We start from the raw sequence: 57,671 nt of genomic DNA on the forward strand, positions 1-57,671 counted from the left end.
GTCCAGGTCCGCCGGATCGTGCCCACCACGCGTGAGCGCGCTCCTTGCCGCCCGCAGCGCCATCTCCGGCGCCGGAACGTCTCCCGCCACCGCGGCCCCGGCCAACTCGTGCAGCTCCACCTCATCGGCGGAGTACAGCCCCTGCCGGACGGCCCAGCCGATGCTGACCAGCTCCGGAAGATGGACTCCGACCCCGCTGATGAACATGTCCGCCGTCTGCACGCTGCGCTCCTCGATCATGCGACATGACGATCTGGTCCTTCTTCCGGACGGTCAATCGCGGGAGGCGGTGCCGAACTCCGCGGCCACCGCAGCGATACCGCGTACGTCACGGAAGGTCGTAGAGTCGATGTTCGCGGCCGGCATCGCGATACCCAGATCGCGGCGAATGAAATTCAGCAGTATTGCCGTATTCAGCGAGTCGAGAATTCCCAGCTCCAGCAACGGGCTCGTCTGGTCGAAGGTCCCTTTAAGTTCATCAGACAGAAAGCGCTGTTGAATAAAAGCCGAGATTTGGTCGGCGATCTCAGAGCTCGTTTTCCGGTCCTTCATGCGACCCCTCACCAACGGACACGGGCCTTACGACAGTCCGAGTGCTCGCATTCCCGGCTCACATGAGCGTACGAGCTCCGCACGTTCACTCTCGGGTAGGCCACGCGAGCCACCGGCGCGGGCGCCGTCCACCTGGCCGGATACCGTACGCGCCCAATTTTCGGGGTGTGGCAACTCCGCAAACCGCGCGAATTTCAGCAGCTCACTCTCGGGTTCCGCCAGGAGATCCTCATAGGACATACGCAGGAGTCTGTGGCTGGGGAGCGACGCCAGGTAGGGCATGGAGTTCAGGATCCGCTCGGACCAGAGCCGCCCAAAGTCGGCCAGTGGAATGCGTTCCTCGCCAAGGGCGGCCGCGTCAAAGGTTTTCGGAAGAAAACGACGCAGGTCATCGGGCAACGCGCGGAAGTGTCGTTCGGACGGCTCGTGGTACGGGTCTTCGCCGAGGTGCTCGCGCATACGGTCCGTTATCACCGCGAGCCGGAACGCCGGGTGCCGGCTCATGGACAACGCACAGTCCGGACCGGTGCGGTGTAGATGCACGAATCGGGCCTTTGGAAAGCAGCGGAGTAGTTGGGGCAGGATCTCCAGCCCGCTGCCGGAACGTTCCACGACCGTGCGGCGGCCGAGCCGGTCGCACAGCCATGCGAACAGATGGAGGTAGTGCTCCGCCGCCGATGCGCGCTCCCACCTCGGCACCTCCGATTCCAAGCGGTCGTACAGCAGGTCAGGGGCGTCGGTGAGGCGGGGGAGCGCCTCCATGCTGATGGCCGGGACATCGCCCCCGGGCAGACGCCCATGGAGGTTCGGTCGGGACTCCGGAGTCGAGACGCCGTTCTTCCGCAGAAGACTGGCGACGGGGTGAGGTCTCGACAGGATCTTCCAAAAAGCCGAGCCATCAAGCGCCCCTTCGGGAAACGCCGACGGACCCAATGAGACGAAGAATTCACTCAGACCGAGAACATCCGGATGTTCTGACAGCAGCCGGGTCATCATCGTGGACCCACATCTTCCGGTTCCCACAATGAGCGTCAATGGCAGAGACATTGGGCTCCATCCGACGATATCGAAAATCGAAGTAGGATTTCGTAGCGTGGTTGACGGAAGTCTCAGTGATAAATGTGCGACTATGCACCATCATTGGCCGGGTTCATTCGACCTTGGTGATCTTGCAGTTAGTTTCACGGCTGGAAGTGGTGGATGTCAAGCAGTTGAATCGACTTGGGTCTCGCGATAAGATAGGTCACCTCCTTCACTCCGTGGTCCGGATGCTGAGACGCTCTGAGGCCCGCGTTCGACGTAATTCGGAGGCTCTGGAGCACCCCACTACTCGCTCGTACTCCACATTCGGAGCGATCCAGCGCGATTGCCCGCCGACCGCCCGTGGCACGGCCGGGAGGCTGAATGCCCAGTCGGCCTGCTGGTTTCAAGGCCGTGTCAGGGCCGTTTCAACGCCGTCGGCCAGATTCGGCGGTGTCGGCGGATCGGCCGCCGGAGCATCTTTCGAGCAGGATCGGGAGTGGTCATGTTCAGCAAACACAAGGTCGTCTCAGCGTTCGCGACGAGTGTCGCGGCGGCCGCGTTGTCGCTGGGGTTCGCTCAGCCGGGGCATGCGGCGAACACCTTCAAGATCCATCCGTTGCCCCAGTTCGGAGCTTGCATCCAGCCGGATCCCGGCGACCCGGCATCCGCCGCGTACGCCTGGACCCGCCTCGGCTGCCCCTATGACACGGCGATGGCCCTCCTCGACATCCCCCTGTCTAGGCAAAAAATCTTTGACGTATCACCAGATTCTGCTGGTAGTCGGCGAACCGCAGGCGGGCTGAAAGACCAGGGGAGTGGCCGCTGTCTGGCTAAGCATTGCCATGCGGGTTAATGTCGCGATCACACCGCGATCACACGCGTCTGGGGGCGCTGGAGCGGCCGGGGTATCTGCGGGGGCACCATGGAGTGGAAGCTGCTGGGACCGCTGTACGTCCATGATGGTGAGATCGTCCGGACCTTGCCGAGTCCCAAACAGCGGATCGTCCTGGCGACGTTATTGCTGCGTGCCGGGCATTCGGTGGGTGTGGACGACTTGGTGGAGGCAGTGTGGGACAGCGGTCCGCCGGCGGGTGCGCTCGTCGCGTTGCGCAACCACGTGATGCGGATGCGGCAGGCCCTCGGCGCCGTCGCCGGAGCCCGCATCGTCACGCGCGGCTCGGGCTATCTGATCGATGTCGCCGGTGATGACCTCGACGTGCACGCCTTCGGGTCCCTGCGCCGGGCCGGGCACGCCGCGCTCATGAGGGGTGACTTCCGTGCCGCCGCCCGGCAACTGGCCGATGCCTTGGCGCTGTGGCGCGGGGAGGAGTTGCCGGATGTCTTTTCCGCGCGGGTGAACCAGGGGGAGGGGCAGCGGCTCGTCGAGCAACGACTGGACGCGGTGGAATGGCGCATCCAGGCCGAGCTCAACCTGGGCCGCGCCTCCCAGGCGATCACTGAGCTCCAGCGGCTGGTGACCGCCCACCCGTTTCGTGAGACGTTCCACGCGCAGCTCATGAGCGCACTGCACGGTGCCGGCCGGCAGGCTGAAGCACTGGCCGCCTATCGCGACGTCCAGCGGCTGCTCCGCGATGAACTCGGAATTCAGCCCGGGGCTCGGCTTCAGCAAGCCCACCAGGCCATCCTCGTCGGCGAGCAGCCGGACCCCGTGGCGGTCCATGGGCTCAAAGGCTCTCCCACTGACCGGGGCGCCGCGGCCACGCCACTCATCCCGCGGCAACTCCCGCCGGACCTCACGGATTTCACCGGCCGTACGCGGGAAATGGCAGATCTGCTGAAGCACCTGCGGGCCGGGATCGGCAGCGGCACGCCGGCGGCCGTGGTGTCCGGCCCGCCGGGGGTCGGCAAGAGCGCCCTGGCCGTCCACGCCGCCCATCAACTCGCCGACTGCTTTCCCGACGGCATCCTGTTCGCCAATCTGCAGGGTTGGAGCAGAAATCCGGCGGCTCCCGGGGAGATACTGAGCGGATTCCTGCGCGCACTGGGTGTCTCCGGCCAGGCCATTCCGGCCGCGGTCACCGATCGGGTCGCGATGTACCGGTCGATGCTGACCGGGTGCCGCGTCTTGGTGATGCTCGACGACGCGCGCGACGCCGCGCAGGCCGCTCCGCTGCTCGCCGCCGGACCGGGATCCGCCACGCTGATCACCACCCGGGGAACGCTGGGCGATCTCCCCGGAGCCCATCGGATCGCACTGAGCGCGTTCGCCGAAGGCGAGGCGCTTCAACTGCTCGGCAGGATGGCCGGGCAGTCCCGGATCCAGGACCGGCCCGCCGCGGCCGCCGCGCTGATCGAATCCTGCGCGCGCCTGCCGCTGGCGGTACGGATAGCCGGGGTCAGGCTGGCCACCCGGCCCAACTGGACCATCGAGGACCTGGCCTCACGACTCGGCCGGCGCGACTCCCGCCTCGACGAACTGGTCGTCGGCGCGTTGAGCGTACGAGCGAGTTTTTCGCTCAGCTACGGGGCGTTGCCGGAGGCCGCCGCCGAGGTCTACCGGTTCGCGGCCCTGCTGGAGACGCCCTACCTCGAGGCGAGCATGGTCGCGGCCATGCTCGGCCTCCCTCCCGCGACCACGGAACGGCTTCTGGAAAGCCTGGTGGACGTCAACCTGCTCACCTCCGTGCGACCTGGCAGGTACGAGTTCCACGACCTCCTGCGCGACTGCGCGCGGGAACGGCTGGACGCGGAACCAGCCCACGTACGGCTGGCCGCTCTGGAACGCCTGGCTCGCGCGCTCACGGACAAGCTCGTCGGCATGGCCCCGCCCAACCCGTCCTGGCCCCAGGCGCAGGACTGGATCGAGAACAACCTGCCGTTCCTGGTCGCCTACCTGAACCAGGTGGCGAGCAACCCGGCATTGCCGGCGGCGCTGGCCGGATCACTCGCCGACGCTCTGTACGTTCCGCTCATGGTCGGCGGCTTCTGGGGCGAGATGCGCCTTTGCGGGCAGGCCCTGCGCCCGGCCGCGATCCGCGACGACGACCAGGTCACCCGATGGCTCGCGGACTGGCTGTTCGGGATGACCGCCATTTATCAGAGCGATCTGACCGCCGCACGGAGCTCCCTGGAAAAGGCCCTGCGCCATTCCGCCACGCACGGGACGGGGCACGAAGAGGGGCGATCGATGATGGCCCTCGGTGTCGCCTACGGGAGGTCGGGCCGCCACCACGAGGCCATCGACCTCCTGAGAACAGCCGTCACGCGCTTCGCCGCGCTGGAGGATGGTTTCTGGGTGGCATCCGCGCGCATCTACCTCGGTGAACAACACCTCGCGACCGGCTCCGTCGACGACGCGATCACCGAGCTCACGAATGCCCAGACGACCGGCCAGTACCTCCAGGACCCGATCACCGAGCTCTGGTCGCTCTATCTCCTTGCCGCCGCCCGCAGCCGGAAAGGCGACCATCACGCGGCGATCCAGGACGCCCGCCGAAGCCTCGAACTCGCCCACCAGCAGAAGGCCTGGTACTCGCGAGCACGAGCCCTTCACCAACTGGGCCTCTGCCTGATCGAGTCGGGAGACCCCGCAGCGGGAAAAGAATGCCTGACCGCTGCGTCCACCGCGTATCGGCAGATGGGCGACGCCGGCAACGCCTGCGCAAGCGCCGACCTCGTTACGGGCGGCTCCGCGGAGCCCGCAGCGCGGTGAGCTCATCGGCGTTCTCGGGTGCTGCGGGATCAGCGCCGTCGTTGGGACTATCTCGAGCCGCTCGTCCACGGGGACGGTGAGACGGCGGCGGACGGTGTCGCGGGCCGGCCGGGTATGCCGGACCAGGCCGTGCCGCCGGGAAGTCGCTCCCCCTTCATGACCAGCGACAGCGCATCCACGATCACGTCTTCGCCGACCACGCCGTCGTACAACACGACCGACCGGGCACCGACGCTCGCTCCGGTCTCCAGCAGCACGTAGGACATTTTCATGACCCGGTCCTCGAACAGGTGGGTCTGCAGCGAGGTCGCGTGACCGACGGCGACATCGTCGCCGATGTGCACCAAGTCGAACTCGGTCAGGTAGGTGGTCGCGATCCAGGCCCGCCGGCCGACGCGGACGCCGAACATCCGCAGCGCCCAGCCGAGCATCGGGGTGCCGGCCAGGGCGCCCAGGAGCGCCGGTACCGCAGCCGTCTCGTACAGCGCCGTGACGAACTCGGTGCGGCGGACGAACCGGTTCCACAACGGCTCGACTCGTGGCCGGTAGCGCCCGACGATGAGCCATTTCAGCGCCACGACGGCGAGCACGGTGCCGAGTCCGCCGAGCAGCGTCACCGCGGGGGCCAGCAGCAGCACCCCTGCCATGCCGAGCGTCCGCGCGAGGGAGGCGTCGCCGAGGAGGATGAGGTAGGCGGCCGTGCCCAGCAGCGTCCCGGGGACGACGATGCGGCAGAGCTCGATGGCCAGCCGTTCGAACACGCGCAGCCGGGACGGCCGGAAGGTCAATTCCTCGCCGAAGTTCCCGCTGTCCTGCCGGCGCGGCAGCCGGATCGCCGGGGAGCCGAGCCAGGAGGTGCCGTCCGGCACTCCGCCGCGCGGCGCCATCGTCTGCACGCCGACCAGCGACCCGTCGCCGACGGTCGTACCGGACCGCAGGAGCGCGGCGTTGCCGACGAACGAGCGGCGGCCGACGACCGTACGCCCGAGTGCCACGTGCCCGTTGTGGTAGGTGGCACCGCCCACACCGGCCATGTCCGCGATGAAGCTCTCGTCCTCCAGGGTCAGGAGGTCCGGGTCGAGGTGCGAGGCGGTCGATACCTCCGAACGGCGGCCGATGCGTGCTCCGAGCGCGCGCAGCCACGGCGGCGTGTACAGGGTGGCGTACAGCGCGTTGGTGGTGGCGAGACTGATCTGGAACAGCCGGTCGCTCATCCACTTGCGGAACCCGAGCGACGAGGCGATCGGATGGATTCCGGCAGGTGTGGCGCGCAGCACCAGCCGCTTGCCCGTCGCGACGGTCAGGCAGGTGGCGACCACGTACATCGGACCGGAGAGCAGCGAGCCGAGCAGCCCGGCGGTCCGGCCGCCGCTGCCCAGCGCCCACGCGGTGAACGCGAACGCCGGTGCGACGGCGACGAGTGGCAGCAGGTCGAGCAGGACGCACGCCGCCGCGAAGCCCACCCACGCGGCGCCCGTCCAGTCCGGGGCCGTCCGCGTGCTCATCTCCCGCAGCAGCGGGTCCGGCTCGGCGCATCGTGCCGACGGAGAGCCCGTCCAGTACTCGCCGGCCGGGATCGCCTGGCCGCGGGCGGCGAGGGACATCTCGGCGAGCGCGGCGTCGTCGCCGATCCGGGTGCCGGGCTGCAGCACCGCGCCCGCTCCGACGAAGGCGCGGGCGCCCACCGAGACCCGGTCGATGACGACGCGGCCGTGCTCCACGTGAGCGCATTGCAGTTGCGCGCCGTACCCGATGCACGCGTCGTCGCCGATCTCCAACAGGGACGGCACCGGCAGTGCGGCGGTGAGCAGGTGGCAGCGCCGTCCTACGCGCGCCCCCAGCAGCCGCAGGTACGGGGCGAGCAGTGGCGATCCGCTCAGTGTGCCGATCGGCGCCAGCGCGGCGAGTGCCTGCACCGCCCACAGGCGCAGGAAGGTCGTTCCCCACAGCGGGTAGGTGCCGGGACGCAGCCCGGGTGACAGCAGCCGGATGCCGACGACGGGAAGTACGAACCGGCCGGCGACGAGGGTGACGGGGATCGTGAGCACCAGTCCCCACAGAGTGGACATGTTCAGCGCGCCGTGGTTGGCGCCCAAGACGGCGGCGACGGGGAGCCCGAGCACGAGGAGCAGCAGGTAGATCGCGGCGGACTGAGCGAAGCCGGCTCCGGCGACGCGTGCGGTGCGGTGCCTGAGGGGTTCTGGGCGGTGCTCCGTGGCGCCCGGTGCCGTGAGGGCGGTCGCGTCGATGTCGCCGGCCAGCCGGCGGATCGACGGATTCGCGTAGAGGTCGGCGACCGAGACGTGCGCCGAAGCCTCCTCCTTGCGGAGGAGGGAGGCCGCCTGGGCGGCGAGTAGCGAATGACCGCCGAGGTCGAGGAAGAAGTCGGCCTCCACCGAGACGTCCTCGGCCTCCAGCCCGAACACCGCCGCCCACACCCGGGTGAGCAACTGCTCGGTCGGGGTCGCGGGCGGCACGGCCGGCCCGCCGGCGGCGATCAGCCGCCTCCCGCTCGGCGCCGGGAGGCTCTTACGGTCGACCTTCCCACTGGGGAGCATCGGCAGGGAGCCGACGACCTCGAGGAACGTCGGGACCATGTAGGCGGGAAGCCGCTTGCCCAGGCGTTCGTGGATGCGCGGTGCGAGGTCCGCGTCCGCGCCCGCGTCCCCCCGGGTCACGTAGGCCACCAGTTCGCCGGTGCCGCCGGGGTGCGGTGTGACGACGGCGCCGGTGACCGCCGGCTCCTCGAGGACGACGCTCTCGATCTCCTGGAGGTCGACCCGGTGGCCGCGGATCTTCACTTCGCTGTCGGCCCGGCCGAGGTATTCGATCTCGCCGTCGGGCAGCCTGCGCCCCAGGTCGCCGGTGCGGTAGAGCCGCCCTCCTCCGGTGATGCGCGGATCGTCCAGGAAGCGCTCCGCGGTCAGCTCTGGGCGGCCCAGGTAGGCACGCGCCACCCCGACGCCGCCGATGCAGATCTCGCCGACAGCTCCGTCCGGCACCGGCCGTAGGTTCTCGTCAAGGAGCACGATGCGGTACGTGGGAAGCGGCCGGCCGATGGTCACCGGCCGGCCCGGGCGCAGCTCGGCCCAGGTCGCGGTGACGGTGGCCTCTGTCGGTCCGTAGGTGTTGAGCATTCTGCGGTCGGGACGCGCCCACCGTTCGACCAGCTCGGCCGGGCACGCCTCGCCGCCGACGAGCAGCGTCCGTACGAGCGGTAGATCCTGGTCGATCGTCGCCAGGACGGTCGGGACGCAGTAGAGCACGGTGACGCGGTTCTCCGCCAGGAACTCGGCGAGCCCGGATCCGATCCGCCGCGCGTCGGTGGGTCCGGCCACGAGCGTGGCCCCGACCGCCCAGGTCGGCCAGATCTCCTCGATCGAGAAGTCGAAGGCGATGGTCATGCCCTGATAGACCCGGTCGTCCGGTCGCACGCCGTAGACGTCGCGGACGACCTCGATGAAATTGCAGATACTCGACTGGGCGACCTCGACGCCCTTCGGCCGCCCGGTCGAACCGGAGGTGTAGATCACGTAGCACGCCGGGTCGTCCTCAGGCCCGGGGGAGGGCCGGAGAACGGGCGGACCGGCCGCCGTCCCCTCGGTGTCCAGCTCCAGCACCGGACAGGGAAGGCATCTGGTCAAGGGCCCCAGGTCGGAGGACGACAGGACCAGCGTCAGCGCCGAGTCCTCCGCCATGTACGCGACGCGGTCGGGCGGCGATGCGGGGTCGATCGGGACGAACGTCGCGTCGGCCTTGAGCGTGGCGAGCAGGGCGACGTAGAGAATCGTCGAGCGCCGGAGGAGGATGCCGATCCGGTCACCGGTCGCGACGCCCCGGCCGGCCAGGTGGCGGGCCAGCCGGTCGGCGCGTTCGTCCAGTTCCCGGTAGGTCAACCGCTCGCCGTCACACTCCAGCGCCACCGCGTCGGGCGCGGCGTCTCGGCTTGCCTCGAAGAACTCGTGGAGGCGTCTGGCGTTCCGCCGTCGCGGTCCGGTCGAGATCTCGGTGCGGCCGGGCGCGCGGGAATCGCGTGGACGGGGTACGAGGGGTGTTTCCGAGGGGCCGAGCCGGTTTCCGGAAGACCCTTGGTCGGAGCCGGTTCGTTCGATCACAGTGAACCTCACAGGGGGGATGACGAGGTTTCGTCACTGCCGAGGCAGCACGAAGAATCCCATCCGGATTCATGGTCGATCCGGCGGGATGAAAAGCGACACAGGATTATTCCGGGGACTATCCGGACTCGTTGAATGAAGCGGCCCTATCTCTTGGGAGCGGTTTTCCGCTTCATCTCATGGCGATCTGAAAGGCGGCTCCATCACATGTGGCATACCGGGATTTCCGTTGAAGTCGTGGAGGTCAGGTCCGCATCAGCGCGTCGACGAGGTCGTGTCCGGGTGCGGGATCGATGCCATCCGGATTGACCAGGCTGTTCTCCTCATACCAGTCGACCGTGGCTTCGGGATGCGGCCCGACCACGCCGATCCGGCCGCGTCCGTACGGTGCCACCAGCGCCGCGATCCGCCCATTGGTGTATCGCGCCAGCACCATCACGCCGGACGCCCTCTTGCGTATCCAGAAGTAGGGGCCGTCCTGGAAGTAGAGCCGCCGCGGCCGATCCCGCCACCGCACCTCCACGACGGTGTCCTGGTCCGTGCGCACGCTCGCGCCGGGACTTTCGATGAACTGGTCGGCGTCACCGGGCAGCAGGCCGAAGCCCGGGGTGGATCCGGCCAGGTAACCGCCGAGGCAGAAACCGAGGTAGCGGCCTCCGCCCGCCACGTAGGCCCGAATGTCGGCAGCGTGGGGTCGCATGTGCCGGTAGCCGTCTTCCAGGTCTCCGCCGCCCGGCTGGGCGTACAACGCGGCCCGGCGCAGCGTGGCGGCGGAAAGCTTCGCCGACTCGCCCGGACCGACGTATCGGACGTCGAAGTTCCATCCGGTGTCGCGGATCATTGCCGCGACCGCCTCCGGGCATCCCGGTATCGCCGCGGGCCCGCGGTAGACGAGGGCTATCGGGTGCTCTCCCGGACTCGTCGCGTACGTGGGCGAGCCACGTCGCTCCGTTCCGGTGGCGGTCGTGAAGCGGCGGCGACCGTCCTGTCGTCCAGAGTTCGGCGACGATGCGGCCAGTCCGTACCCGGCGGCCAGCACACCGCCGGTGGCGGCCAATCCGCCGTGCAGCGCGCGGCGTCGGGAGAATTCGCTTAACGCCCGGCGTTGATTGCCCATGTGATCCCCGTGTGGTCGCGCGACGTCACCGAGCTCGAGATTCCAGTACGCAGTTGTCGCGCCTGGGCCCGAACCGGCCATTATGCCTTACTGTACGGCTAAAATTTAGCACCAATCGAAGTGTACAGTGGAATAGCGGCACCACCGGTAGGCGACCAAAGAAGCTCGGTCGGCGACGGAATTCGGTAAACGGCAATTAACCATTCGCGATGCCGATGTGCCCTGGGTGTTCAGCCCGGGCGCTCTCCGATGCTCGGCCGTGGCATCGGAGTGATGCGCCGGGAGAGCCCCCGGATGTCGGGTGGTGTACCCCGCCATGCCGATAACGCTTGCACAGTTGTAAGACTGTACAACAAACGGCTCGGCCAGTGCATCTGCCTGCGGAACTGAGCGTGAGACGCATTCTCCCCAGAGCCGCAGGGAGTGATCTCCGATGGCAAATAGGAGACTGAAGGGGACTGATCGGCGTCACCGTGCGTGTTCACTCGGTATATCGCCAGTTAGGTGACGGTGATGCCTATGCCGCCCCTTGGGGCAGACTTGCCGTCATCATGACCTTGCTACTACATTGCGTCGGAGTTGGACTGCGATCTACCTCCCATCCCGGGAGGTACGGTCTGACCCGCCTAATCCTGCGCTGCAGCCAGCGGCACAGGAGCCGGGGACCCATGTTCTCTGGGGTAAATCCGCCCACGCGGTAGGGCTTCCCTTGCCCGAACCCGTCAGCTAACCCGGTCGGCGGCATAGGGGGCGAAATGGATCCAGTAGGGCACAAGCTGCTGCAGATCGCCAAGAGCCAGTTGGGCTACGCGGAGAAGAGCGGCGGTTACACCAAGTTCGGAGACTGGTACGGGAAGCACGTCGACAAAGGCTCCTACTACAAGACCGCCCCGTGGTGTGACATGTTCCTGGCCTGGGCGGCCGACAAGGCCGGTGTCCAGGACTGGGCAGGGCAGTTCGCCTCCACCCCCGAGCACGCGCTGTGGTTCCAGAAGCATCACGCGTGGGGGCACAAGCCTGAGCCAGGAGCGATCGTCTTCTTCTCCTTCTCCGGGAGCAAGAGCATCGGCGGCATCGAGCACGTCGGCATCGTGGAGAGGGTCGACGGCCGCACGCTGCACACGATCGAGGCCAACCACAACGACGCGCTCCTGAGGGTCACCCGCGACATCGGCCAGGTCGTCGGGTTCGGCTACCCGGCGAAGGTGAAGGTCAAGGGCAAGCCGATCCCGGGCACGGAGCAGCAGACCAAGCAAACCGAGCAGACCAAGCAAACCGGGCAGGCCGAGCAGAAGTACGTGCCCCGGCACTCGGCTCCACCACCGTCGGTCACCTCGCTCACCGGCGATTCCGCGCCGGCGGCGAACGTCACCCGCACGTCGCACCCCAGTCCGGAACAGCCGGGCCCGATCGCCGAGCAAGGGGCCGCTCTGACCGGGCTGTTGGCCGTCGTCGTGTTCGGCACGGCCGTGCTGGCCATCGCCAAGTCCAGGGTTCCGGTGCCATCGCCCGGCGTGCAGCTTCGCAAACGGGGGAAGCACCACCGCACTCCCGTCGAGCTTCCGGCCGAGGTCACGACGGCTCACCTCGATGACGCCGACGCGAGCACCGCCGTCATGCCCGCTCTGACCGAGGCCGTGGCATCCCAGGCCGAGGACCGTGAGTTCTGGGGGAAGATCTCTGAGCTGGAAGAGGACGCCGAACTCGCCTTCTGGGACTCGTTGCACTCGGCCATCGCCGACACACGGCAGATGGCGGGCTCATCAAGGCCCGGAACTTCACCCGGCCGTTGAACGCCCCAAGCCGTCTTCGCCATGAGGCTCTGAGCGGAATGCGATCCTCCGCTGGAGACGTACGAACGACGCGGGCACTCGAGGGTCAGCTGTCCGTACAGACCCTCGAGGGCTACCGTCGTGCCGGGCGTCTCGTCCATCGAGAGCTCGAAGACGCAGAACGGTGGAGACGGGAACACCTCAGCCGGCCGACCGGCTCCCTCCTTCCGGCGTCCGCCGCCGCGGGACGGTTGCTCTGCGTCTGGAACGCCTACGTGCTGCAAACGCTCGGGGAGCACCTGCTCGACGCCGTCGATCCGTACGACGACGGAACGGTGCGGTCCGGGGCGGCGGCTCGGATCCTCGCCTTTCTCGGGCAGGTCGAGCGCTGGCTCTTTCACGCCCGCCGGACCGCGATCGACTCGGCCTATCGGATCGATCAGCACGTACGTCTGCCCGCCGAGCCGCCGACCTGGCTCGAGGACGAGCCCAGCGATCGCCGGCTACTCGCGGCGACGGCAACGGCCGCGCGCGCGATCCACGCGCGCGGCCTGGTCACTCTGGCCGATTACGCACAGACATCGGGTCGCCGACCTGAAGATCTCCACCAGTTCCGGCGGATCCTCGACCGCGCCGCGGACGCGATCGAGTACGCCGCGCGAGCGCCTCTCGGTGGCGACGCGGCGACCGTGCCGACCCCACCGGACCTTCACCTGCGCTATGCGGTCCGAACCCTCTTTCTGTTCGGCCAGTTCATCGCCATGCCGGATCTACTCGACGCACGGGACAGTACGAGGGCGGTCTCCCTCGTCGCCCGCCTACCGGCGGAGACGGACCCGTGGTGTCTCACGGACCCCCACCAACGCGACACCCTGCAAGCGTCACCGCGGGCATGCGCCGCCCTCGAGCGAATGTGGGCCACGGACACCTGCCCGCCGGCGACGATCCGCGTTCAGGCCCAGATCGACGCGGCCCTGCGGATGGGGGCGATCGCCTTCGCGGCCGACCGGACCGGCGAACGGCTCGGAAGCTTTCACCGTTGTCCGTGGCCGGCGATCTACGAGGTGCGGCATCCGGTGACGATCGGCGGCATACCGCTGTCGCCGTTACAGCACTTCACCTATGACGTCACCGGTCCCGGCGAAGCGGACATGTTCGCGCGACGCATCGTCGTGTCGGTCTTTGTTCCAGCGGACGAGGCCCACCATTCCTAGCGCATGTCCTACGTGCGATAGGAGACTCGCGTTCCAGTTCCTGCACTGTGGACAGCCGCCGCCGTCCACCTGGCTACTATGTGCGATAGCAGATCAGGAACGTGAGGTAGGCGATGGCACTACGGCAGTTCGGCGAGCTGGAAGCGGCGATCATGGATTGCCTCTGGCGCCATGGCCGCCCGGTTCCCGTGCGGGAGGTCGTCGACGAGCTGCAGAAGGACCGGACCATCGCCTACACCACCGTGCTGACGGTGATGGACAAGCTGCACAAGAAGGGGTGGCTGCGCCGGGAGAAGGCGGGGCGGGGACACCTGTACGAGCCGTTGGTCAGTCGCGAAACCTATACGGCCCGTCTGATGCGCTCGGCGCTGGCGACGAGTAACAACCAGGCCGCGGCGTTCGTTCACTTCCTGTCCGAGCTGTCCAGCGACGAGGCGCAGGCACTGCAGGCGGCGATGCGGATCGTGTCTCCGGAGAAGGACTCGTGACGGCAGCCGTAGCGCTGCTGGCTTACGCCGCGACGCTTCTTGTCGTGGGCCCACGCCTGTTGAAGAGAGTGGACTGGGTCGACCGAGCGCCACGGCTCGGGCTCGCGATGTGGCAGGCCGCGACCTCCTCGGTGCTCATCTCGCTGATCCTGGGCGGGCTGGTTCTCGCCGTGCCAGCGATCCGGGACGCAGGCGGCCTCACCCATGTCCTCGACACCTGCGTCAAGGCCATGCGCGACCACTACTCCGGGGTGTCACAACCCGTCGGCGCGATCGCCGGCCTGCTCGGCTCGGCGGGACTCGTCCTGTGGATCAGCGGTCACGTCGTGGTGGGCCTTGTCCGGGCATGGTGGAACAAACGAGCTCACCTGGGTGCGCTCGCCCTGGTCGCACGTCCGCTCCCGGAAAAGAACGTCGTCGTTGTCGAGCACGCCGTGCCGGTCGTCTACTGCATTCCCGGCCGGCGTTCGCGCATCGTCCTCACGACGGGCGTACTCGATCGGCTCGACAACGCACAACTGTCCGCCGTCCTGGAGCACGAGAAGGCCCACCTGCGCGGGCGGCACGATCTCGCGCGCAACGTCGCCGTCGCGATTGCGAGAGCGTTTCCCCGGGTTCGCCTCTTCAACGACGCCAGGCTGGAGATCACCCGGCTGATCGAGTTGATAGCCGATGACTCGGCCGCGCGTCACCATGACCGGGCGGTCGTGGCCGCCGCGCTGATCTCCGTTGCGGTAGGCCCGGTGCCGACGGCCGCACTGGGAGCCGGTGGGGCCGCCCTGGTGACCCGGGTGCGCAGGCTTCTGCGCCCGGACCGGCCGTTGAGTCGTGCTGCTCGCGGTATCAACTCCATGGGGATCGGTCTGCTGCTCGCCCTGCCGCTGGGGCTGGCTCTCAATCCCGCAGTCGTCGCGATCTTCGAGCGCCACTGCCCGGTCGGCTGAGCGGCCTGCCGTCTGCACGCATCGTCGATCGCGGGGGCCCAGGTCGCCCGCCACTACTACCATTCATAGTAGATAGTCGCTCAACGTGACCTTCAGATCGATGCGGTTCGAGTGCCTGCGCTACGTTTGCGGTCGCTATCTACTATCGTGCATAGTAGATCACGCCGATGACCCGGCGACGCTGCCGAGCCGACGAACGCACGGCCACGTACCAGAAGGTCCCGATGGAGATGTCGACTCGCTTCCTTGGCCAGCGGCCGAGCCGTGGTCGCCGACGTTGGCTGCCGCTGATCGGCCTGCTGATCCTGTCGGCCTTGCTCGCCGTGCATGGTCCGGAGGACGCGCCGTCGACGGCCGCATCACCTCAGTCGATCGTCCTCAGCCTGGTAGTGCGCTCTGCGGATGCCGGGCCGTCGGCCATGCGAGTCACGGCGACCGACGGCTACGAACGGTTGCCCGCGGAGCGCCACCACAGTCCGGCGAAGACGCCCCAGGAGGCCGGGCAGATCTGCCTCGCCCTGCTCGCACTGACGTTTCTGTTGGCCGCCGGCGGGGCGGACGCCACGCGTGAGCGACCGCCCGTCGTCGGTGCGCCGGCTTCGGCCGGCACGCTACGTCGCGAAGACCACCCGCCTCGACCTCCGGGCATTCTCCAACTCTCCGTATTGCGGCTGTGAGGGATCGGACGACTCCGCCTTCCCGGAGTTGTTCCCGCCATCCCTCGTCAAGACCTCAGCCACGGAGTGTTCTCATGCGCTTGTCCGATCTTGCGATGCACCTACCCGACGCGACTCTCAACGCCACCGACGGTGACTACGACGTACTTCGCGTCATTCACGACTCCCGCCACGCGCGGCCTGGTGACCTGTTCGTCGCCGTACGGGGCCTGAACACGGACGGTCACGACTACGTCGCCTCCCTGGCGCGTAAAGGCATCGCGGTCGCCGTCGAACGTACGGTGCCACTCCAAGCCGCCGCGCCGGTGCTGCGGCTGCCGGATACACGTACCGGACTGGCGGAACTCGCCGCCGTGCTGCACGAAAGACCGGCCCGAAAACTCCTGATGGCCGCGGTCACCGGCACGGCGGGCAAGACGACGACCACGCACATGACGGCCCACATCCTCACAGTCGCCGGAATCCCGGCCGGGTACCTCAGTACGGTCGCTCATGCGACCGGATCTCGCAGCAGCGAGAACAGGTCCGGCCAAACGACGATGGCGGCACCGGACAACCAGGAATGGCTGAGCCGGATGGTGGCGCGGCGGATCCGCGCCGCGGTCATCGAGACCAGTTCCCACGCCCTGGAGCAAGGCCGGGTCGCGGCCTGTGACTTCGACGTCGCCGCCTACACCAACATCGGCACAGATCATCTGGACTACCACGGAACCTGGGAGAACTACTTCCTCGCCAAGGCTCGCCTCATGGAGCTCACCGCGCGGGCAGCCGGTAAGGGAGTGCCGAAGACGACGGTCCTCAACCGCGACGACCCGTCCTGGGAAGCGCTCAGCGCCCACTGCCTGACCGATCGGCGTCTCACGTACGGGATCGATCATCCCGCCGACGTCCGCGCCACGAACGTGTCCGCCGGCCGAAGCGACGTCAGGTTCGTTCTGCGAACCTTCGTCGGTTCGGCGCCGGTACGCCTCAGACTCCCGGCACTGTTCAACGTGCGCAACGCGCTGTGCGCCGCCACATCGTGCCTGGCGTTGGGAGTGCCTGTGGAGGCCGTCGCCGACGCGCTGGCGTCCTTCGAAGGGGTCCGCGGGCGTCTCCAGCGGGCCGATCACGGGCAGCCGTTCGACGTCTACATCGACTTCGCGCACTCCTCGCTCCGACTCCAAAGCGTTCTCGGCGAGTTGCGGAACAACACGTCCGGGCGGCTGATCGCCGTCTTCGGCGCCACCGGCCGCGCCGATCACGACCCGGCGGGCATGGGGCGCGCGGCGGCGGACCACGCCGACTTCTTCATCATCACGACGGACGATCCGACCGACAAGGATCCAGGAGATCTGGCCGGGCAGATCGAATCCGGTGCCACGGGGCGGCGTCGCGGCGTCGACTATGAGGTGATCCTCGACCGGCGTGCCGCGATCTGGCGAGCCGTGGAGATGGCACGGCCAGGTGACGTGGTGATTCTGGCGGGCAAGGGCCCTGAACGGACCATGCTGCTCGCCGACGGCCCTGTGCCGTGGGACGAACAGGCCGAGGTCGAGACCGCTCTTCGGGAACTGGGCCGAGCCATCGCCTGAGCTGACAGAACGCCGGGCTCCGGCCACCATCCCGCAGGGAGCCGGAGCCCCGGACCTTGCCCATCAGCCGGCGACGCCCACCTGACCGGCGTACGAGGAGCCAAGGGGATCTACGGCGTCATGGTGGGTCCGTCAATGGCGGTAGCCCAGGACGGTCATCATCCCGGCCTCTTGGTGGTAGGCGTTGTGGCAGTGGCTCATCCACTGGCCTGGGTTGTCGGCGTCGAAGTCGCAGGTGACGGTCTGGTTCGGCAGGACGATGACGGTGTCCTTACGCGGCCCGTTGCCGTTGATCTGGAAGGTGTGGCCGTGGATGTGCATCGGATGCCACATCGTCGTGCGGTTGCGGAACGTGACGCGGACGCGCTGGCCGGTCCGGACAGGAAGTCGGTGCGCCGGATCGTAGGCGTGGCCGTTGATCCCCCAGTCGTAGTGCGTCATCGAGCCCGTGAGATCGAGCCGGTGTTCGGCGTCGGGTGTCTTGGGCGCCAGCCGTACCTGATCGGCCGGTCGTAGATCCGCGTAGCGGAGGATCTTCCCGGTCAACTGCCGGGGCCGGGCGGACGCCGATGGAGGGCTTCCCGAGCCGGTGCGGACCAGCGCCCTCGCGATGGCCCCCTTACCTTCAGCGGCCGCGGTCAGGGGGAACACGCCATCGTCCAGAGTGACGACGACGTCGTAGCGTTCGCCCATGCCGACCAAGAGCGCGTCGGTGTCCGCGGGCACCACGGGGAAGCCGTCGGTATGGGTGACGCGCATGCGGTGCCCGCCGAGGGTGACCCGGAAGGCGGTGTCACTGCCCGCGTTGATGACGCGGATCCGTACCCGGTCGCGGGGCCGGGCGCGGAAGGTGGTGGGTGCTGCGGCGACACGTCCGTTGATCAGGTAGTGCGGGTATTTCACATCGCCCGCGTCGCCGCCGAGCAGGTCGCTGTCGGCGCCCATCAGCATCGGACCCATGTCCATGCCCTTCATCCCGCCGCTCATGCCCTGGCGGAGCATCGTGAGCACCTGGTCGGGGGTGTTCCCGGTGCCGTCGATCCAGTCGTCGAGGACGACCGTCCACTCGTGGTCGTACGCGCCCGGTTCGGAGGGATCTTCGACGATCAGCGGCGCGTACAACCCGCGGTCCAGTTGCACGCCGGTGTGCGGGTGGAACCAGTACGTGCCCGGGTTCCCGGCGACGAACCGGTAGGTGAAGGTCTGCCCGGGTGTCACGGCACCTTGCGTCAGGTTCGGGGCGCCGTCCATGTCGTTGCGTAGCGCGAGCCCGTGCCAGTGGACGGTGGTGTCGGCCGGAAGGTGGTTGACGAGCCGGGCCTCGACGACGTCTCCGGCGCGGACCCGGATCTCCCGGCCGGGCAGCACACCGCCGTACGTCCAGGTCGTGACCGTCGGCCCACCGAGGTCGACGCGGCCGGAGACGCTGTCCAATGTGAAGGCGCGGGTCCGGCCGGTGGTACGGCGCGCGGCCTCGGCCGCCTTGACCCGCGGGTCGGTGGGCCGGATCCAGCGCGGCTTGGTGGGTGAGGAGCCGCAGGCTGCCAGCAGCCCCATTCCGGAAGCGGCCAGGCCGGTACGCAGGAACGTACGGCGATTTACAGAGGGCATGAAAGGCACCTCGTCGTGTGAACTCGGGGTGTGGGCGGGTGAAGCGGAGCAGCCGCGGACATGACGTCCGTGTCATTCCGTCGTCTACTCGGCGTGATCGATCAGGCGGGCTCCGGTTGCGAGCCAGCCGAATCCGTAGAGCGTCTCAATGGAGTGCTGCAAATGGTGCGCCGTCGCTGCTCGATCGCCTCGTCCTGGGCCTTCGGCAAGCATCTTCTCGGCGAAATAGATCGTGGCGGATGACTCGGCCAGCGTGCTCCGGAGGGCTTCGACGTGCTGCGTGCGCAACCTCGCAGCACGGACACCCTCGGTAAGCAGGCTGACGGCGCGTTCGCTGATCTCTTTGCCCGCGGTGACCATGGCGAGCAGGTGGGCCCGCGGATGGGGCTCGATCCGCACCCAGCGCGGGAACGGGGCGGCGAAACATACCGGTCCGCTCCGGCCGCTGAGCTCGGTGGCCGGCCCTCCTGAACGGGACATCCAGGAGTCGACCTCGTCGAAGAGCAGCAAGACCTGCTCCGCCGTCGTCATGGACACGAAACCGGGAGCCTGCGGGTGAGCGGCATGGTCGGCATCGAGCAACTGCTCCCCGAGCATCTGAAGGACGTAGGCGGCCCACAGGGCCACCAGCTCTTCGGCAGCGTTGAGCGAAGGCTCCGCTCCGGCACTGCGACCGTCACACCACAGCCGTTCGGCCTCACGCAGCTCCTGATGGACGATGCGGTTCTTCCGCCGCCGATCCTCCAGCGCGTCCGCGGCCACCTCCCTGCGGCGTGCTGCCGGCGGCCGAACCCATCGGCTTACCTGACCCGCCATCCGCGCTCCCTCACCTTCACTACCCTCCATAGGAGATGTGACGATGCAACGCCGGTCCTTGGATCGCTCGGATCCGTGAACGCGCGCCGAGGTGCCACGAGATATCGAGGTGGTTCGGCATTTCGACGCTGAGCGTTCGCGGGTGACCGCCTACATCGAAACGATTATCTCCTACGAATCGTAGTAGCTTGTGACGGGTACGCCGCCATCTCGGCAGGCTCGAAGACCACGTTCGACCCCGTCGGCCAAGGCGTGATGTCGGCTCAGGTACGCGCCTGCAAGGGTGCCCGTGCGCGTGTTCTACGGGTACTGGCAGGCGGAGCGGGTGGCGGCCTCCAGCGCCGTACCGGACAACGACGTGGACGTCGTGCGCAGCGGCCCGTCCAGCCGGACCCGTTGGGCGTCGATGACGGTCGTGGGTCCATCACCGCCGAGGCAGGCCACGGCGGCGACCGTGATGCTCTGGCCTGGTGCCGCGGCTGCGGGACGCGGTAGCCGGCTCGTTTCGAAGGTGGACGTGGGCGAGGTGGTCAGGCTGCCGATCTGATGCCACTCGGAGCCATCTGATTCGCCGCCGTCGAGCGAGGTGAACCCGACGATCTTCGCGCCTTGCGCGGTGGCCTGGAGCTTCAGCCCGCCTCCGGCCTGGTGCACGGTCAGGCGGATGGTCGTCGGTGGTGCGGTGTTCTCAGGGCAGGACGATGGGGCGAGCCGCGGTGGTGGGTTGCCGTGCACGACCCCCGATGCGATGACCCCGCCGCCGGACAGCATGAACCATCGGACGTCCGGCGTCTGCGAGGTCCTGTCGGTCACGACGTCGCCGAGGCAGTAGCCGGTGAAGGCGAGGGTGCAGCCGGCGGGCACATTGCGGACGACCGGCGCGGAAAGCCTCGCCGCGCTGCGCACTCTGCTGAAGTTGTAGGTCTGCCCGGTGAAACCGCCCGCCGTGGAGCCGGCGCGGGGGCATCCGCGTGGTCCATCGGATTTCCCGTGCTGTGCCCAGAGGGCCACGCCGGTCACCGCGGCGACCACGACGACCGCGGCGGCGGCCGTGATGACCGGTGGCCGCATCCATCGCCGCCACCGGGTGTGGGAGGGCAGTAACGCCGGTGCGTCGGCCGCTGGCTCGGCTCGCGCCGGCTCGGCTCGCGCCGACTTGTCGGGCGCCGCCACGTCGGCGGGATGGGCCGCTTCGGTGTCGGCGTCCGCTGCTGTCCTTGCCGTCACCACCGGCTCGGTCGCGGCGAGGTCGTGCCAACGCAGCCGCCACTCGTCCAGATCACCGCCGCACGCTCCGACGTAGGCCATGGTGACGCCCAAGCTGGGCCGACGCTGACCGCGCGCGGCCTCGGAGAGCGTCGCCGGGCTGTAACCGGCCTTGCGGGCCAGCGCACGGTACGTCGGATTGCCCGCCTTCTCGCGCAGTTGCCGCAAGTCGTAAGCGAAGGCTTGGAGTGGCCCTGCGTCGGGGTCGATGGGGTTCTGGAGACGGGCCATCTCGATTTATCCCTGCCCCTACAAGGATTAATACCTGTTTCTTGCCTCAGACGCATTGGCCACCGCGATTCAACCCGCTCCTGACGCAACACTTCAGGAAAGGCCACTCGGGTGAGGGTGTCGGCCTGCGGAAACCACAAGTATCGATCCCCTTAGGTCGCGGTCAGTATACACAACTCTGATTGATTGACCAGGGCTGTTAGATCCGGCAGCCAATCGATGTGACCCCCAACATGGGCGTTGGACACATCGGCTCCGCCGTCGCCTGAGCCCATGCCGCCGAAAGGCCTCGGACCGGCTCGGAAGCCGCGTGGGCCGGCCACGGCGGACACGCCCGCCGGTCTCGCGTGTACGGAATTGACTGATCCGTCGTCCCGACTATGTCAGTCAATCAATGCGAGACGTAGCAATTGGGACGACAAGTGGTCGACTTGCCCAACGCGGGGGCCGTGGTGGCGATGGGCCGCAGACACGACCCGAAAGGGGCGCCTACGACATGAAGCGAGCAAAGGGCTACCTGGCGGTTCTGATCGCCGGTCCGGCCATGGCACTGGCGACGGCGACGGCCTCGGGGGCGACTCCCGGACCGTCGTCGAACGGCGCCTCGGGAACGACGGCCACCGCGCTGCCGGCCGTCAACATGGAGGCCGTCGTCCTGGCCGCCCAGATCGACCCGCGACGCCCTGATGACACGCTGACCCCGGGGGCGAAGGACTCTGTCATGGCCGTCGAGAAGGCGCTCCAGGCCGAGCACCTGCTGGACGCCAAGTGGGTCGACGGATACTTCGGCACCCAGACCGTCGCGGCGTACGCCGCCTACCAGCGTTCGCTCGGGTACACCGGTCTGGCCGCCAACGGGCTCCCCGGCACGGCGTCGCTGACCGAACTCGGGCAGAACCGGTACACGGTCACCTACGGCATCAGCCCGGGTGCGCGGGTCCAGCGCGACGGTTACGTCGTCAACACACGTACCCAGGCGATGCTCACCGAGGCCGAGCGTCTGCTCGGCTCCCAGCTCAAGCTCCTGCAGGGCTCGTACAACCCGGGCGGCGACCCGAACTCGGCCGGCACCCATGACGGCGGGGGTGTCGTGGACATCTCGGTCGCCGGGATGTCCGCGGCCACCCGCACCGAGGTCGCCCGCGCGCTGCGCCAGGTCGGTTTCGCCGCCTGGATCCGCAACCCGAGCCAGGCCGACTGGCCGTGGCACATCCACGCCGTGGCGATCAACGACACGGACATGTCCAGTCCGGCGCAGCACCAGGTCGGCGACTACTACCTCGGCCTGAACGGCCTGGCGAACCGGGGCCCGGACGACGGACCCCAGGTGCCCAAGACCACCTGGGAGGAGTACCAGCGCGCGCACTGACCGCGGCCCAAGGCACAGCCGACCACACTCATCACTTCACATAAGAGGAAACGCGATGCACCTGTGCAAGGCTCTCACCGTCGCCGGCGCCGCGCTGGCCATCACCGCCCCCTTCCTGGCCGCCGTTTCGCCCGCGTACGCGGCGGCCCGCGACGGGCAATGCGACAGCGGTGAGTTCTGCTACTACTTCAACAGCGACGAGGCCGGTTCGGTCTCCGACTTCACCACCTCCATCGACGACTACGGAGCGACAGAGCCGTCCTGCTACGACTTCAAGGGCGCCGGCGCCGGCAAGGGCGTGTGCGTGAAGAACAACGCCGCGTCGGTGTGGAACCGCACGAGCAAGACGGTGACGGTCTACTTCAACAGCTACTACGGCGGGGCGCACCAGAGCTTCGCGGCCGGCGCGAAGGGCAACCTCGACGCCACGTTGAAGAACAACAACGCCTCGCACGCCATCGGCAGTGCGCCCAGCGGGCAGACGCCGCGCAACGACTACGACGGCAACCCGCGCGGCTTCGCGCAGAATAACTGCACGGCCTTCGCCGCATGGCGGATCGCGAGCCGGCTCGGTGTCCCGAACTTCAGCAACTCCTGGAAGACGACCTGGGGCGATGCGGGCCACTGGGACGACGCCGCCCGCGCGGTCGGCGTGACGGTCAACAAGACGCCGTCGGTCGGCGCGATCGCCGTCAACGACGTCCACAAGGTGGGCCACGTCGCCTACGTGAACAAGGTGTACTCCGACGGCTCGTTCGATGTCGAGGAATACAACTGGAACAACCCGCTCGCGTACGGCACGCGCTCGCATGTGCACGTGAGCAGCGCCCAGGCCGACTTCCAGTGGATGCTCCACTTCTGAGAGGCGACCAGAGATGAGCATCCGCATCAAGGCGGTCGGTGTTCTGGCCGCGGTCGTGTCGGTCCTCGCGGGAGTCACGGTGCCGGCCGGACCGGCATTCGCCACCGGCCGCGACGGGAACTGCGACAGCGGCGAGTTCTGCTACTACTACAACAGCGACGAGGCCGGTTCGGTCTCCGACTTCACGGACTCGCTGGACGACTACGGAACGACACAGCCGACCTGCTACGACTTCAAGGGCGCCGGCGCCGGCAAGGGCGTGTGCGTGAAGAACAACGCGGCGTCGGTGTGGAACCGTACGGACAAGACGGTGCGGGTCTACTTCAACAGCAACTTCGCCGGCGCGAGCCAGGACTTCGCACCCGGCGCGAAGGGCAACCTCAACGCCACGTTGAAGAACAACAACGCCTCGCATGAGCTGCTGACGAGCCGGCCGACGGGGTGCAAGACCGACGGCACCGACACCAAGCTGCCGACGTCCATCCTCGTGTACCGGGTCCAGCTGGGGCGAGTGGACCGGGTCGACTTCAAGACGTACGTCAAGAACGTCCTTCCGAACGAGTGGGTGTCCAGCTGGCCGAGCGCCTCGCTGGAGGCCGGAGCCGTCGCGGTCAAGAGCTACGGCTGGTATTGGGCGCTGCACTCGACCCGGAAGACCTCGGGAGGGCAGTGCTATGACGTCCGGGACGACACGGCCGACCAGGTGTACAACCCGTCGTCGGCCAAGTCGTCGACCTCGTCCGCCGTCGACAGCACCTGGTCGACCCGGATGACCCGGAGCGACAGGATCCTCCTGGCGCACTTCTGCTCGACGACGACCGCCTGCGGGGCCTGGGTGGACGGGGACTGGATGTCGCAGTACGGCTCGCGTGACCTCGCGAACGCGGGCGACGGCTACCAGACGATCCTGCACCACTACTACAGGGACATCGCTCTGTCCTGACACCTGGCAGGTCAGGCGGCAGGGCCGCCTTAGGATCCAGGGTGTGGTTTGCTTTGTGGCAGTCCTCGCGTGAAACGGTGGCAGGGCGGTGTGTCCCTGGTCGCCTCTTGTAGGGTCCCCACAAGCTGAGGGCTCGGAATTCGCTATGCGGGACATTGGTGTACCCGGCGGTAATCGAGCAGGGTATGGACAGGTTCAGGCGACGTTCGAGATCCGGGCGTCGCCTTCTGTGTTCGGTGCTTGGGAGGCTCGGTCGGTGTTCAGTCGTGTCGCGATCGTCAATCGTGGAGAGGCCGCGATGCGGCTCATTCACGCTGTCCGGGATCTTTCGGCGGAAACCGGGAAACGGATCGAGACGATCGCCCTCTACACCGACGCAGACCGCAACGCGACGTTTGTCCGTGAAGCGGACGTCGCCTACTCGTTGGGCCCCGCCTCGGCCCGCCCGTACCTCGACCACGCCGTCCTGGAGCGGGCGCTGGTGGAGACCGAGGCCGACGCCGCGTGGGTCGGGTGGGGGTTCGTCGCCGAGGACCCGGCGTTCGCCGAGTTGTGCGAGAAGATCGGTATCACCTTCGTCGGGCCGAGCGCGGAGGCGATGCGCAGGCTCGGCGACAAGATCGGCGCGAAGCTGATCGCCGAGGAGGTCGGTGTTCCGGTCGCGCCGTGGAGCCGCGGCGAGGTCGCGACCCTCGAGGACGCGCTGCGCGCCGGCGACGAGATCGGTTACCCGCTGATGCTCAAGGCGACCGCGGGCGGAGGCGGGCGAGGCATCCGCATGGTCGCCTCGAAGGAAGATCTGACCGACGCCTACGAGCGCACCAGCCAGGAGGCGCTGCGCGCGTTCGGCTCCGGCGTGGTCTTCCTGGAGCGCTTGGTCACCGGCGCCCGCCACGTCGAGGTCCAGGTCATCGCCGACGGGCAGGGCACCGCGTGGGCGCTGGGCGTCCGGGACTGCTCGGTGCAGCGGCGCAATCAGAAGATCATCGAGGAGTCCGCCTCCCCGGTCCTGGACCCGGAGCAGACCGCCGAGCTGAAGGCGTCGGCCGAGCGGCTCGCCGTGGCCGTCGACTACCGCGGCGCCTGCACCGTCGAGTTCCTCTACCACCCCGGCGAGAAGCTCTTCGCCTTCCTCGAGGTCAACACCCGGCTGCAGGTCGAGCACCCGATCACTGAGATCACCACCGGCACGGACCTGGTCCGGCTGCAGCTGCACGTGGCGAACGGCGGGAAGCTGGAAGGCGCCCAGCCGGGCGAGGCCGGCCACGCCATCGAGGCCCGGCTCAACGCCGAGGACCCGGACCGCGACTTCGCGCCCGCCCCGGGCCGCATCGTGCGTCTGGTGCTGCCCGCCGGACCCGGCATCCGCGTGGACACCGGCGTCAGCGAGGGTGACAGCATCCCGGCCGACTTCGACTCGATGATCGCGAAGATCATCGCCTACGGCCGTGACCGCGAACAGGCGCTGGGCCGGCTGCGCCGCGCGATGGCCGAGACCACAGTGATCATCGAGGGCGGCGCGACCAACAAGAGCTTCGTACTCGACCTGCTCGACCAGCCCGAGGTGGTCGACGCGAGCGCCGACACCGGCTGGATCGACCGCGTTCGCGCCAAGGGCCGCCTGGTCGGCCACCGGCACTCCGCGATCGCCCTGGCCGCCGCCGCGGTCGAGGCGTACCAGGACGAGGAGGAGGTCAGCCGGCAACGGCTGCTGTCCACCGCGCACGGCGGGCGCCCGCAGGTGCAGCACGAGAGCGGCCGTCCACTGGACCTCAAACTCCGCGGCGTCGACTACCGGGTGAGCGTGGCCCGGGTCGGGCAGAGGCGGTTCCGCGTCGGCGTCTCCGGCGGCGGTGACGTGCACCCCGTCGACGTCGAGGTCGAGCGGTTCGATGAGTACAGCGGCCATATCGTGGTCAACGGCCGCCGGTTCCGGCTGGTGTCGGCCACGCACGGGCCGATCCACCTGATCGAGGTCGACGGCGTCACGCACCGGATCAGCCGCGACGAGGGCGGCGTCGTCCGTTCCCCGGCGCCCGCGCTGGTGGTCGCGACGCCGTCGTCGGTCGGTGACGAGGTCGAGTCCGGCGCGCCGATCCTGGTGCTCGAGAGCATGAAGATGGAGACGGTGCTGCGTGCGCCGTTCCGCGCCCGCGTCCGTGAGTGCCCCGTGTCGGTGGGCACCCAGGTCGAGACCGGCACGCCGCTGATGCGGCTGGAGCCACTGGTCGATGACGGCGTTCAGGACGCGGAGCCGGCCGCCGCGACCATCGAGATCGACCTGCCCGCGGAGCCCGTGGCGTCCGCGGTCGAGCGCGTCGAACGCGGCCTGCAGGACCTGCGCGGCCTGCTGCTCGGCTTCGACACCGACCCGTACGACGGTGAGCGGGTGCTGTCGGCCTACCTGGCCGCGCGCGGCGAACTGGGCGGGCGGCCGATCGAGGGGGAGCTGGACCTGCTCACCGTGTTCGCCGACCTGTCCGAGCTGAGCCGCAACAAGCCGGGTGGCGAGCTCGACGTCGAGCCGGGCAGCCCGGTGCACAGCCCGCGCGAGTTCTTCCACAGCTACCTGCAGAGTCTCGACGTCGAGCGCGCCGGCGTCACCGAGGGCTTCCAGGCCAAGCTGGCCAAGGTCCTCGCCCACTACGGCGTCGCCGATCTCGACCGCACGCCCGAGCTGGAGGCCGCGGTCTTCCGGATCTTCCTGGCTCAGCAGCGGATGAGCAACGGCGTCGCGATCGTGTCGGAGCTGCTGCGCCAGTGGCTGGCCGGCGCGCCGCCGCTCGAGCCGCTCGGTGAGCGCGCCGGGCTCACCCTCGAGCACCTGGTCGAGGCCACGCAGGTGCGCTTCCCCATGGTGTCCGACCTGGCCCGCGGTGTGGTGTTCCGCTGGTTCACCCAGCCACTGCTGCGCCGCAACCGCGCCAAGGTCTACGCCGCGGTGCGCGACGAGCTGCGCTACCTGGACCGCGACCCGGACGCGCCGGACCGTGCCGAGCGGATCCAGACCATGGTGGCCAGCTCCGAACCGCTCGTCCGGCTGATCGGCCAGCGGTTCGGCCGGCCCGGGCGGGATCACGAGCCGCTCCTGGAGGTGCTGACCCGCCGTTACTACGGCAACCGCGGGCTGTCCGAGGTCACCGCGCGGGAGGCCGAAGGCTGCCGGTTCGTCACCGCCGAGCACACCGGCTCAGAACGCGTGACACGCGTGGTCACCACCGCCGTCGACATCGCCGCCCTGCCCGACGCCATCAGCGCCGTCGGCATGTTCGCCGCCGACGTCCCCGAGCACGGGCTGGTCGCCGACCTGTACGTCGCGTGGGAGGACCAGCCGGACGCCGACGCCATGGCGGTGCGGCTCGGGCAGCTCATCGCCGAGCACCCGTGGCCCGCGGGCGTCCGCCGGATCACCACCACCGTCGCCGGCACCAGCGGCGCCGTGATGCACCACCACTTCACCTTCCGGCCCGACGGCGCCGGATTCGCCGAGGACCGGCTGATCCGCGGCCTGCACCCGCAGATGGCACGGCGCCTGCAGCTGCAGCGGCTCCGCGAGTTCGACCTCACGCGGCTGCCGTCCGCAGACGAGGAGATCTACCTGTTCAAGGCCGTGGCGCGCAGCAACCCGGCCGACGAGCGGCTCATCGCGATGGGCCAGGTCCGCGACCTCACGCCGCTGCGCGAGGCCGACGGCAGGCTCGTCGCGCTGCCCGCGGTGGAGGACGCGATCGCCGCGGGCCTGGACGCGATCCGCAACATCCAGGCGCAGCGACCCCAGAACAAGCGGTTCGACACCAACCGGATCATGATGTACGTCTGGCCGTCGACCGAGCTGTCCACCGACGAGCTGAACGCCCTGGTCCAGCGCGTCCTGCCGACCTCGGCGGGCGCGGGTCTGGAGGAGGTCCAGTTCGTGGCCCGCCAGCGCAACGCCGCCGGCGAACTGGCCGAGGTCGCCGTGCGGATCACCCTTGACCCGGGCCACGGCGCGAGCCTGCACGTCGACGCGCCGTCGACGGAGCCGGTGCAGCCGCTGGACGACTACCGCCAGAAGGTGCTGCGCGCCGCTCGGCGCGGGAACGTCTACCCGTACGAACTGACCGGCCTGCTCGCCGGCCCCAAGGGCGGCTTCGTCGAGCACGACCTCGACGACCACGGCGCGCTCGTGCCGGTGGACCGGCCGAAGGGGAAGAACACCGCGGCGATCGTGGCGGGCGTCGTCACGACGCCGACCGAGCGGCACCCCGAAGGCGTCACCCGCGTGGTCCTGCTCGGCGACCCGACGAAGGCGCTGGGCGCGCTGTCGGAACCGGAGTGCTCGCGGGTGATCGCCGCGCTCGACCTCGCCGAGCGGATGCGGGTCCCACTGGAGTGGTTCGCGCTGTCGGCAGGCGCGCGGATCTCGATGACCTCGGGCACCGAGAACATGGACTGGGTCGCGGCCGCGCTCAAGCGGATCGTCACGTTCACCCAGGACGGCGGCGAGATCAACATCGTGGTCGCCGGGATCAACGTCGGCGCCCAGCCGTACTGGAACGCCGAAGCGACGATGCTCATGCACACCAAGGGCATCCTGGTGATGACGCCGGACTCCGCGATGGTGCTCACCGGCAAGCAGTCGCTGGACTTCTCCGGCAGCGTGTCGGCCGAGGACAACTTTGGCATCGGCGGCTACGACCGTGTGATGGGGCCGAACGGCCAGGCACAGTACTGGGCGCCCAACCTGCCGGCCGCCCGCGCCGTGCTGATGGCGCACTACGACCACACCTACGTCGTGCCCGGCGAGACCGCGCCGCGGCGAGCCCGCACCACCGACCCGGTCGACCGCGACGTCTCCGCGTTTCCGCACGCGATCGCCGGCAGCGACTTCACCACCGTCGGCCAGATCTTCTCCGCCGAGCACAACCCCGACCGCAAGAAGCCGTTCGACATCCGTACGGTGATGCGCGCCCTGTCCGACCAGGATCACCCGGTGCTGGAGCGCTGGGCGGGCATGGCCGACGCCGACACCTCGGCGGTGCAGGACGTGCACATCGGTGGTTGGCCGGTCTGCCTGATCGGCATCGAGTCGCGGTCGGTGCCGCGGCGCGGCTTCCCGCCCACCGACGGCCCGGACACCTACACCGCAGGCACGCTGTTCCCACGGTCGTCGAAGAAGACCGCGCGGGCGATCAACGCGGCGTCCGGCAACCGGCCCCTGGTCGTGCTGGCGAACCTGTCCGGGTTCGACGGCTCACCGGAGTCGATGCGCAAGCTCCAGCTGGAGTACGGCGCGGAGATCGGCCGGGCGATCGTCAACTTCGATGGGCCGATCGTGTTCTGTGTGATCTCCCGCTACCACGGCGGCGCGTTCGTGGTGTTCTCCAAGGCTCTCAACCCGAAGATGACCGTGATGGCGCTGGAGGGCTCGTTCGCCTCGGTGCTCGGCGGTGCCCCGGCGGCCGCCGTGGTGTTCTCCGGTGAGGTGAACAACCGCACCGCGACCGACCCGCGGGTGACCGAGCTGCAGACGCAGGTCTCGGCGGCCGGCGGCGCCGAGCGGGCGGCGCTGAGCACCCGGCTCGCCGAGGTGCAGTCCGCCGTCCGGGCGGAGAAGCTCGGCGAGGTCGCTGCCGAGTTCGACCGGGTGCACAGCATCCAGCGCGCGGTCGAGGTCGGCTCGGTGGACGCGATCATCAGCAGTGCCGAGCTGAGGCCTCGGATCATCGAGGCCATCGAGCGCGGAATGGCCTGACGCTCCGGCGCCCCCCGAGCCGGACGGTCTCTCAGATGCCCACCGTCGCGAGGTGGCGGGAAGGACGGTGACGTCGCCAGGCGACGACCAGGAAGGCGATCAGTCCGACGACGGGCAGGGCGCAAAGGGCCCAGCTCAGCGCCAGCGGTGGGCCGGGCTGGCGGAGGACGGTGAGGTTGTCGAGAGTGCCCGTTCCCCGGCCCCGGGAACCGTCGATGGTGAAGGTGAGGCTCCACTGTCCGGCCGTGGACAGCGCTCGGACGTCCAGGCCCCAGACGTCCCGCTTGCGCGGGTGGCGGGAGAGCGGGCCCCCCATGCGCATTCCCCTCTTCATGCCCGGGCCGGTCATGAAGAGGGTGCCGGATTTGCCGGTCAGTCCTCCGCTGGGGGCGAAGGTGAAGTCCAGCGACTGCATGGCGCGTAGCGGCCACTTGGAGAAGCCGACGGTCAGGGGGTACGGGCCGACCTGCACCTGCTCGGTGTGGACGATCTCGACCGGCGCGTAGGCCTGTGCGGTCGGCGCCGAGACCAGGATCGCGGCGCCCATGGTGAACAGGGCGAGGAGCAGGGCGCGGGCGCGGTGCTTCACGGGCCGGCGCGTGGTGCGGCCCGGCCGCGGTCGTGACTTCCGGGGCGTTCGGCGGTACATCGGGTCAGCGGCCTTCCTGGTCGGTGGCGGGGGTGTTGAGGCGCAGCAGTACGGCGAAGCGGGCGGCGAGGTGGCCGGCCAGGGCACCGAACGCCAGCCCGAGGATCGCGTCGGTCAGCACCGTGGTCGCGGATGCGGGGGGCGGACCCATCGGCCCTGGCCCATCCCCGCCGCGGAGCATCGAGGTCTGCACGAGCATGGAGAGGCTCAGCACCACGCCGCCGACGGCGCCGGCGAGCTGGGGCAGCCGGCGGCCTGACCCGCCGCGGCCGCGCCCCAGCCGGAGCAGCACCTCGATCACCACGGCCGCGGCGAGCATGAACATCGGTATGCCCGAGGGGAACTCAGGGGGCATGTGCCGGAGGTTGTCCCGCAGGGGCAGCCCGACGTGGGCCGCGTAGGCCTTCGTGGCCCACGTCGAGAACCACCAGAGAAAGAGCTGCATGACGCCGAGGACGGCCGCGATGGCCAGGGCCACCCCCCGGCGGCGCAGGGTGAACGCTCCCATGAGAACGAAGCAGACGGCGAAGAGGACGGTGCCCGCGAGCTGAGGGTTGATGGGCCGGGACAGCCCGTCGAAGGCGTTGGTGGTGATCGGGGCGAACGTCATCAGCACGGGGACGCTGACGATGAGCCCGATCCGCCCCCAGCGCTGTGCGCGGGCGGCGGCGAAGACGATGAGGCTGCCGACCATGGTCAGGCTGATGGAGATGAACAGGGCGACGTGGGGCGGGGAGTTCAGTACGGCGTCGAAGCCGTACAGGGAATGCCACCACAGGTCCATCAGGCCGTACAGCAAGAACAGCGCGGCGCCGGTTCCGGCGACGAGGTACCCCAGGGGCGCGGCGAACGTGCCACCGAGGACCCGGACCGGACTGCCGCCGATGGTGGGGTCGGCGGGACGTCCGGCCCGCCCGGCGAAGGTGGCGCGCAGCACCATCACCAGGCTGGCGATACCGGCGATGGCACTGCCGGAGTACAGCATCAGGTGGGAGAGGGTGAAGAAGGTGTCCGGGCCGACGTCGACGTGCCACTGCACGTCCCAGCTGATGCCGACCAGCGACATCAGGGTGCCGGCCAGCACGGTGTACGCGCCGGCCGTACCGGTCGGCCGGCGCCGCGGTGGGTGGCCGGGCGGGGACGGCAGGCCTGGGCCGGTCAGCTCGGGCGAGGAGATGGAGTCCATCGGGCATACCTTTCTGGGGGGACATACCGGGATGGCGCGCGAAGGGGCGCGGCGCGATCAGCGGGAGACGGTGAGCGGGAAGACGAGCCGGTCGTTGCCGTCGATGGCGACCAGGAACTCCCAGCGGCCGGGCATCATCAGCGGAAGGCCGGCTACGTGGTAGCGGCCGTCCGAGGCCCGTACGGCGGTGAAGTCGGGTACCGCGTGGCCCGCGGTGGGCAGCACCGCGGAGACCGTGACGACCGGTGATGGCCCGCTGGTCGCGGCACGGTGACGCGGTACCAGCCTGACGTCGACCGCGGTGGTGCCGGTGACGGGCGCCGAGACCGTCAGGATCACCACATCTTCGGCGGTGCCGCCGGTGAGTGACGCCGCGCCTTCCGGGGCGTAGTCGGACGCGGACTGTGCCGTGCGCGACGACGGCGCCCGCATGGACGCCCACAGCGAATGGAGCGCCAGCACGGTGAGCAGGGCTGCTGCCAGGACCACCGCGGCTACCAAGGACCGCAGGCCGACCGGCGACGTATGCCCGCTCATGAGCTCTGCTTCGTCGGAGGAGTGATCCAGGCGCGCGTGTCTTCGCGCGCTCCGCTCGCTCACGGGGTCTTCTCCGAAGTGCCGGTGACGTGGAGCAGGTAGGGGGTGGTCAGGATCGTGTTGTCGCGTTCGGCCTGGATCCAGATCCGGTAATAGCCGGTGGTCGGGAAGGTGTAGACGAAGGAGATGTCGGGGCCGTAGGCGGCGACGGTCTCGTCGGCGGTGCTGTCGCCGTTGACGGACGTCAGACCGCTCATCGAGGTCATGTCCGAGGACGAGCGCGATGCCGACGACGAGTCCGTCTCCATCCCCTTCATGCCTGCCATCCCCTTCATGCCGCGCGTGTCGTGGTCGCCGTCCGGCAACGCGCCCATGGAGTGGGAGTGGGCCCACACCTGGGCGCCCTGCGTCGCCGTCCCCACCGTTGCCGCAGGCGAGACCGGGCCGACGACGATCAGGTGTCCGAGCATGCCGAGCCAGGGCTGCAGGGACGCCGTGTCCCCCACGCGGGCGGTGAGGACAGCGGCCCTGCCCGCCATCAGCGAGGACGCGGTCAGCCGTACACGGACGCCGGCCACGGTCCGCGAACCGGTCCCCGCCTGCGTCGGAGCGTCACCGGACGTGGCCTGCGGGGTGGCGCCGGACGTGGACACCGCGTCGATGCCGGTCGCGGAGCGGAGCTGCTGGACGCCGCCACCCCGGCGTTCGAACTCGGCGGAGACCGCATAATGGCCGGCCTCGGGCAGGGACAACGGAACCTCGAATTCGCCGGCCCTGGTCCTGATCGGGTGCAGGTGCCACAGCTGTCCCGAGGGGCCGATGACCAGGAGGTGCAGCAGTGCCCCGTCGTGGGCGACGACGTCGTCCACGGGCAGGCCGGTGGACGCGTCGGACAGGGTCAACCGCAGATCGTCGACCTTGCCCGCGCGGACCGAGGAGGACCACAACAGCAGCGTGGCCGGCGGGCGCGAGTAGTCGCCGGCCCGCTGCCCGGCGTAAGCGTAGGGATCGCCGACGCCGTCGATGGTGGCGTCGACCTGGCCACCCTGCGACGGCGGCAGCGGCAGCCGGGACGACAGCAGCGCACCGGTGACCGCCACGGCCAGACAGGCGACCAGCCCGCCGGCCGGCACCAGCGCCCACCAGCCGCGACGCACGCGTACGGCGACCAGGACGGTGACGAGGAGGAGGACCCCGGCGCCGCTGAAGCCCACGTAGACCGCGGTCTCCGCCGGCGAGACGGTCTGCTTCGACACGACGAAGGGAATCGTCGCAGTCCTCTCCCCGTCGCTGAGCGACAGCTCCCACGGGCCGCCCTGGGTGACGTCCAGCACAGCGGAGTAGGACCCCGGTCGGCTCCCCAGTGTGACCACGGAAGTGTCGACGTCCGTGCCCGACGCCGAGGCGGCGGACACGGACGTGGAGACCCCGGTGGGTACCACCGCCAGCTTGAGAGGCCCGGCGGACGTGCCCGTGTGGCTGATCACGTCCACGTGCAAAGGTCCGGGCACACCCGTGACCCGGCGCAGGATGACCGTCAGTTCCCGGTCGCCGAGCGACTGGGCGACCTGCACATCGCCGCCGACGGTGGAGTCCGCCTCGGCCGGCGGACTCATGGCGGACAGCAGGGCCATGACGCTCGGCAGAACGGCGAGTGCGGCACCAAGGCGGCGCCGGAGGGAGAGAGCCGTACGCGGGGGAGAGCCGGGCCCGGTCGTACGAGCGGTGGTGTCGTCCATCGTGCGGGCAGCTTAGGAAGGCCGCCTGCCGCTGTCGTCACGGCGCCAGGGGACGCCGGGTCCCCCGAACGGGGGACCCGGCCACGGTCACAACCAGGCATTATGGGCGATCGTGATCACCTACCCGGGTGACGCGGGCCGCCGCCCCGACGGGCAACCGGAGCGGAGAACGAAAGGGGTGCCGGTGCTCGACAGGGAAGGACGTGACGGGCGCGGAACCGGGTCCGTCCGCGTCCGGGATGTCAGCGGGTCGCTGACCCGCCAGGCGATGGTGATCGCCGCGGTCACCCTGGTGGTGGACTGCCTCTCCTTCTTCTTCAGCAGTTCCTCCTCGTATCCGGTGGGATGGCGCTGCGTCATGCTGGTGGCGATCACCGTGGTGGACGCCGGCCTGGCGGCGCACCGCGTCTGTCGGGGGTGGTGGCCGTCGCCCAGGTGGCCGTCACGGTGGGGGGCGCGGTGCTGTTTCCCAGGGCCGGTCCGCCCCGGCCCGGTCCGCTGCCCCAACTGAACACCGCGGGCCTGCTCATCTCCGCGTACCGGGCGGGTGCCTGGCTGAACCGGTGGCCGGCGGTGATGTCCCTGGTCTGCCTGGCGGCAGGGACCGTCGCCGCACACATCCTCCGCGGGCCGCGCGTCGGGCCGGAGTGGATCCTGCTCAACGCCATGGCCAACGCGCTGCTGCCCTGGCTCGTGGGGCGGTACACCACCGCCCGACGCGCGTACATCGCCGAACTGGAACAGCGTTCCGAGCGCGAACAGCGAGAGGCGCGGCAGGCCCTGGCCGCGGCCATCGCGGAAGAGCGCAGCAGCATCGCCCGCGATCTGCATGACGTGATCTCCCACCACGTGAGCGCCATCGGCGTCCACGCCGGCGTGGCCCGGTTGCGGGCCACGGCGGCGCCGGCCGCCCGGGACCTGGCGAACTCGCTGACCGCCGTGGAGACGTCCAGCCGGGCGGCAATGCTCGACCTGCGGCGTCTCCTGGACTTCCTGCACGGCAACCCGTCCGGGGAGGACAGCCAGCCCGGTCTGGACAACCTCGCCGAACTTCTCGACACCGTCCGCGCCCTTGGCCTACGGGCGCGGGTGACCGTCGACGGCGTTCCGTCCCTGCTGCCGGAGTCCCTGGACATCGCCGTGTACCGCGTGGTGCAAGAGATGCTCACCAACGCCATGCGGCACGGCGCCGGCGGCGTCGCGGAGGTCGAACTGCGCTACGAGCGGTCCAGCCTCACCGTGACCACCTCCAACCCTCTCGCCACGGAAGCGGGCACCCGGCTGGACTCACCGCACCGGGGACTGCAAGGAATCCGCAGCCGTGCCGCCATGTTCAAAGGTTTCACCAGTTACGGGCCCGCCCCCGACGGCAGAACTTGGATCACCACCGTGACCTTCCCCCTGGACCCCTCATGACCTTGCGTGTCCTGGTCGCCGACGACCACGCCATGTTCCGCTCAGGTCTGCGCGCCGTCCTGGACACCCAGCCCGACCTCGCATGCGTGGGGGAGGCGTCGGACGGCCGGACCGCCGTGAGCGATGTGTTCCGGCTGCGTCCCGACGTCGCGATCATCGACATCCGCATGCCCCGGCTCGACGGCCTGCGCGCCACGGAGACGATCCTCGCCGATCCGGCCAACACCACCAAGGTGATCCTGCTGACCACGTATGACAACGACACGTACGTCCACCGAGCGCTGCGGGCGGGCGCCAGCGGATTCCTGCTGAAGAGCCTCCCGCCGGAGGAGCTGATCGCGGCCATCCGGGTGGCCGCCCGCGGCGACGCCCTCATCGATCCCTCGGTGACCCGGCGCCTCATCGCCCGTCTCGCCGACGGAATCGCCTCGCCTCCCACCCCGGCCGACCTTGACCTCCTCACCACACGGGAACGCGAGGTACTGCTGCTGCTCGCCGAGGCGTACAGCAACGCCGAAATCGCCGATCGTCTCGGGATCGGTGACGAGACCGTCAAGACCCACGTCTCGCGCATCCTGACCAAGCTGAATCTGCGGGACCGCGTCCATGCGGTCGCCTACGCCCACCTCCACGGCCTCGTCGGACAAGCCCCCACGCCGTTCGGCGCGCTCTCCGATCCCAACGGGAGCAAGGTCGGCCGGGGCAGGCGTTGGCGAGAAGGAACCCGCCGCGATCCTTGACCTCGAGGACGCGCCTGGCCTGGCCGATCGGTCGCGTCGGCCGAGGCCCGGTCACGTCGGCTTCAAGCGCCGATCCCCCGGCCGACCTCGCACTAGGACGAATCTAGGACGGCCGACGGGTCCATGTCCCTAGCGTCACCGTAGCGGGGCTCACCGAAGACCAGTGGGCAGGCAATGCGTGCGGAGCGTGCCTTCGGATTCCGTGCTTGAGGCGACCAGGGGAGGTGGCCAGACCCAAGTGATGAGCATGCCAAGCGAATGGGAGTGACCGCTCCGTTTCCGAGTGGATCCAGGTGCCTCGGGGAGCTTCATGTCGCTGCCCGCCCCGCAGGCTGCCCAATCCAGCTCGGGATGTCCCGTTCGTTCAGGGCTCCGCCTACTCCCACGAGCTAGGTTCCGGCCGAGTTCCGTGCTGACTCACCGCCTCGCAAACCCTAACGAGGCCCGCAGGGCCCCGGCCCTTCTCTGAGAGGATGACCGTGAATATTCGCAGAAAGGTGGCGGCTGCAGCCGTCACCGGAGCCGCCCTCGCCAGCAGCCTTGCCTTGGCAGCACCCGCACAGGCAACCGTCACCTGGGTGCCCGACTGCTCGCGCGCCGACGTACACATAGCCCTCTACAGCGGGAATGACTACTGCTACGTCTTCAACGGCGATTACAACAACAACGTCGGCTGGGCCAACGCCCAGGCCAGCACGATCTGCTCCGAAGGCCCCTGGGGAGGGATCGTCCAAGACACCGTCGGAAGACAATACGCCTTCAGCCCCTACGGCGGCTGCCAATTCTTGACCAACCCAGTGACGGTTCGATGGATTGAGTTCCTGAGCCACGCCTGATGCGATGGGGGAGCGGGGCCTCCTGCTCCCCCATGATGCTGTCCCCAGGGCGGACCACGGCACCGGCGTGATGTGGGTTCGGCTGGGCTACCAGTCCAGGCCGGCGGCGGCCTGGCTCCTGATGTAGGCCGGGATGTCCTCGGTTTCCGCCGCGGTCAAGGCCGAGTCGGTCGTCATGCCGTCCCGCAGCACGTGCTGGCGGAAGACCGCGTACATCGGGATGTCCCAGTATTTGGTGTTCTGATAGTTCTGCAGCACTGCGTTCGAGCCCCAGTAGACGCCTGACGTGTCGACGCCGGCGAGTTCCGGAACGGCCTTTCCGAAGCCGTTCACGACCGCAGGGGTCTGCAGGACTCCCTTGATGGCGTGACGTGACAGCTCGACTTGCCCGACGCTCAGGTCGCGCGCACGATCTGCGTCATGCCTTCGTCCTGGATCGGTTGAGGTGCGGGCCGTCGGGCCGCGTCGCTGATGCGGATGAGGATGGCGATGAAGATCCAGTTCGACAACAGCGCCGATCCGCCTTGCGCCAGGAAGGGCGTGGTGACGCCGGCGGTCAGCGGGATGAGCCCGGTGACGCTGGCGACGATCAGGAAGACCTGAAGGGCGAAGATGAAGGAGATCCCGCCGGTGAACAGTTTCAGGAACGGGTCGCGGATGAGGAGCGCGGCCTTCATACCGCGCTCCACGATCAGCGCGAAGACCAGCAGGATCACCATCAGCCCGGCGAGTCCCAGCTCCTCGCCGAAGGAGGTGAAGATGTAGTCGGCGTAGCTGACCGGCGTGAGGTACGGCTGGCCCTGCCCGAGTCCGGTGCCCAGCACACCGCCTTGCGCGAGGGAGAACATCGCTCGCATGGGCTGGCCGCTGTCGGCGTAGTGCCCGCCCAGGGCGATGCACTTGCTCACGAAGTCGGCGGTGTCCGACGTCGCGTGGATGAGGGAGGCCTGGGTCTGCTGGTTGACGACCTTGCCGCCGATGGCGCAGCCGCCGTCGAAGTACGCCTTCGGGTTCGACCATACGGTGAACCGCTGGTTGACGTGGCCGAGGAAGGGTAGCTGGGTCGCCGCGAAGGCGCCCGCCGAGAACAGCCCGAGGCCGATCAGCACCCAGGAGACCCGCTCGGTCGCGATGTAGAGCATCGCGATGAACAGGCCGAAGAACAGGACGCCCTGGCCGAGGTCCTTCTCCAGTACGAGAACCGCCACGCTCATCAACCAGATCACCAGGATGGGGCCCAGATCCCGGCCGCGCGGCAGCGCGAGAGGGCCGATCCGCCTGCCGACCAGGGACATCGCGTCGCGTTTGGAAACCAGGTAGCCGGCGAAGAAGACGATCAGGGCGATCTTGGCGAACTCTCCCGGCTGGATCGAGAACCCGCCGAGCCGTAGCCAGACCTTCGCGCCGCCCGCGCCACTGATGGAGGACGGCAGCAGCCCGGGCAGGATGAGGAAGAACAGGCCGACCGCGCCGATGGTGTATCGGTAGCGCTGCAGCACCCGGAGGTCACGCAGCACCAGCAGCACCACCGCGAAGAACACGACGCTGATGGCCGTCCACATGAGCTGGTTCGCCGCTGAGGCGTTGATCGGATAGCACTGCTGGCCTGCTGCCTTCGCCGCGACGCAGTTCTTACTGTGCTGTAGGTCGAGCCGGTAGATCATGGCCAGCCCGAGCCCGTTCAGGAACACCGCGAACGGGAGAAGCACCGGGTCGGCGTACGGCGCGAACCTGGCCACGATCACGTAAGCGATCCCGACGAGGACGGCGAGCCCGCCACCGTATCCGAACATCCCGGCCGGTAGCTGCCCGTCCCGCGCCAGCCCGACCTGCGCGAAGGCGGCGAGCGCGACCGTCATCGCGAAGGCGAGCATCGCGAGTTGGGCGCCCCGACGAGGACGATCGGGGAGATGAACCTCAAGGTCGGCGGACACTGCGTTTACTCCTCATCTTGATCTTGCCGTCGCGAAGACCGTCTCCCGACATGCCGGCCAATCCTGCAACGTCGGGGGTTTGGCGCAGGCAAAGTGGGACCGCCGCTCCGCATATCCTGAGCGCCCGTCGGCGTCTGGTCCGAGACGAGGGAGCCGAAGGATGTCGGCATCGCGCATGGTCGTCGTCGCGGCGTTGGTGACGGCGGCGACGGCCCTGTGAAAGCGATACTCCCTGCTTTCAGGATTCATCACGGCGGGTGACGCCGCTCGGACGTCCATGACGTGCGGTTGTCGCCGATCGCGCCCGCCGGCGCGCGGAGCGGCCCGTCGCGGTCGGCTTGACCCATTGGCACGGCCCGCGACACGGTCGAGATCGCGCGCTGGGCCGGTTCAGCCCGGCATTCCGGTGGACCCAGGAAAGGACCGGGAATGCGGAAGCGAGGACGTGGCGGCCGGGTCGCGACCGCTTTCGGCGTCGCCATCGTGACCGTCATCGCCGCAAGAGGACCGTCCAGCCTGGCGGCCGGCGATTCGCAGCGCGCGCAGCCGGCCGTGGCACGCCAGGTCACGCTCCTGACCGGCGACCGGGTGACCGTACGGACCGGTGGCAGGCCCTCCGTACAGGTCGTCCGCGGCACCGGTCGGGCGAACGTGCCGTACGGGGTGAAGGCGTACGGCGGGCACGTGTTCGTCGAGCCGGCCGACGCCGCGAGCCTGATCGCCAGGGGCAGGCTCGACGAGCGGCTGTTCGACGTGACCCAGTTGGCGGCGTGGGGGTACGACGACGCGCACACGGCCGACATCCCGGTCATCACCAAGGGCGCCGCCATCCTGCCGTACGGGCACGGCACGAGGAAGCTGCCCGCGCTGGGCATGTCGGCGACCCGTATCCCGAAGCCGAACGCCGGGGCGGCCTGGCGCGACCTCACCGCAGGAGCCGCCCAGCCCACCACGTTCGCCACCTCGACGACGAAGATCTGGCTGGACGGCAAGCTGCGCGTCACCGACGACGTGAGCGCCGCGCAGGTGGGCGCGCCGGCGGCATGGCGCAGGGGACTGACCGGCGACGGCGTCACCGTCGCGGTGCTCGACAGCGGGTACGACCCGGCGCATCCCGACCTCGGCGGCGTGGTGACGCAGAGCCGCGGGTTCACCGACCAGGGCGCGGCGGATGTGACGGATGGCAACGGTCACGGCACCCACGTCGCGTCGATCCTCGCCGGTTCGGGTGCCGCGTCGAACGGGCGGTACAAGGGCATCGCGCCCGGTGCGAAGCTCGCGGTCGGGAAGGTCTGCGACGACGCCGGGTGGTGCGACTCGTCGTGGGTGCTGGCCGGCATGGCCTGGGCGGCGTGGACGGCCAAGGCGCGGGTGGTCAACCTGAGCCTCGGCGGCACTGACTCGCCCGGCGTCGATCCGCTCGAAGAGGCGGTCGACACGCTCACCGCGCAGACCGGGACGCTCTTCGTGGTCGCGGCGGGCAACGACGGGCGCGACGGCACGATCGAGTCGCCGGGCAGCGCGGACGCGGCGCTCACCGTGGGCGCGGTCGACTCCGCCGACGCGCTCGCGCCGTTCTCCTCCCGCGGTCCACGCGCCGGCGACTACGCCGTCAAACCCGACATCACCGCGCCGGGCGTGGACATCATCGCGGCCAAGGCGGCCGGTTCGGAGCTGGGCACGCCGGTGGGCACGGCCTACCAGAAGCTGTCGGGCACGTCGATGGCGACTCCGCACGTCGCCGCGGCCGCGGCGATCGTGGCGGGGCAGCATCCGGACTGGACGGCCCCGCATCTCAAGGCCGCGCTGACCGGTTCCGCGCATCCCGGCGCCGACGAGTCCGCGTATCACGAGGGCACCGGACGTCTCGACATCGCGCGGGCCATCACCCAGCAGGTCACCGCCGCGCCGGCAGGCATGTCGGCGGCGCTGGCCTGGCCGCACCCAACCGGGCAGTCGGCCGCCCGTACGTACGCCTACACCAACTACGGCACCGGCCCGATCACGCTGACGCTGCGCACGGCCGGCGTTCCGTCCAGGCTCGTCCGGCTGAGCCCGTCCACGGTGACGCTGCGGCCGGGCGCGACCGTGCGGGTCACGGCGACGATCGGGGCCGACGGCGTCACCCCGGGCACCTACAGCGGGCTGATCACCGCCACTTCCGCGGACCGGAAGGTCGTGGTGCGTACGGGCGTCGGCGCGTTCATCGAGCCGGAGGCGTACGACGTCACGGTCTCGGCGGTCGACCGCGACGGGCAGCCGAGCGACACGGGGATCGACTTCTTCGACCCGGCGACGGGCGCCGTCACCAGGACGGCGACCGTGGGCGGCACGGCCACCGTACGGCTGCGGGCCAAGCAGTACATCGCCCACGCCGCCGTCTTCACCCAGGGGACGGATGTCAGCAGCCTGCTCCAGCCGTACACCGTCGGCGCGAGAGACCATCGGGTCGCGCTCGACGCCCGCACGGCGAAACCGGTCACGGTCACGCTCGACCGGCCCGACGCGACCGCCACGCTGGAGGCGATGTCCGCCTACAACGGCCGGGGCGGGGCCATCGTCGGCATCGGCAGCGGCAGGCCCGGGCACGTGAGCGTGCTGCCGGTCAGGGACCACGACATCGTCTTCAACGTCCAGTCGCTGTGGACCCAGCAGGACGCGACCGAGACCGCGCCCAGTAAGTACCGGTACGACCTGGCCGACGTCGTCCGCGGCCAGGTACCGGCCGACCCGACGTACCACCATTCGACTGCCGAGCTGGCCGCGATCCGGATGAACTGGCGGACACCGGGCGCGGAGACCATCGGCAGCCACGTCTGGGCACCCGTGCTGCCGGACGTCTTCCTGTCGGTGGGCACCGGCATACCGATGCGGCTGCCGGCGGCGCAGACGGAGTACGTCACCCCGAAGCAGGCCTACTCGCGGACGTTGTACTACGGTCCGGACGACCGGAGCCTGCTGCAGGGAGGCACGCTCGCCGCGCCCGACGCCTCGTACGCCGCCAAGGCCTATACGGAGACGTGGAACGCCGCCGCCGTCGGCCCCGCCTTCCCCGGCAACGGAGGCGGCGACCGAACCGGCGACGTGCTGACCTACGGCGGCGACGGGCTGTTCAGCGACGCGGCCACCGGGCACGTCGGCCGGGACGTGCGGGCGACCGGCACGGTCCAGCTCGCGCGGGGTTCGACCGTGGTCAAGACGGCGAAGCTGAACGGCGGATACGCGGCCCTGACGGCGACGCTGCCCGCGCGTTCGGCGACCTACACGTTGAGCGTGTCGGCCCAGCGGCCGGTGACGCCGTCCATCGCGGTGACGACGGCGTGGACGTTCCGGTCGGGGCACACCAAGAGCCGGCGTCCACTGCCGCTGCAGGCCGTACGGTTCGCGGTGCCGGGGCTCGACGACGCCAACCAGGCCGCGGCCGGCGCGACGGTGAGCCTCCCGGTGCGGGTCGTCCGCAACCCGGGCGCCGCATCGGCGTCGGTCGCCGCACTCACCGTGCAGACCTCCGCCGACGACGGTACGAGCTGGCACAACGTACCGGTCGTACGCTCCGGCGGCGGCTGGGTCGCCACCGTGACCAACCCCGCGACGCCCGGGTCCGTCTCGCTGCGGGCCACCGCCACCGACAGCGCGGGCGACTCGGTCCAGCAGACGATCGTACGGGCGTACGCGGTGCGCTGATCACCCCTCGACGGGCCGCCGCGACGGCGTTGTGCCCGCGTAGAAGGCAGGACGGGGCTTCATGCCGGCACCGACGACGCCGCCCGACCGCCGGGCCTCGACGGTGGCGTTGGAGATGACGGTCGCGGCGTAACCGTCCCAGGCGGATGGGCCGGTGGGCGCGTCGCCCGCCGCGACGCCCGCGATCCACTCGCGGAACTCGGTGTCGAAGGCGTCGGCGAAGCGGTCCACCCAGTCGGTGAGGACCGCCGTGCTGTGCTGCCCCGCGGTGCGTACGCCGACCGCGGCCGGATCGGGCAGCCGTATGAGCCCCTCCTCGCCGACCACCTCACACTGAATGTCGTAGCCGTACTGGCAGTTGACGAAGACCTCCAGGTCGATGCGGACACCCTTCGCGGTTTCGTAGAGCATGATCTGCGGGTCTGTAAGGTGCGGGAACCGCTTGCTCGTGGAGCGTGGCGTGACCACCTGGGCGGAGACGATCTCGTCCTCGAGCAGCCAGCGCAGCACGTCGATCTCGTGCACCGCCGTGTCGAGCGCCGCCATGTCGGTAACATACGACTCCGGAACGGTCGGGTTGCGGTGGGCGCAGTGCACCACCAACGGCGCGCCGATCCGGCCGGAGTCGACGACGCGCTTCATCTGCCGGTAGCCCGCGTCATAGCGGCGCATGAAGCCGACCTGGACGAGCCGGCGGCCGTGCGCCATCTCGGCCTCGACGATCCGCAGACAGTCCTCGACGGTGGTGGCGAGGGGCTTCTCGCAGAACACCGGCTTCCCGGCGGCGATCGCGCCCAGTACGTGCTCCGCGTGCGTGGGACCCCAGGAGGTGACGAGCACCGCGTCGACGTCGTCCGCCGCGATCAACGCGGGGCCGTCCGTGAGGACCCGGGCGCCGACGTCGGCCGCCGCGTCCCCGGCGCGTGCGGTGTCGAGGTCGGTGACCGCGGTGACCTCGGCACCGGTCACGGTGTCGGTGAGCCGGCGGATGTGCTCCCGGCCGATCCAACCCGTTCCGATCACTCCGACGCGCACAGTCATTGAGATTCCTTTCCGCGCCCCGGCCCTCGGGAGCCGGGAACCTCCTGCCGCACTCGGCGCTCGTGGGCCTGATCAGGTGATTTGGATCGATCCAAGTGATGCGACGGAGGATTCTCCTGTTTCGGGCAGGTGTCAAGAGCCGGCACGCCGGGCAGGCCGGTCCGGCTCGCCGGACGCACGCTCTACGGCGTCACTTGCTGGGCTGGGGAACCTTGCAGTAGGCGCTCGGGTTGAGGCCGATGTAGTTGAGCGGACCGGCGATCCATGTGAGGCCGATCGTGGCGAAGTTCGCGCAGCTCCCGTCGAACCGGGTGTAGTAATGGCGCTGCCCTGCGGCGAGCCCTCCGATGACCAGCCAGACGACGACGATCCACCGTCCGGTCCGCATCGTCACCTCCGATGTTCTCGCCGCCGACTCCGGAGGTACGACGATAACGACAAGATCGGCCAATAGCTTGCAAGCCGGCTGGGCCGTGTCACTTTATCGGTTACCTGGACACCGAGTCCCTTTTGTGCCGGGTGCCGGTGGCGATACCAATGCCTGGCGTATCGTCCAGTCGAGGTGCCTGAAGGCTGTACGAAGGTCCATGGCGGGTCGGGCTGCCGTCGGGGTTGACTGACGCCCATGAATTCGACGAGGCGCCGGGTCGTGGTGCCCGCCAGAGAGGCACGCGCGGTCCGGCTCGCGACCGGTGACCGGGTCCGCGTGGTCGACCTCGAAGGCCGGCAGGTGGGCGATGTCTTCTGCTTCGCCGCCGAGGATCCGTCTGAACATCTCAGTGCCGCACATACCCGAACCCAGCTCGGGCGGCTGTTTCCGGCCCTGGGGGAGTCGTTCGTCACCGACCGGCGGCGGCCGATCCTGACGTTGGCCGGCGACACGTCCCCTGGAGTGCATGACATGCTCATCGCCGCCTGTGACCCGGCGCGATACCGGGCCCACGGCGTCGAGGGCCGGCACGCCTCATGCGCGGAGAACCTGCACCGCGCCCTCGGGGAGGTGGGCCTGCGGACCGCCGTCGTTCCCCAGCCGATCAACGTCTTCATGCGGATCTCGATCGACGGGGACGGCGGTCTGAACTGGCTGCCCGCGCTGAGCCGGCCGGGAGACGGCGTGACCTTCGAGGCGGCGATGGACTGCGTGCTGGTGGTCTCCGCCTGTCCGCAGGACGTCGTCGGCATCAACGGGGGGAACGAGCCGACGGCTCTGGCCCTCGACCTGTCGCCCGCCCATGAGTCCGCCGAGCGGGTCCCCGCTCTTCATGACACAGGAGAGAAGCAGTGACCATCATCGACTTCGGGGCCGCGCATCCGGCTCTGGCACCTCTGCACGTCGCGGGTCTGGACCTGCGGAACCGGCTCGCGGTCGCGCCGATGACCCGCGTGTCGGCCGCACCGGACGGCACGCCGACCCGGCAGATGGCCGAGTACTACGCCGAGTTCGCCCGCGGCGGCTTCGGCCTGGTGATCACTGAGGGCACCTACACCGACGACCGGTACAGCCAGGGATACTTCAACCAGCCGGGCATCGTGACCGACGGGCACGTCGAGGCCTGGCGGGAGGTCACGGAGCGGGTACACGCCGCCGGGGCGCGCACCGTGCAGCAGTTGATGCACGCGGGAGCGCTGTCCCAGGGCAACCCGTACCGGGCGGGGACCGCCTGCCCGTCGGCGGTCGCGCCACTGCGCGCGATGATGCCCGAATACGGCGGCAGCGGGCCGTGGCCGGTGCCCCGCGCGATGACCGCCGCCGACATCGACGAGGCCGTGGCCGGGTTCGTCGCCGCCGCCGGGAACTCCCTGCGCGCCGGGTTCGACGGCGTGGAGGTGCACGCTGCCAACGGCTACCTGCTCGACCAGTTCCTGACCGACTACACCAATCGGCGCAGCGACGGCTACGGTGGCGCGCTGGTCAATCGGCTGCGACTCACCGCGGAGGTCGTCGCGGCGATCCGCGCCGACCTCGGCCCGGACGCCGTCATCGGCGTGCGCCTGTCCCAGGGGAAGGTGAACGACTTCGCCCACCGCTGGCCCGGCGGCGCCCGCGACGCCGAGGTGATCTTCGATGCGCTGGCCGCGGCGGGGGCGGCGTACCTTCACATCGCGAGCGAGGGACGGGGCTGGATCGAGAGCGCCACGCTCGACGGCGAGGTCACCATCACGCAGCTCGCGCGCAAGGTGTCCGGTCTCCCGGTGATCGCCAACGGCGGCATGCACGATCCGGGCCAGGCTGCGGACGTGCTCGAGAACGGGCACGCGGATCTGCTGTCCCTCGGGCACGGCGCCCTCGCCAACCCCGATCTTCCCCGGCGGCTGGAAAGCGGGGCCGCGCTGGCAGAATTCGATCGCCGACTGCTGCAGCCGATGGCGACGCTGGACAACGCGGAGCGCCATCGCCGTGAGCGGGCCGGCGCGGCGTGAGTCCGGCACCGGCCGGAGTGGACGGAGATGATGCGATGGACGAGTCGGGCTGGCGGGCCGGGGCCCGGTGTGTGTTCACCCTGACGTTCGACGTGGACGCCGAGGCGGCCGTCCTCGCGCACGGACGGCGGTTCGCCGGCCACGCGATGACGATGTCGCACCAGGCGTACGGCCCGGAGGTCGGCGTGCCACGGCTGCTGGAACTGCTGGCCGATCTCGGTGTGCCCGCGACGTTCTTCGTGCCGGGCTGGGTCGCCGAGCGGCGGCCCGGCCTGGCGGCCGCCATCGTCGAGGCCGGTCACGAGGTCGCGCACCACTCGTACAGTCACCGTCCGCCCACCGGGATGAGCGCGGCCGAGGAACGCGCCGACTTCGAGCGCGCGCTGGAGGTCTTCGCCGACCAGGGCATCGCGATCGCCGGGCACCGCGCCGCGCTGTGGGAGGCGACGTGGCGCACCCCGGAGCTGATCGCCGAGCACGGGCTGCGGTACGACTCCTCGCTGATGGGCGACGACCGCCCGTACCTGCTGGCGACGTCGGGCGCCGACGTCGTCGAGCTACCGGTGCACTGGTCGCTGGACGACTGGGAGCAGTACGCCTTCCTGCCCGACCCGCACGTCGGCTCGGTCATCGAGTCCCCGGCGAAGGCGCTGGAGATGTGGCGGCTGGAGCTGGACGCCATGCGGCACTACGGTTGCCTGTTCAACCTCACCAACCACCCGTTCCTGACCGGTCGGCCCGGCCGGGCCGTCGCGCTGCGCACGCTGATCGAGTACGCGCTGGAGTGCGGCGACGTACGGTTCGACCGGTGCGAAGACGTCGCCGAGCGCGTACGCGCGGACCGGACGCTGCCCCGCCGCGGCCCGGAGCCGCCTGACGTCGACCCGGCGGTCTACCCGGCCGACTGACCCAGGACCCAGGCCGCGCCGGCGGGGTGTACATGGCCGACCCGTTCAGATCGGGGCGGCGGGTCCTTCGTCGCGTCCCTTCGCCCCGGTCAGGGGAGCTGCCTGAGCGTGTCGGCCCGTAGCGCGAGGAACAGGTCGACCAGGTCCTCGGTCCGGTTGACGTCGCGTCCGGTCAGCTCGGCGACCCGCCCCATGCGGTTCCGCAGCGTGTTGACGTGCACGTGCAACGCCGCGGCGGTGGCCGCCCAGTGGCCGTCGTTGTCCAGGAACGCGCGCAGACTGGTCTCCAGCCCCCCGCCGCGCGTCGCGTCGTGGGCCCGCAGCGGGCCGAGTACGGCCGAGGAGAAACGCCGCAGCGTCTCAGGGTCGTGCCGGCCGAGCAGCAGCAGGTGGGTGTTGAGGTCGTCGTACGCCATGACGGCCGGGCCGCCGCTTCGGCGGCGGAGCACGCGGCAGGCCTCCCGCGCCTCCAGCACCGGACGGCGCAGTCCGGCCGCGTCCGGGGCGGTCCCACCGAGCCCGGCGACCAGGCGGCGGCCGCCGAACCGCGGCGCCAGGTCGGTCACCAGCCGCCGAGCGAGAGCGGCGAACTCCGCTTCCGCGGCCCGCCAGGACACGATCACGACGACGTCCTGACTGGCGGCCGCGGTCACCACGGGAACGCCCTGGGCCAGGAAGAACCCGGTCAGCGCGTCGCCGAGGCCGGTCGCACCGAGGCCGTCGTCGTCGGCGAACGCCAGCGCGCACACCGCGAGCGGGTGGCTCGCGTCGATCCCGAACGCCCGCAGGCGACCCGGCAGCTCCGCCTGCCGCCCCGGCCCGGACAGCACCATGTCGAGCAGCTCGCCCGCGAACCGCATCTCGATCGCCTGCACGGCCTGCTGCTTGGCGACCTCGAGGCTGAGGAACGACGCCGCCTGACCCATGGCGTCCTGCTCGGCCGGGCTCAGCTCGGCCATCGGGCGCAGGCACACCAGGCCCGCGTCCACCTCACCGAGCGCCGCGATCAGGAAGATCGATGCGTACCCGTCCGGGCCGAGGTCGAGCTCCAGCGGCGGCGGATGCCGGGCCAGGGCCTCGGCGATGAGGCGTGCCTGCCCGGAGTCCAGGTCGGCGCCGGCCGCCGCGACGACCCTCGCCGTACGGTCGACCACGGCCAGCGGCAGGTCGTGGTCGCGGCGCAGCACCCGCAGGACGCCGGACGCGCCGGCGCCCCGCGCCATCACGTCGGTGAGCGCGTCGCTCCGCCGGATGCGCCCCAGCAGGTCCCGCTGCCGCTCCTCGGCGTACGCGGTGGCCATCGCGTGGGAGAGCGCGGTGAACGGAACGTCCACCGACAACTCGATGAGCGGCAGGCGCGCCCGGCGGCAGGCGGCGACCAGCTCCGCCGGGACCCGGCGGACGCTCTCTCGCAGGCCGAACACGATCCCGCCCGCACCCGCGCCCGCGACGTGCGCCACGAACGCCTCGGCGTCGTCGGGGCCGGCGCACCACAGGCCGTTCGTCAGGACCAGCTCCCGGTCCCGCAGGTAGGGCGACGGATCGGGCAGCTCGGTGTTGTGCACCCAGCGTATTTCGGCGTCCAGCGCACCGTCGGCACCGGGCTCCAGCACCCGCAGCGTCAGGGTGGGGTCGGCGACCAGCCGCCGGATCGTCACCATCCCTGGAAGTTAACACAGCGTCCAGGCGAAGGGAGTGGACGTTCATCCACTCTTCAGCGGCTGACGTGCATGCTTTTGTGAACCCCACGAGAACACGCCGCGCAGCATCATCGAGGCGCGGCCCGAGGAGGTTCCCATGTCCGCCGAAACCATCGCCTCCGGGCACGCAGAGACGACGCGCTTCGACGCGCACGGCATCGAGCCGATCCCCGAGCACGGCCGGGACTCGACAGCGCTGGAACAGTTCTGGATCTGGGCGGGCGCGAACATCGCGCCGATCAACTGGGTGCTCGGAGCGCTCGGCGTCACACTGGGCCTGACGGTGGTGGAGACGCTGATCGTCGTCGCGGTCGGCAACCTGGTCGGCTGCGCGGCATTCGGGCTGTTCAACCTGATGGGGCAACGCACCGGCGTCAACCAGATGCTGCTCGGCCGCGCGACGTTCGGCCGCCATGGCGCCGCCGTTCCCGGCGTGATCCAGGGACTGCTCGCGATGGGCTGGGTCGGGGTGAACACCTGGGTGGTCCTCGACCTGGTGCTGGGCATCCTCGCCCGCCTCGGCGTGCACGGCGGCTCCGGCACGAAGTACCTGATCGGATCCCTGATCATGGTGGCGCAGCTGGCACTGGCGCTGCTGGGCTTCTACGCGATCCGCACCTTCGAGAAGTACACCGTCCCGCTGACCGTCATCGTGATGGCGGTGATGACGGTGCTGGCCCTCACCCGCGCGCACCCGCACTGGTCCACCCCCATGCATCCCCTCGGCGACGGCGGGAAGGCGACGGCCATCACCCAGCTGCTGACCGCGATCGGCGTCGGATGGGGAATCTCCTGGCTGCCCTACTCCGGCGACTACAGCCGATTCGTCCGCCGGGGCACCGGCGAGCGCGCGGTCTTCCTGGCCACCGCCGTGGGGGTGTACCTGCCCAGCGTGTGGCTCGCGGCGCTGGGCGCGGTGCTCGCCGGATCCGGCGGCGGTAGCGACCCGGCCGACCTGGTCGCCCGGACGTTCGGTGTGATGGCCATCCCGGTGCTGCTCCTGATCATGCACGGCCCGATCGCAACGAACATCCTCAACCTGTACTCCTGTTCCCTCGCGGCGCTGACCGTCGGCGTCCGCGCCGCCCGATGGAAGGTCACGCTGTTCGCCGGAGTGATCGCTTCGGCCGTGCTCGTCGTGTTCATCCGCTCCGCCAGCTTCGCCGGTGCCTTCGACAACTGGATGAGCTCGATCCTGGTGTGGATCAGCCCCTGGGCGGCGGTGGTCGTCGTCGACTTCTTCCTCCGGCACCGGGGCCGGCCGGACGTCACCGCGCTGTACGGCTCCGGCGGGCCGGCGTTCAACCGGCCGGCGCTGGTGAGCCTCGCTCTTGGCATCGTGGCGGCGTGGAGCTGGCAGTACGGCCTGGTCCCGGTGATGCGCGGGCCGCTCGCCCGCCTGCTGGCGCACACCGACTTCTCCTGGCTGGCCGGGATCGTGGTGGCGGGCGGTCTGTACTACGCGCTCGGCCCGCGTGCCACGGAGCGGCGGCGGGTCGTCGCGGAGGAACTGCGATGACCTGAGGGGAATCCCGCGGTTTTCGCCGTGCCCATGTCACACGAAACGGGGCTGTCTTGTCTCGGGTAGCGAGGACGGACGGTTCACGTCGGGAAGGTGATTGACATGCGGGTGTTCGTGGCGGGCGGGACCGGGGTGCTGGGGCGGCTGCTGGTGCCGCAGCTGGTGGCCCGGGGCCATCAGGTGACGGCGACGACGACGAGCCCGGCCAAGCTGGGCCTGGTGGCGGAGATGGGCGCGGACGGCGTCGTGATGGACGGGCTGGACGCGGCGTCGGTCGGTGAGGCGGTGGCCAAGGCCCGGCCGGACGTGATCGTGCATCAGATGACCGCTCTCAACTTCGTCCATGCCGGCAAGCCCGATTTCAAGTCCGACCGGTATTTCGCGAACACCAACCGGCTGCGCGTCGAGGGGACGGACCACCTGCTGGCGGCCGCCGAGGCGACCGGCGTGTCCCATTTCGTCGCGCAGAGCAACGCCGCTTGGAACGGGACCCGCGAGGGCGGATGGGACAAGCCGGAGCAGGGCGCGCTGGAGCTGCACGCGGGGCCTGCGGCGCACGTGGTGATGAAGCCGATCCGCCACGTCGAGGAGGCGGTCCTCAAGGCCGGAGGCGCCGCCCTGCGCTACGGCTGGTTCTATGGTCCGGGCGCCACCGACGATCAGATCGAGCTGATCCGCAAGCGGAAGTTTCCGCTGGTAGGGGAAGGCACCGGTTACTGGTCGTGGATACATCTGGACGACGCGGTGAGCGCTACCGTGCTGGCTGTGGAGCAGAAGGCGAGCGGCGTGTTCAACATCGTCGACGACGAGCCGGCCCCGGTCGGTGAGTGGCTGCCCTATCTGGCCGAGTGCGCCGGGGCGAAGCCGCCGAGGCGGGTGCCCGGATGGCTGGGGCGGCTGGCGGCCGGAGAGCTGGCGGTGCTGATGATGAACGAGGTGTGCGGCTCCTCCAACGCCAAGGCCAGGCGGGAACTCGGCTGGGAGCCGCATTACCCCTCGTGGCGGCTGGGCTTCAAGGAAGCGCTGGCGTGACCCTGATGTCCACCCGCGGCGAGGCGTTCGAGGAGCTGCGGCCACTGCTGTTCTCGATCGCGTACCGGATCCTGGGCAGCGTGAGCGAGGCCGAGGACGCGGTCCAGGAGACGTGGCTGCGCTTCTCGGCCTCCCCGACCCGGCCTGTGTCGGTCAAGGCGTACCTGTCGGCCGTGGTGACCCGGATCTCGATCAACGTGCTGCGCTCGGCCCGCGTCCGGCGGGAGGAGTACGTCGGGCCGTGGTTCCCCGAGCCGCTGCTCGCCGACCCGTACCAGGACCCGGCGCGGTCGGCGGAGCTGGCCGACTCGGTGTCGATGGCGGCCCTGCTGCTGTTGGAGCGGCTGTCCCCGCTGGAGCGGGCGGTGTTCGTGTTGCACGAGGTGTTCGGGTTCGGCTTCCCGGAGGTCGCCTCGGCGGTGGGGCGCTCGGAGGCGGCGTGCCGCCAGCTCGCGGTGCGGGCGCGGCGCCACATGGCCGAAGGCCGGCCCCGCTTCGAGGCCGACCGGCGCGAGCGCGAACGACTCGCCGAGCGGTTCTTCGACGCCTTCCGGGACGGGGACCTCGACGGCCTGCGGGAGCTGCTGGCCGCCGACGTTCACCTGGTCGCCGACGGTGGCGGCAAGACCCCGCTGTGGGGCGCGGGCATCATCGGCGCCGACAACGTGACCCGGGTGTTCGCCGCGCTCGCCCCGCCGTTCGCCCGGATCGGCGGCGTCGTCGAGCCGCACGAGGTGAACGGCCAGCCGGGCGCGATCTTCCGTGACCGGGACGGCAAGGTCGTCAACACGTGGGTGCTTGACATCCTCGACGGGCGGGTCCAGACGATCCGTACGGTCCTCAACCCCGACAAGCTCGGGCACATGGGGCCGGTGGCGGACGCCTGGGCGGTCCTTCGCGAGGCGACCAAGGCCCGTCGGCCCACCGACTGACCCGGAATTTCTCCCGGCTGTTTCCGAGCGCATGTCACTGGCGGCCGGGCTGCCTTTGGTGATGGCGGCCCGTCGCCGAGGGCGTTGCTCATCGCCCGTCGACGGAGATGCCGTACGCGTTGATCTTCCGGTAGATGGTCGCCCGTGAGATGCCCAGCAGATGGGCCGCCAGGGCCTTGTCGCCGTCGGTCTCCTGCAGCGCGCGGATGATCGCATCGCGCTCGGTGGCCTCCCACGGGGTGAGTACGCGCCGGCTGGTCACGTGGCAGACCTCGGGGAGGTCCTGCGGCTGGATCTCGCCGATCCGCCGGCGGGTGAGTGCGAATCGCAGCGCGTGAAGGAGCTCGGTGACATTGCCCGGCCAGCTGTAGCGCAGCAACACCCGCATGGCCGCGGGCGAGCACGATACGGACCCGCCGCGGGAGAGCCTGCGCAGCAGAACGGGCACAAGATCGCGCACATCCTCGACTCGGTAGCGCAGTGCCGGAACGGTCAGCGTCACCGCGAGCGTGGACAACAGATCTTCCGGCGGCTCGGCCTCGAGGTAGGCGGTGGCGACCACCCAGGGCCGGCCCGGATGCCCGGCAGCGGCGCGCAGCCACTCCAGGAGCGCGGGGATCGTCTCTCGGGGGTACCGCTCCGGGTAGCGCAGCACCACGGTGGCTCCGGGCACGCCGATGGCCGCGCTCATCCGGCGTAGGCAGGCCGTCCGGTCCTCGGCGAGATCCTGGGGCTGGATCACCGCGAAGGGGCTCGCCGGGCCGTGGCTGCGGTGCACGGCTTCAGTGAGCGCCAGTTTGCCCACGCCGGGCTCGCCTTCCAGGAGCACCCAGGTGCGGTTCCGGCAGTGCGTCTCCAGATCGGTGCATACCGTGCTGAACACGTGGGAGCTGCCGGCCAGCCTGAGCTCGAAGGGCCGGACCAGGTGGCGAGGTGGCCGGGCGTCCGGTGCGACCTGGATCTCGACGACGGCGCCGGCGCCCTCGGTCCGCGCCCGCACCGGGCGGACCCGGATGGTGGCCATGTCCCCTCGTGCCAGCATGACCTGCTCGACTAGCTCCTGGTCGGCCCGCGACAACTCGGCCACCTTGTCCCTGACGACCGTGTGGTCGGTGGGCTCGAGCAGGTGAGCGGCATGCTGGTTGGCGATGATCAGGTCCTCGTTGACGGTGACGACGGCACCGCCGCCACGCCTGCTGATGCCGAGGAACGCGGCGAGCAGGGCCCGCTCGCGCTCCGATCCGAGTTCGAGCAGCCGTTGTTCGACGTTGTCGGCGGCCGCGCTCGCCAGAGCGGCCATCAACGGGTTGGCGTCCTTGGCCCAGCACGTGATGTTGATCAAGCCAGAGAGCCGTCCCGTCAGCGGGTCGTGAACGGGTGCTCCCGCACACGCCATCGGGTGCAGCCCCACTTTCAGCCTACGCCCGGAAACGCGGGTGGCAGGAGTGGCGGCCCGGACGCGGAGCGTCCCGGGCCGCCGTGGCCGGAGTACCGGTCTCGGTCCGTGCCCCCGGCCGAAGGCTCAGCGGCGTCCCACGCCTCCGCTCGGGCTGCCGTCGCCCATGGGCGCCATCAGCGGGCTCGGGAACGCGCCGAGCGCGACAACGTGGGTGCCCGCGGTGGTCGGGACACTGGCGGCTGCGTACGCCGGCTGGGCGAAGACGGCGGCGGCTGCAGCCAGACCCAGAGCGGCGATCGTCTTCTTCAGCATCATGATCTCCTGGATGAGTGCCGGGGTGGCAGGTCGGCCACGACTCCCAGACAACCCCGCTACGCCATCCCGAGACGTCTAATGTTGAGACGACGCGCCGCCAAGCGCTACTCCGCTCCCGTGGCCGCTGACGGCGCGCCGAGCTACAGGCCGTATTCCACGAGGAGGTTGAGCCAGACCTCGCTGGCGGTGGGGAACACGGGGACGGCGTGCCAGAGCCGGTCGAGGGGCACCTCGGAGGTCACCGCGATGGTGGCCGAGTGGAGGAGATGGACCACTGCCGGGCCGATGAAGGTGGCGCCCAGGAGCACGTGGCGGTCCTCGTCGACGACCAGTTTCGCCCGGCCGGTGTAGTCCTCGGCCTGGAGTTTCGCACCGATCACGGCGCCCATGTCGTACTCCACGGCGCGTACCGGGAATCCGTCGGCGCGGGCCCGGGCCTCGGTGCGCCCGACCGCGCAGACCTGCGGGTCGGTGAAGATGACCTGGGGTGCGCCCCGGTCACCGGCGGTGTCGCGAAGCGCCGGCACGTCGTCCGGCAGGCCCTTGGCACGGGCGACGATCACGTCGCCGCAGATACGGGCCTGGTACTTGCCCATATGCGTGAGCAGGTTACGCCCGTTGACGTCCCCGGCGGCGTACAGCCACCCGTCGGGGATCCCGGTCGCCCGCATGCTCGCGTCGACGGCGATGGGCCCGTCGGCCTCGAGGCCGACAGTCTCCAGGCCGAGGTCGTATACGGCCGGCCTGCGGCCGGTGGCGACGAGGATCTCGTCCGCGTCGATCCGCGAACCGTCGTCGGTGTGGACGGTCACCGGGCCGCCCGGGAGCGGCCGTTCGACACGAACGGCCGAGCGTCCGACGCGTACCTCGATGCCCGATTCGGCGAATGATTTGGCCACCAGCTCCCCGGCGATCGGCTCGGTCCGGGGGAGCAGGCGATCTCCGCGTACGAGCATGGTGGTCTCCTGCGCGCCGAGCGCATGCAAGGCCTGGGACATCTCGCAGGCGACGGGCCCGCCACCGATCACGACGAGCCGCTTGGGCACCTGCTGAACGCTGGTCGCCTCCTGGTTCGTCCACGGGCGCGCCTCCCGCAGTCCGGGCACGTCGGGGATGCCGGGGGTGCTGCCGGTGGCGACGACGACCGCGTGCCGGGCCCGCAACGGCCGGGTGCCGCCGTCCGGAATGCTCACGTCGACACGCAACGGCCCGGCCAGGCGGCCACGACCCCGTACGAACGTCGCGGGGAGATCACGCAGCCAGGTCACGTATCCGCTGTCGTTGAAGTGGGACACGAAGTCATCGCGACGGGCCAGCACCGCCGCGGCGTCGATCGGGCCACGCAGTTCGAGGCCCGGCATGCGGCCGACCTCGGCCGCGATCTCCATCGGCCACAGCAGCGCCTTGCTCGGGATGCATCCGTAGTAGTTGCACTCGCCGCCCACCAAGCGCTCCTCGACGACGGCCGCTGTCAGACCGCCCCGTACGGCACGTGCGGCCGCCGTCTCTCCGACGGGCCCCGCACCGATTGCGATCACATCGAAGACGTCATTCTCAGTCGCCACGATGACCTCCGGTCAATGAGCACTGACCTCGATTAGCAATAATTCCTTAAAACTCTCAAATATGCGGATTCGGTCACTTGACGATCTCCAGAACGGCCATCATTCCGGCGTCCTCGTGGTTGAGGATGTGGCAGTGCAGGACCGTCTTTCCGGTGAAGTCGGTGAAGCGGATCCGGATGACGATCTGGCCCTTCGGGGGGACGCTGGCGGTGTCCTGGCGGCCGTGGGCGTGGTGTGGCCGACCGTTGATGCTCATCAGCTGGAAGCGGTCGGTGTGGACGTGGAAGGAGTGTTCTTCGTTGCTGTCGTTACGGACGACCCACTCCTCGACCGTGTTCAGCTTGGACCGGATGTCGACCCGGTTCATGTCGAACTGCTTGCCGTTGATGTAGTACTTGGTGCCCGCGGCGTTCTCGGAGAAGACGATGGTGTGCCGTGCGGCGATCTTGGCGTGGCTGAAATCCTCGACCGGCGCGAATGTGGTCGGCAGCCGTACGGGGTGTACGGGCGTCCCGGCCGAGACCAGGGTGGCCAGGGTCGCCTGGGGGAAGGTGTTCCCAGCGGGCCCGGTGCTGTATCGGAGCGTCTCCAACTGTGTGGTGCCCGGGGGGCCACCCTGGACCAGCACGTCGAACCGGGTCCCGGCGGCGAGCAGCAGGGAGTCGGCGGTCCAGATCCGGTCGACGGGGTCGCCGTCATGCGCGATCACGTAGAACCGCTGTCCGCGCAGGCGGACGTGGTAGTAGATGTTGGCGCTGACGTTGGCGAGCCGCCACAGCTGATACTCCCCGGGACGGATCTTGACGGTCGGATTCAGCTGACCGTTGACCGTGCGGGTGGTGGGTGCGCTGATCTTCAGGTTCTGGGTCTTGACCGAGTCGCCTTGGACCTGGAAGTCCTTGAGCGCGATGACGTGCTCGGTGATGCCGCGAAGCGAGCGCGGTAGACGGTCCTTCAGTCCGTCGACGACGATGACGCCCGACATCCCGCCCGCCACCTGAGGTGCGGAGATGGGGTCCTCATGCGAGTGGTACCAGTAGGTGCCGGGCTTGAGGTTACGGGTGAACCGGTAGGAGTAATGGAACGTCTGATGCGGATCGATGCGGACGAAGATGTTGTCCGCGTGCCCGCTGGGCGAGGCGTGCATCCCGTGGACGTGCAGGTTGGTCGGCGCGTTCAGCCGGTTCTCCATCGCCAGCTCGAGTCTGTCTCCGGGCCGGACCCGCAGCACGGTCGGCATGTAGCGGCCGTTGTAGGTCAGCGCCCACAGCCTGCGGCCGCCCACGTCCACCAGACGCCGCTCCACCACGATCTTCGTCCGCAGGACCCCGCCGTGGCTCGCCACCTGTGGCGGGTCCTGGAGCGCGGCCCCTTTCCGGACCGATGGTGAGGGCGACGGCCCGCCGGTGAAGCCGCACAGCAGCGGAGTGATGGCAAGGGCCGTGGCGGCGGACGGGCAGGTCCGACCGTTTCGAGACCGCATCCCCACCCCCGTGTCGGATGCCGGTTCGGACACCGCAGCCGGAAGACGTCGGCTCCGGCGCTCTGGGTCACCCACCGTTATCGGCCGGTACCACCCGATTTAAACCGTGGTCGAGGACTCGTCGACCGGCGTGGCCGTGGAGAGTGTGGCCGGTCAGGCGTGCATCGTCGGAGAAGCGGGCCGCCGTTCGGTGGCCGTACCCGAGTCGGCGACCCGGCTGTGGGTGACGCCGCGACGCTCAAGGGTGCCCGAGATGACGGCGAGCACCAGGGCGGAGCCGGCGAGCAGGGCGCCGACCCAGTTGGGTGCGGTGTATCCGAGGCCGGCTTCGATCACCATGCCACCCAGCCAGGCCGACAGCGCGTTACCGAGATTGAAGGCACCGATGTTGACGGCGGAGGCCAGAGTCGGAGCACCCGCGGCCTGGTCCAGGACGCGCTTCTGCAGCGGCGGGACGGTGGCGAAGCCGAGGGCGCCGATCAGCGCGATGGTGATCGCGGCGGCGACCTTGTGGTGCGCGGTGACCGTGAAGAGCGCCAGGACGAGGGCGAGGGCGCTCAGCGTGACGTAGAGCATGGCCATCAGGCGGCGGTCGGCGTAGCGGCCGCCGAGCAGGTTGCCGCCGATCATGCCGAGTCCGAAGAGCACGAG

Annotated in this window: 45 protein-coding genes and 1 riboswitch (2 of these 46 only partly in view); of the genes, 23 read left to right on the forward strand and 22 right to left on the reverse strand. The window is 69.7% G+C overall.

From position 1 onward, the window contains the following. From ACYVF7_RS24050 to ACYVF7_RS24060, 3 genes are all read right to left on the reverse strand, one after another. Positions 1-120: the 5' end (the start) of a ketoacyl-ACP synthase III family protein gene (locus ACYVF7_RS24050; protein ID WP_460344746.1), read on the reverse strand. Its footprint begins 819 nt before the window's first position; the window shows 120 of its 939 coding nt (coding positions 1-120); it begins with the start codon at positions 118-120; the stop codon falls past the left edge of the window. Between the two features lie 153 nt (positions 121-273). Continuing rightward, positions 274-552: a phosphopantetheine-binding protein gene (locus ACYVF7_RS24055; protein WP_460344749.1), complete on the reverse strand. Its 279-nt coding sequence runs from the start codon at positions 550-552 to the stop codon at positions 274-276. 27 nt (positions 553-579) lie between these two features. Then, entirely contained in the window at positions 580-1,548 is a 969-nt protein-coding gene (locus ACYVF7_RS24060; RefSeq protein ID WP_460344752.1) for a sulfotransferase, read from the reverse strand. Between the two features lie 529 nt (positions 1,549-2,077). Between ACYVF7_RS24060 and ACYVF7_RS24065 the strand changes: the two genes are divergently transcribed. Beyond that, positions 2,078-2,428, forward strand: a complete 351-nt coding sequence (locus ACYVF7_RS24065; RefSeq protein ID WP_460344754.1) for a hypothetical protein — start codon at positions 2,078-2,080, stop codon at positions 2,426-2,428. Between the two features lie 69 nt (positions 2,429-2,497). Beyond that, positions 2,498-5,248: an AfsR/SARP family transcriptional regulator gene (locus ACYVF7_RS24070; RefSeq protein ID WP_460344757.1), complete on the forward strand. Its 2,751-nt coding sequence runs from the start codon at positions 2,498-2,500 to the stop codon at positions 5,246-5,248. A gap of 47 nt (positions 5,249-5,295) precedes the next feature. On the opposite strand, the gene ACYVF7_RS24075 is transcribed toward ACYVF7_RS24070, so the two are convergent. Together ACYVF7_RS24075 and ACYVF7_RS24080 are read right to left on the reverse strand one after the other, a co-directional pair. After that, positions 5,296-9,363, reverse strand: a complete 4,068-nt coding sequence (locus ACYVF7_RS24075; RefSeq protein WP_460344760.1) for a Pls/PosA family non-ribosomal peptide synthetase — start codon at positions 9,361-9,363, stop codon at positions 5,296-5,298. Between the two features lie 244 nt (positions 9,364-9,607). Beyond that, positions 9,608-10,480: a BPL-N domain-containing protein gene (locus ACYVF7_RS24080; protein WP_460344763.1), complete on the reverse strand. Its 873-nt coding sequence runs from the start codon at positions 10,478-10,480 to the stop codon at positions 9,608-9,610. A 613-nt stretch (positions 10,481-11,093) separates the two neighbouring features. Further along, positions 11,094-11,236: riboswitch (cyclic di-AMP (ydaO/yuaA leader) on the forward strand. Here ACYVF7_RS24080 and ACYVF7_RS24085 point away from each other — a divergent pair. The 6 genes from ACYVF7_RS24085 (at position 11,236) to ACYVF7_RS24110 (ending at position 17,149) form a co-directional block, all read left to right on the forward strand. Beyond that, complete coding sequence (locus ACYVF7_RS24085; protein WP_460344765.1) at positions 11,236-12,273, forward strand: CHAP domain-containing protein; 1,038 nt, start codon at positions 11,236-11,238, stop codon at positions 12,271-12,273. Its footprint overlaps the riboswitch before it by 1 nt. A 38-nt stretch (positions 12,274-12,311) precedes the next feature. Then, positions 12,312-13,466: a hypothetical protein gene (locus ACYVF7_RS24090; protein WP_460344767.1), complete on the forward strand. Its 1,155-nt coding sequence runs from the start codon at positions 12,312-12,314 to the stop codon at positions 13,464-13,466. Positions 13,467-13,579: 113 nt separating this feature from the next. After that, positions 13,580-13,954, forward strand: coding sequence for a BlaI/MecI/CopY family transcriptional regulator (locus ACYVF7_RS24095; RefSeq protein ID WP_460344770.1), 375 nt, complete (start codon positions 13,580-13,582; stop codon positions 13,952-13,954). Continuing rightward, a complete protein-coding gene (locus ACYVF7_RS24100; protein WP_460344773.1) occupies positions 13,951-14,898 on the forward strand; it encodes a M56 family metallopeptidase in 948 nt (315 codons plus the stop codon). Before ACYVF7_RS24095 ends, ACYVF7_RS24100 begins: the two co-directional genes overlap by 4 nt. A 224-nt stretch (positions 14,899-15,122) precedes the next feature. Continuing rightward, positions 15,123-15,575, forward strand: coding sequence for a hypothetical protein (locus tag ACYVF7_RS24105; protein WP_460344776.1), 453 nt, complete (start codon positions 15,123-15,125; stop codon positions 15,573-15,575). Between the two features lie 95 nt (positions 15,576-15,670). Further along, positions 15,671-17,149, forward strand: a complete 1,479-nt coding sequence (locus tag ACYVF7_RS24110) for a Mur ligase family protein (RefSeq protein WP_460344779.1) — start codon at positions 15,671-15,673, stop codon at positions 17,147-17,149. A gap of 132 nt (positions 17,150-17,281) precedes the next feature. On the opposite strand, the gene ACYVF7_RS24115 is transcribed toward ACYVF7_RS24110, so the two are convergent. From ACYVF7_RS24115 to ACYVF7_RS24125, 3 genes are all read right to left on the reverse strand, one after another. Next, entirely contained in the window at positions 17,282-18,760 is a 1,479-nt protein-coding gene (locus ACYVF7_RS24115; RefSeq protein WP_460344782.1) for a multicopper oxidase domain-containing protein, read from the reverse strand. Positions 18,761-18,844: 84 nt separating this feature from the next. Continuing rightward, the gene (locus ACYVF7_RS24120) at positions 18,845-19,522 is read right to left on the reverse strand and encodes a hypothetical protein (RefSeq protein WP_460344785.1); all 678 of its coding nucleotides are present in this window, start codon (positions 19,520-19,522) and stop codon (positions 18,845-18,847) included. Between the two features lie 354 nt (positions 19,523-19,876). Further along, positions 19,877-21,073: a helix-turn-helix domain-containing protein gene (locus ACYVF7_RS24125; protein ID WP_460344788.1), complete on the reverse strand. Its 1,197-nt coding sequence runs from the start codon at positions 21,071-21,073 to the stop codon at positions 19,877-19,879. Between the two features lie 496 nt (positions 21,074-21,569). Here ACYVF7_RS24125 and ACYVF7_RS24130 point away from each other — a divergent pair, with 496 nt between their 5' ends. From ACYVF7_RS24130 to ACYVF7_RS24145, 4 genes are all read left to right on the forward strand, one after another. After that, positions 21,570-22,442: a peptidoglycan-binding domain-containing protein gene (locus tag ACYVF7_RS24130; protein WP_460344790.1), complete on the forward strand. Its 873-nt coding sequence runs from the start codon at positions 21,570-21,572 to the stop codon at positions 22,440-22,442. Positions 22,443-22,497: 55 nt separating this feature from the next. Further along, the gene (locus ACYVF7_RS24135) at positions 22,498-23,304 is read left to right on the forward strand and encodes a CHAP domain-containing protein (protein WP_460344793.1); all 807 of its coding nucleotides are present in this window, start codon (positions 22,498-22,500) and stop codon (positions 23,302-23,304) included. Between the two features lie 13 nt (positions 23,305-23,317). Next, the gene (locus tag ACYVF7_RS24140; RefSeq protein ID WP_460344796.1) at positions 23,318-24,247 is read left to right on the forward strand and encodes a SpoIID/LytB domain-containing protein; all 930 of its coding nucleotides are present in this window, start codon (positions 23,318-23,320) and stop codon (positions 24,245-24,247) included. Between the two features lie 256 nt (positions 24,248-24,503). Further along, entirely contained in the window at positions 24,504-29,981 is a 5,478-nt protein-coding gene (locus ACYVF7_RS24145) for an ATP-binding protein (protein ID WP_460344799.1), read from the forward strand. Between the two features lie 31 nt (positions 29,982-30,012). Here the strand turns inward: ACYVF7_RS24145 and ACYVF7_RS24150 are convergent, their stop codons facing one another. The 4 genes from ACYVF7_RS24150 to ACYVF7_RS24165 all read right to left on the reverse strand — a co-directional run bounded on the left by ACYVF7_RS24150 (position 30,013) and on the right by ACYVF7_RS24165 (position 34,092). Next, positions 30,013-30,570 carry a hypothetical protein gene (locus tag ACYVF7_RS24150; RefSeq protein ID WP_460344802.1) on the reverse strand — a complete coding sequence of 186 codons (558 nt, stop codon included), beginning with the start codon at positions 30,568-30,570 and terminating at the stop codon, positions 30,013-30,015. Positions 30,571-30,634: 64 nt separating this feature from the next. Next, positions 30,635-31,816 (reverse strand): hypothetical protein, encoded by a 1,182-nt coding sequence (locus ACYVF7_RS24155; protein ID WP_460344805.1) that lies wholly within the window; start codon positions 31,814-31,816, stop codon positions 30,635-30,637. Positions 31,817-31,873: 57 nt separating this feature from the next. Next, complete coding sequence (locus ACYVF7_RS24160) at positions 31,874-32,353, reverse strand: hypothetical protein (RefSeq protein ID WP_460344808.1); 480 nt, start codon at positions 32,351-32,353, stop codon at positions 31,874-31,876. Positions 32,354-32,412: 59 nt separating this feature from the next. Next, positions 32,413-34,092: a hypothetical protein gene (locus tag ACYVF7_RS24165; RefSeq protein ID WP_460344811.1), complete on the reverse strand. Its 1,680-nt coding sequence runs from the start codon at positions 34,090-34,092 to the stop codon at positions 32,413-32,415. Positions 34,093-34,204: 112 nt separating this feature from the next. On the opposite strand from ACYVF7_RS24165, the gene ACYVF7_RS24170 reads away from it, so the two are divergent. From ACYVF7_RS24170 to ACYVF7_RS24185, 4 genes are all read left to right on the forward strand, one after another. Continuing rightward, positions 34,205-34,603 carry a hypothetical protein gene (locus tag ACYVF7_RS24170; protein WP_460344814.1) on the forward strand — a complete coding sequence of 133 codons (399 nt, stop codon included), beginning with the start codon at positions 34,205-34,207 and terminating at the stop codon, positions 34,601-34,603. Further along, the gene (locus ACYVF7_RS24175; protein ID WP_460344817.1) at positions 34,552-35,508 is read left to right on the forward strand and encodes a sensor histidine kinase; all 957 of its coding nucleotides are present in this window, start codon (positions 34,552-34,554) and stop codon (positions 35,506-35,508) included. Before ACYVF7_RS24170 ends, ACYVF7_RS24175 begins: the two co-directional genes overlap by 52 nt. Then, complete coding sequence (locus ACYVF7_RS24180) at positions 35,505-36,248, forward strand: response regulator (protein ID WP_460344820.1); 744 nt, start codon at positions 35,505-35,507, stop codon at positions 36,246-36,248. The genes ACYVF7_RS24175 and ACYVF7_RS24180 overlap by 4 nt, the downstream gene beginning before the upstream one ends. A gap of 473 nt (positions 36,249-36,721) precedes the next feature. Then, entirely contained in the window at positions 36,722-37,084 is a 363-nt protein-coding gene (locus tag ACYVF7_RS24185) for a hypothetical protein (RefSeq protein ID WP_460344823.1), read from the forward strand. 87 nt (positions 37,085-37,171) lie between these two features. Here ACYVF7_RS24185 and ACYVF7_RS24190 read toward each other — a convergent pair whose 3' ends face one another. Continuing rightward, positions 37,172-37,417: a hypothetical protein gene (locus ACYVF7_RS24190; RefSeq protein ID WP_345430414.1), complete on the reverse strand. Its 246-nt coding sequence runs from the start codon at positions 37,415-37,417 to the stop codon at positions 37,172-37,174. Positions 37,418-37,479: 62 nt separating this feature from the next. Then, complete coding sequence (locus tag ACYVF7_RS24195) at positions 37,480-39,018, reverse strand: FtsW/RodA/SpoVE family cell cycle protein (RefSeq protein ID WP_460344826.1); 1,539 nt, start codon at positions 39,016-39,018, stop codon at positions 37,480-37,482. 429 nt (positions 39,019-39,447) lie between these two features. Between ACYVF7_RS24195 and ACYVF7_RS24200 the strand changes: the two genes are divergently transcribed. Further along, positions 39,448-42,702: a S8 family serine peptidase gene (locus tag ACYVF7_RS24200; RefSeq protein ID WP_460344829.1), complete on the forward strand. Its 3,255-nt coding sequence runs from the start codon at positions 39,448-39,450 to the stop codon at positions 42,700-42,702. Here ACYVF7_RS24200 and ACYVF7_RS24205 read toward each other — a convergent pair whose 3' ends face one another. Further along, positions 42,703-43,743, reverse strand: a complete 1,041-nt coding sequence (locus ACYVF7_RS24205; protein ID WP_460344832.1) for a Gfo/Idh/MocA family protein — start codon at positions 43,741-43,743, stop codon at positions 42,703-42,705. It abuts the gene before it with no gap. 190 nt (positions 43,744-43,933) lie between these two features. After that, complete coding sequence (locus ACYVF7_RS24210; RefSeq protein WP_360900514.1) at positions 43,934-44,131, reverse strand: hypothetical protein; 198 nt, start codon at positions 44,129-44,131, stop codon at positions 43,934-43,936. A 237-nt stretch (positions 44,132-44,368) separates the two neighbouring features. Between ACYVF7_RS24210 and ACYVF7_RS24215 the strand changes: the two genes are divergently transcribed. From ACYVF7_RS24215 to ACYVF7_RS24225, 3 genes are read left to right on the forward strand one after another with little or no spacing between them, the layout of a single operon-like run. Continuing rightward, the gene (locus ACYVF7_RS24215) at positions 44,369-45,028 is read left to right on the forward strand and encodes a DUF1989 domain-containing protein (RefSeq protein ID WP_460344835.1); all 660 of its coding nucleotides are present in this window, start codon (positions 44,369-44,371) and stop codon (positions 45,026-45,028) included. Further along, positions 45,025-46,164 carry an NADH:flavin oxidoreductase gene (locus ACYVF7_RS24220; RefSeq protein WP_460344838.1) on the forward strand — a complete coding sequence of 380 codons (1,140 nt, stop codon included), beginning with the start codon at positions 45,025-45,027 and terminating at the stop codon, positions 46,162-46,164. The genes ACYVF7_RS24215 and ACYVF7_RS24220 overlap by 4 nt, the downstream gene beginning before the upstream one ends. 35 nt (positions 46,165-46,199) lie before the next feature. Then, the gene (locus ACYVF7_RS24225; RefSeq protein WP_460344841.1) at positions 46,200-47,072 is read left to right on the forward strand and encodes a polysaccharide deacetylase family protein; all 873 of its coding nucleotides are present in this window, start codon (positions 46,200-46,202) and stop codon (positions 47,070-47,072) included. 89 nt (positions 47,073-47,161) lie between these two features. On the opposite strand, the gene ACYVF7_RS24230 is transcribed toward ACYVF7_RS24225, so the two are convergent. After that, on the reverse strand, positions 47,162-48,733 hold the full coding sequence (locus tag ACYVF7_RS24230) for a PucR family transcriptional regulator (protein ID WP_460344844.1): 1,572 nt from the start codon (positions 48,731-48,733) through the stop codon (positions 47,162-47,164). Between the two features lie 136 nt (positions 48,734-48,869). Between ACYVF7_RS24230 and ACYVF7_RS24235 the strand changes: the two genes are divergently transcribed. From ACYVF7_RS24235 to ACYVF7_RS24245, 3 genes are all read left to right on the forward strand, one after another. Beyond that, a complete protein-coding gene (locus ACYVF7_RS24235; RefSeq protein ID WP_460344847.1) occupies positions 48,870-50,291 on the forward strand; it encodes a purine-cytosine permease family protein in 1,422 nt (473 codons plus the stop codon). Positions 50,292-50,396: 105 nt separating this feature from the next. Then, entirely contained in the window at positions 50,397-51,326 is a 930-nt protein-coding gene (locus ACYVF7_RS24240; RefSeq protein WP_460344850.1) for an NAD-dependent epimerase/dehydratase family protein, read from the forward strand. 5 nt (positions 51,327-51,331) lie between these two features. Continuing rightward, on the forward strand, positions 51,332-52,258 hold the full coding sequence (locus tag ACYVF7_RS24245) for an RNA polymerase sigma-70 factor (protein ID WP_460358082.1): 927 nt from the start codon (positions 51,332-51,334) through the stop codon (positions 52,256-52,258). A gap of 88 nt (positions 52,259-52,346) precedes the next feature. Here ACYVF7_RS24245 and ACYVF7_RS24250 read toward each other — a convergent pair whose 3' ends face one another. From ACYVF7_RS24250 to ACYVF7_RS24270, 5 genes are all read right to left on the reverse strand, one after another. Continuing rightward, positions 52,347-53,600: a helix-turn-helix domain-containing protein gene (locus ACYVF7_RS24250; protein ID WP_460344853.1), complete on the reverse strand. Its 1,254-nt coding sequence runs from the start codon at positions 53,598-53,600 to the stop codon at positions 52,347-52,349. A 180-nt stretch (positions 53,601-53,780) separates the two neighbouring features. Then, positions 53,781-53,972: a hypothetical protein gene (locus ACYVF7_RS24255; RefSeq protein ID WP_460344856.1), complete on the reverse strand. Its 192-nt coding sequence runs from the start codon at positions 53,970-53,972 to the stop codon at positions 53,781-53,783. A gap of 140 nt (positions 53,973-54,112) precedes the next feature. Further along, entirely contained in the window at positions 54,113-55,537 is a 1,425-nt protein-coding gene (locus ACYVF7_RS24260; protein WP_460344859.1) for a dihydrolipoyl dehydrogenase family protein, read from the reverse strand. A gap of 73 nt (positions 55,538-55,610) precedes the next feature. Beyond that, complete coding sequence (locus tag ACYVF7_RS24265) at positions 55,611-57,020, reverse strand: multicopper oxidase family protein (RefSeq protein WP_460344862.1); 1,410 nt, start codon at positions 57,018-57,020, stop codon at positions 55,611-55,613. Positions 57,021-57,173: 153 nt separating this feature from the next. Then, positions 57,174-57,671: the 3' end of an MFS transporter gene (locus ACYVF7_RS24270; RefSeq protein ID WP_460344865.1), read on the reverse strand. The gene runs 720 nt beyond the window's last position; the window shows 498 of its 1,218 coding nt (coding positions 721-1,218); its start codon lies beyond the right edge, outside the window; the stop codon is at positions 57,174-57,176.

The organism is Actinoallomurus acanthiterrae, from assembly GCF_054775715.1.

What these genes read in the sequence shown, in the direction of transcription:
- ACYVF7_RS24055 (WP_460344749.1), bottom strand. Translation starts at nt 552, where the DNA reads ATGAAGGACCGGAAAACGAGCTCTGAGATCGCCGACCAAATCTCGGCT.
- ACYVF7_RS24060 (WP_460344752.1), bottom strand. Translation starts at nt 1,548, where the DNA reads ATGATGACCCGGCTGCTGTCAGAACATCCGGATGTTCTCGGTCTGAGT.
- ACYVF7_RS24065 (WP_460344754.1), top strand. Translation starts at nt 2,078, where the DNA reads ATGTTCAGCAAACACAAGGTCGTCTCAGCGTTCGCGACGAGTGTCGCG.
- ACYVF7_RS24070 (WP_460344757.1), top strand. Translation starts at nt 2,498, where the DNA reads ATGGAGTGGAAGCTGCTGGGACCGCTGTACGTCCATGATGGTGAGATC.
- ACYVF7_RS24080 (WP_460344763.1), bottom strand. Translation starts at nt 10,480, where the DNA reads ATGGGCAATCAACGCCGGGCGTTAAGCGAATTCTCCCGACGCCGCGCG.
- ACYVF7_RS24085 (WP_460344765.1), top strand. Translation starts at nt 11,236, where the DNA reads ATGGATCCAGTAGGGCACAAGCTGCTGCAGATCGCCAAGAGCCAGTTG.
- ACYVF7_RS24090 (WP_460344767.1), top strand. Translation starts at nt 12,312, where the DNA reads ATGCGATCCTCCGCTGGAGACGTACGAACGACGCGGGCACTCGAGGGT.
- ACYVF7_RS24095 (WP_460344770.1), top strand. Translation starts at nt 13,580, where the DNA reads ATGGCACTACGGCAGTTCGGCGAGCTGGAAGCGGCGATCATGGATTGC.
- ACYVF7_RS24105 (WP_460344776.1), top strand. Translation starts at nt 15,123, where the DNA reads ATGGAGATGTCGACTCGCTTCCTTGGCCAGCGGCCGAGCCGTGGTCGC.
- ACYVF7_RS24110 (WP_460344779.1), top strand. Translation starts at nt 15,671, where the DNA reads ATGCACCTACCCGACGCGACTCTCAACGCCACCGACGGTGACTACGAC.
- ACYVF7_RS24115 (WP_460344782.1), bottom strand. Translation starts at nt 18,760, where the DNA reads ATGCCCTCTGTAAATCGCCGTACGTTCCTGCGTACCGGCCTGGCCGCT.
- ACYVF7_RS24125 (WP_460344788.1), bottom strand. Translation starts at nt 21,073, where the DNA reads ATGGCCCGTCTCCAGAACCCCATCGACCCCGACGCAGGGCCACTCCAA.
- ACYVF7_RS24130 (WP_460344790.1), top strand. Translation starts at nt 21,570, where the DNA reads ATGAAGCGAGCAAAGGGCTACCTGGCGGTTCTGATCGCCGGTCCGGCC.
- ACYVF7_RS24135 (WP_460344793.1), top strand. Translation starts at nt 22,498, where the DNA reads ATGCACCTGTGCAAGGCTCTCACCGTCGCCGGCGCCGCGCTGGCCATC.
- ACYVF7_RS24140 (WP_460344796.1), top strand. Translation starts at nt 23,318, where the DNA reads ATGAGCATCCGCATCAAGGCGGTCGGTGTTCTGGCCGCGGTCGTGTCG.
- ACYVF7_RS24155 (WP_460344805.1), bottom strand. Translation starts at nt 31,816, where the DNA reads ATGGACTCCATCTCCTCGCCCGAGCTGACCGGCCCAGGCCTGCCGTCC.
- ACYVF7_RS24160 (WP_460344808.1), bottom strand. Translation starts at nt 32,353, where the DNA reads ATGAGCGGGCATACGTCGCCGGTCGGCCTGCGGTCCTTGGTAGCCGCG.
- ACYVF7_RS24165 (WP_460344811.1), bottom strand. Translation starts at nt 34,092, where the DNA reads ATGGACGACACCACCGCTCGTACGACCGGGCCCGGCTCTCCCCCGCGT.
- ACYVF7_RS24180 (WP_460344820.1), top strand. Translation starts at nt 35,505, where the DNA reads ATGACCTTGCGTGTCCTGGTCGCCGACGACCACGCCATGTTCCGCTCA.
- ACYVF7_RS24185 (WP_460344823.1), top strand. Translation starts at nt 36,722, where the DNA reads ATGACCGTGAATATTCGCAGAAAGGTGGCGGCTGCAGCCGTCACCGGA.
- ACYVF7_RS24200 (WP_460344829.1), top strand. Translation starts at nt 39,448, where the DNA reads ATGCGGAAGCGAGGACGTGGCGGCCGGGTCGCGACCGCTTTCGGCGTC.
- ACYVF7_RS24205 (WP_460344832.1), bottom strand. Translation starts at nt 43,743, where the DNA reads ATGACTGTGCGCGTCGGAGTGATCGGAACGGGTTGGATCGGCCGGGAG.
- ACYVF7_RS24210 (WP_360900514.1), bottom strand. Translation starts at nt 44,131, where the DNA reads ATGCGGACCGGACGGTGGATCGTCGTCGTCTGGCTGGTCATCGGAGGG.
- ACYVF7_RS24215 (WP_460344835.1), top strand. Translation starts at nt 44,369, where the DNA reads ATGAATTCGACGAGGCGCCGGGTCGTGGTGCCCGCCAGAGAGGCACGC.
- ACYVF7_RS24225 (WP_460344841.1), top strand. Translation starts at nt 46,200, where the DNA reads ATGGACGAGTCGGGCTGGCGGGCCGGGGCCCGGTGTGTGTTCACCCTG.
- ACYVF7_RS24230 (WP_460344844.1), bottom strand. Translation starts at nt 48,733, where the DNA reads ATGGTGACGATCCGGCGGCTGGTCGCCGACCCCACCCTGACGCTGCGG.
- ACYVF7_RS24235 (WP_460344847.1), top strand. Translation starts at nt 48,870, where the DNA reads ATGTCCGCCGAAACCATCGCCTCCGGGCACGCAGAGACGACGCGCTTC.
- ACYVF7_RS24240 (WP_460344850.1), top strand. Translation starts at nt 50,397, where the DNA reads ATGCGGGTGTTCGTGGCGGGCGGGACCGGGGTGCTGGGGCGGCTGCTG.
- ACYVF7_RS24245 (WP_460358082.1), top strand. Translation starts at nt 51,332, where the DNA reads ATGTCCACCCGCGGCGAGGCGTTCGAGGAGCTGCGGCCACTGCTGTTC.
- ACYVF7_RS24255 (WP_460344856.1), bottom strand. Translation starts at nt 53,972, where the DNA reads ATGATGCTGAAGAAGACGATCGCCGCTCTGGGTCTGGCTGCAGCCGCC.
- ACYVF7_RS24265 (WP_460344862.1), bottom strand. Translation starts at nt 57,020, where the DNA reads ATGCGGTCTCGAAACGGTCGGACCTGCCCGTCCGCCGCCACGGCCCTT.